At 73.3% G+C, this 57,142-nt stretch carries 47 protein-coding genes (2 of these 47 running past the window's edge); 29 read left to right on the top strand and 18 right to left on the bottom strand.

What is annotated here, in order from left to right; translation table 11 throughout:
• From exaC to IE94_RS0111185, 11 genes are all read left to right on the top strand, one after another.
• A protein-coding gene (gene exaC / locus IE94_RS0111235) for an acetaldehyde dehydrogenase ExaC (protein ID WP_030181878.1) crosses the window boundary here: on the top strand, window positions 1-805 show its 3' portion. 719 nt of this gene lie to the left of the window's left edge; 805 of the gene's 1,524 nt are visible here — the last part of the coding sequence; the start codon falls outside the window, past its left edge; the stop codon is at window positions 803-805.
• A gap of 212 nt (window positions 806-1,017) precedes the next feature.
• Window positions 1,018-2,154 (top strand): DNA polymerase III subunit beta family protein, encoded by a 1,137-nt coding sequence (locus IE94_RS0111230; protein ID WP_030181876.1) that lies wholly within the window; start codon window positions 1,018-1,020, stop codon window positions 2,152-2,154.
• A 120-nt stretch (window positions 2,155-2,274) separates the two neighbouring features.
• On the top strand, window positions 2,275-3,129 hold the full coding sequence (locus tag IE94_RS0111225) for a DUF4132 domain-containing protein (protein WP_030181873.1): 855 nt from the start codon (window positions 2,275-2,277) through the stop codon (window positions 3,127-3,129).
• Window positions 3,130-3,134: 5 nt separating this feature from the next.
• Window positions 3,135-8,372, top strand: coding sequence for a hypothetical protein (locus IE94_RS0111220; RefSeq protein WP_051777452.1), 5,238 nt, complete (start codon window positions 3,135-3,137; stop codon window positions 8,370-8,372).
• A 52-nt stretch (window positions 8,373-8,424) separates the two neighbouring features.
• Window positions 8,425-9,594 carry an ATP-binding protein gene (locus IE94_RS0111215; protein ID WP_030181868.1) on the top strand — a complete coding sequence of 390 codons (1,170 nt, stop codon included), beginning with the start codon at window positions 8,425-8,427 and terminating at the stop codon, window positions 9,592-9,594.
• Between the two features lie 5 nt (window positions 9,595-9,599).
• On the top strand, window positions 9,600-13,496 hold the full coding sequence (locus IE94_RS0111210; protein ID WP_037922339.1) for a vWA domain-containing protein: 3,897 nt from the start codon (window positions 9,600-9,602) through the stop codon (window positions 13,494-13,496).
• Window positions 13,493-15,556, top strand: coding sequence for a hypothetical protein (locus tag IE94_RS0111205; protein ID WP_030181866.1), 2,064 nt, complete (start codon window positions 13,493-13,495; stop codon window positions 15,554-15,556). The genes IE94_RS0111210 and IE94_RS0111205 overlap by 4 nt, the downstream gene beginning before the upstream one ends.
• A gap of 138 nt (window positions 15,557-15,694) precedes the next feature.
• On the top strand, window positions 15,695-16,720 hold the full coding sequence (locus IE94_RS0111200; RefSeq protein ID WP_030181864.1) for a LacI family DNA-binding transcriptional regulator: 1,026 nt from the start codon (window positions 15,695-15,697) through the stop codon (window positions 16,718-16,720).
• A gap of 211 nt (window positions 16,721-16,931) precedes the next feature.
• On the top strand, window positions 16,932-18,086 hold the full coding sequence (locus IE94_RS0111195) for a glycoside hydrolase family 12 protein (protein WP_030181862.1): 1,155 nt from the start codon (window positions 16,932-16,934) through the stop codon (window positions 18,084-18,086).
• A 200-nt stretch (window positions 18,087-18,286) separates the two neighbouring features.
• The gene (locus IE94_RS0111190) at window positions 18,287-19,381 is read left to right on the top strand and encodes a lytic polysaccharide monooxygenase (RefSeq protein ID WP_030181860.1); all 1,095 of its coding nucleotides are present in this window, start codon (window positions 18,287-18,289) and stop codon (window positions 19,379-19,381) included.
• 137 nt (window positions 19,382-19,518) lie between these two features.
• Entirely contained in the window at window positions 19,519-19,953 is a 435-nt protein-coding gene (locus IE94_RS0111185; RefSeq protein WP_030181857.1) for a luciferase domain-containing protein, read from the top strand.
• On the opposite strand, the gene IE94_RS0111180 is transcribed toward IE94_RS0111185, so the two are convergent.
• The gene (locus tag IE94_RS0111180; RefSeq protein ID WP_030181854.1) at window positions 19,916-21,517 is read right to left on the bottom strand and encodes an MFS transporter; all 1,602 of its coding nucleotides are present in this window, start codon (window positions 21,515-21,517) and stop codon (window positions 19,916-19,918) included. The genes IE94_RS0111185 and IE94_RS0111180 overlap by 38 nt on opposite strands.
• 73 nt (window positions 21,518-21,590) lie before the next feature.
• Window positions 21,591-22,064, bottom strand: a complete 474-nt coding sequence (locus IE94_RS0111175) for a MarR family winged helix-turn-helix transcriptional regulator (RefSeq protein WP_030181852.1) — start codon at window positions 22,062-22,064, stop codon at window positions 21,591-21,593.
• A 137-nt stretch (window positions 22,065-22,201) separates the two neighbouring features.
• Here IE94_RS0111175 and IE94_RS0111170 point away from each other — a divergent pair, with 137 nt between their 5' ends.
• The gene (locus tag IE94_RS0111170; protein ID WP_030181849.1) at window positions 22,202-22,570 is read left to right on the top strand and encodes a DUF779 domain-containing protein; all 369 of its coding nucleotides are present in this window, start codon (window positions 22,202-22,204) and stop codon (window positions 22,568-22,570) included.
• Between the two features lie 58 nt (window positions 22,571-22,628).
• On the opposite strand, the gene IE94_RS0111165 is transcribed toward IE94_RS0111170, so the two are convergent.
• From IE94_RS0111165 to IE94_RS0111140, 6 genes are all read right to left on the bottom strand, one after another.
• Window positions 22,629-22,823: a hypothetical protein gene (locus tag IE94_RS0111165; RefSeq protein WP_030181846.1), complete on the bottom strand. Its 195-nt coding sequence runs from the start codon at window positions 22,821-22,823 to the stop codon at window positions 22,629-22,631.
• A gap of 115 nt (window positions 22,824-22,938) precedes the next feature.
• Complete coding sequence (locus IE94_RS0111160; RefSeq protein WP_030181844.1) at window positions 22,939-23,802, bottom strand: phosphatidylinositol-specific phospholipase C/glycerophosphodiester phosphodiesterase family protein; 864 nt, start codon at window positions 23,800-23,802, stop codon at window positions 22,939-22,941.
• 163 nt (window positions 23,803-23,965) lie between these two features.
• Window positions 23,966-25,054, bottom strand: a complete 1,089-nt coding sequence (locus tag IE94_RS0111155; protein WP_030181842.1) for an acyl-CoA dehydrogenase family protein — start codon at window positions 25,052-25,054, stop codon at window positions 23,966-23,968.
• A complete protein-coding gene (locus tag IE94_RS0111150; protein WP_030181840.1) occupies window positions 25,051-26,232 on the bottom strand; it encodes an acyl-CoA dehydrogenase in 1,182 nt (393 codons plus the stop codon). Before IE94_RS0111150 ends, IE94_RS0111155 begins: the two co-directional genes overlap by 4 nt.
• Window positions 26,229-27,209 carry an NADPH:quinone oxidoreductase family protein gene (locus tag IE94_RS0111145; RefSeq protein ID WP_030181837.1) on the bottom strand — a complete coding sequence of 327 codons (981 nt, stop codon included), beginning with the start codon at window positions 27,207-27,209 and terminating at the stop codon, window positions 26,229-26,231. The genes IE94_RS0111150 and IE94_RS0111145 overlap by 4 nt, the downstream gene beginning before the upstream one ends.
• Before the next feature lie 121 nt (window positions 27,210-27,330).
• Window positions 27,331-27,906, bottom strand: a complete 576-nt coding sequence (locus tag IE94_RS0111140) for a helix-turn-helix domain-containing protein (RefSeq protein WP_030181834.1) — start codon at window positions 27,904-27,906, stop codon at window positions 27,331-27,333.
• Between the two features lie 77 nt (window positions 27,907-27,983).
• On the opposite strand from IE94_RS0111140, the gene IE94_RS0111135 reads away from it, so the two are divergent.
• The 5 genes from IE94_RS0111135 (at window position 27,984) to IE94_RS0111115 (ending at window position 33,161) form a co-directional block, all read left to right on the top strand.
• Window positions 27,984-28,949 carry an NAD(P)/FAD-dependent oxidoreductase gene (locus IE94_RS0111135; RefSeq protein WP_030181831.1) on the top strand — a complete coding sequence of 322 codons (966 nt, stop codon included), beginning with the start codon at window positions 27,984-27,986 and terminating at the stop codon, window positions 28,947-28,949.
• Window positions 28,950-29,412: 463 nt separating this feature from the next.
• A complete protein-coding gene (locus IE94_RS0111130) occupies window positions 29,413-30,951 on the top strand; it encodes an ATP-dependent DNA ligase (protein ID WP_030181827.1) in 1,539 nt (512 codons plus the stop codon).
• Window positions 30,948-31,409: an NUDIX hydrolase gene (locus tag IE94_RS0111125; protein ID WP_030181822.1), complete on the top strand. Its 462-nt coding sequence runs from the start codon at window positions 30,948-30,950 to the stop codon at window positions 31,407-31,409. Before IE94_RS0111130 ends, IE94_RS0111125 begins: the two co-directional genes overlap by 4 nt.
• A gap of 104 nt (window positions 31,410-31,513) precedes the next feature.
• Entirely contained in the window at window positions 31,514-32,899 is a 1,386-nt protein-coding gene (locus IE94_RS0111120) for an NADP-dependent succinic semialdehyde dehydrogenase (RefSeq protein WP_030181819.1), read from the top strand.
• A gap of 25 nt (window positions 32,900-32,924) precedes the next feature.
• Complete coding sequence (locus IE94_RS0111115) at window positions 32,925-33,161, top strand: DUF6213 family protein (protein WP_007388168.1); 237 nt, start codon at window positions 32,925-32,927, stop codon at window positions 33,159-33,161.
• 79 nt (window positions 33,162-33,240) lie between these two features.
• Here the strand turns inward: IE94_RS0111115 and IE94_RS0111110 are convergent, their stop codons facing one another.
• Window positions 33,241-34,467: an acyl-CoA dehydrogenase family protein gene (locus tag IE94_RS0111110; RefSeq protein WP_030181816.1), complete on the bottom strand. Its 1,227-nt coding sequence runs from the start codon at window positions 34,465-34,467 to the stop codon at window positions 33,241-33,243.
• 170 nt (window positions 34,468-34,637) lie between these two features.
• On the opposite strand from IE94_RS0111110, the gene IE94_RS0111105 reads away from it, so the two are divergent.
• Window positions 34,638-35,294, top strand: coding sequence for a TetR/AcrR family transcriptional regulator (locus IE94_RS0111105; protein ID WP_030181814.1), 657 nt, complete (start codon window positions 34,638-34,640; stop codon window positions 35,292-35,294).
• A gap of 43 nt (window positions 35,295-35,337) precedes the next feature.
• Here the strand turns inward: IE94_RS0111105 and def are convergent, their stop codons facing one another.
• Complete coding sequence (gene def, locus IE94_RS0111100; protein WP_030181812.1) at window positions 35,338-35,877, bottom strand: peptide deformylase; 540 nt, start codon at window positions 35,875-35,877, stop codon at window positions 35,338-35,340.
• 179 nt (window positions 35,878-36,056) lie between these two features.
• On the opposite strand from def, the gene IE94_RS0111095 reads away from it, so the two are divergent.
• From IE94_RS0111095 to IE94_RS39080, 5 genes are all read left to right on the top strand, one after another.
• Entirely contained in the window at window positions 36,057-37,295 is a 1,239-nt protein-coding gene (locus tag IE94_RS0111095; RefSeq protein WP_030181809.1) for a Mur ligase family protein, read from the top strand.
• A gap of 23 nt (window positions 37,296-37,318) precedes the next feature.
• Window positions 37,319-38,047 (top strand): type 1 glutamine amidotransferase, encoded by a 729-nt coding sequence (locus IE94_RS0111090; protein ID WP_030181807.1) that lies wholly within the window; start codon window positions 37,319-37,321, stop codon window positions 38,045-38,047.
• 166 nt (window positions 38,048-38,213) lie between these two features.
• Entirely contained in the window at window positions 38,214-39,239 is a 1,026-nt protein-coding gene (locus IE94_RS0111085; RefSeq protein ID WP_030181805.1) for a 6-phosphofructokinase, read from the top strand.
• A 200-nt stretch (window positions 39,240-39,439) separates the two neighbouring features.
• Complete coding sequence (locus IE94_RS0111080) at window positions 39,440-40,390, top strand: cytochrome c oxidase assembly protein (RefSeq protein WP_030181803.1); 951 nt, start codon at window positions 39,440-39,442, stop codon at window positions 40,388-40,390.
• Window positions 40,391-40,482: 92 nt separating this feature from the next.
• Window positions 40,483-40,653, top strand: a complete 171-nt coding sequence (locus IE94_RS39080; protein ID WP_016325678.1) for a hypothetical protein — start codon at window positions 40,483-40,485, stop codon at window positions 40,651-40,653.
• Here the strand turns inward: IE94_RS39080 and IE94_RS0111070 are convergent.
• The 4 genes from IE94_RS0111070 to IE94_RS0111055 are packed head-to-tail and all read right to left on the bottom strand — an operon-like array spanning window position 40,619 to window position 45,076.
• On the bottom strand, window positions 40,619-41,845 hold the full coding sequence (locus IE94_RS0111070) for a sensor histidine kinase (RefSeq protein WP_030181792.1): 1,227 nt from the start codon (window positions 41,843-41,845) through the stop codon (window positions 40,619-40,621). The genes IE94_RS39080 and IE94_RS0111070 overlap by 35 nt on opposite strands.
• Before the next feature lie 8 nt (window positions 41,846-41,853).
• On the bottom strand, window positions 41,854-43,887 hold the full coding sequence (locus IE94_RS0111065; protein ID WP_425337960.1) for a sodium:solute symporter family transporter: 2,034 nt from the start codon (window positions 43,885-43,887) through the stop codon (window positions 41,854-41,856).
• A 28-nt stretch (window positions 43,888-43,915) separates the two neighbouring features.
• On the bottom strand, window positions 43,916-44,311 hold the full coding sequence (locus tag IE94_RS0111060) for a hypothetical protein (RefSeq protein ID WP_030181788.1): 396 nt from the start codon (window positions 44,309-44,311) through the stop codon (window positions 43,916-43,918).
• A 3-nt stretch (window positions 44,312-44,314) separates the two neighbouring features.
• Window positions 44,315-45,076, bottom strand: coding sequence for a LytR/AlgR family response regulator transcription factor (locus IE94_RS0111055; RefSeq protein ID WP_030181786.1), 762 nt, complete (start codon window positions 45,074-45,076; stop codon window positions 44,315-44,317).
• Between the two features lie 77 nt (window positions 45,077-45,153).
• Between IE94_RS0111055 and IE94_RS0111050 the strand changes: the two genes are divergently transcribed.
• From IE94_RS0111050 to rocD, 3 genes are all read left to right on the top strand, one after another.
• Window positions 45,154-45,657 carry an Lrp/AsnC family transcriptional regulator gene (locus tag IE94_RS0111050; protein WP_030181783.1) on the top strand — a complete coding sequence of 168 codons (504 nt, stop codon included), beginning with the start codon at window positions 45,154-45,156 and terminating at the stop codon, window positions 45,655-45,657.
• A 125-nt stretch (window positions 45,658-45,782) separates the two neighbouring features.
• Complete coding sequence (gene ddaH / locus IE94_RS0111045; RefSeq protein WP_030181782.1) at window positions 45,783-46,631, top strand: dimethylargininase; 849 nt, start codon at window positions 45,783-45,785, stop codon at window positions 46,629-46,631.
• Window positions 46,628-47,851 carry an ornithine--oxo-acid transaminase gene (gene rocD / locus IE94_RS0111040; RefSeq protein ID WP_030181781.1) on the top strand — a complete coding sequence of 408 codons (1,224 nt, stop codon included), beginning with the start codon at window positions 46,628-46,630 and terminating at the stop codon, window positions 47,849-47,851. The genes ddaH and rocD overlap by 4 nt, the downstream gene beginning before the upstream one ends.
• 15 nt (window positions 47,852-47,866) lie before the next feature.
• Here rocD and IE94_RS0111035 read toward each other — a convergent pair whose 3' ends face one another.
• Window positions 47,867-48,325: an RpiB/LacA/LacB family sugar-phosphate isomerase gene (locus IE94_RS0111035; RefSeq protein WP_030181778.1), complete on the bottom strand. Its 459-nt coding sequence runs from the start codon at window positions 48,323-48,325 to the stop codon at window positions 47,867-47,869.
• 141 nt (window positions 48,326-48,466) lie between these two features.
• Between IE94_RS0111035 and IE94_RS0111030 the strand changes: the two genes are divergently transcribed.
• Entirely contained in the window at window positions 48,467-49,981 is a 1,515-nt protein-coding gene (locus IE94_RS0111030) for an MFS transporter (RefSeq protein ID WP_030181776.1), read from the top strand.
• Between the two features lie 89 nt (window positions 49,982-50,070).
• Here IE94_RS0111030 and IE94_RS0111025 read toward each other — a convergent pair whose 3' ends face one another.
• Complete coding sequence (locus IE94_RS0111025) at window positions 50,071-53,271, bottom strand: M28 family peptidase (RefSeq protein WP_030181773.1); 3,201 nt, start codon at window positions 53,269-53,271, stop codon at window positions 50,071-50,073.
• 268 nt (window positions 53,272-53,539) lie between these two features.
• The gene (locus IE94_RS0111020) at window positions 53,540-55,009 is read right to left on the bottom strand and encodes a helix-turn-helix transcriptional regulator (protein WP_030181771.1); all 1,470 of its coding nucleotides are present in this window, start codon (window positions 55,007-55,009) and stop codon (window positions 53,540-53,542) included.
• Window positions 55,010-55,225: 216 nt separating this feature from the next.
• On the opposite strand from IE94_RS0111020, the gene IE94_RS0111015 reads away from it, so the two are divergent.
• Window positions 55,226-55,948 (top strand): lysophospholipid acyltransferase family protein, encoded by a 723-nt coding sequence (locus tag IE94_RS0111015; RefSeq protein ID WP_030181768.1) that lies wholly within the window; start codon window positions 55,226-55,228, stop codon window positions 55,946-55,948.
• Between the two features lie 78 nt (window positions 55,949-56,026).
• Entirely contained in the window at window positions 56,027-57,052 is a 1,026-nt protein-coding gene (locus IE94_RS0111010) for an NAD-dependent epimerase/dehydratase family protein (protein WP_106977825.1), read from the top strand.
• A gap of 68 nt (window positions 57,053-57,120) precedes the next feature.
• Here IE94_RS0111010 and IE94_RS0111005 read toward each other — a convergent pair whose 3' ends face one another.
• Window positions 57,121-57,142 carry the 3' end of an alpha/beta hydrolase gene (locus tag IE94_RS0111005; protein ID WP_030181764.1) on the bottom strand. The gene runs 1,595 nt beyond the window's last position, so only the last 22 of its 1,617 coding nucleotides appear in the window; its start codon lies beyond the right edge, outside the window; its stop codon occupies window positions 57,121-57,123.

Raw genomic sequence — 57,142 nt, 5'->3', positions numbered from 1 at the left:
CGGCGAGACCACCACGGGGCGGCTGATCATGCAGTACGCCTCGGAGAACATCAAACCGGTCACGCTGGAGCTGGGCGGCAAGTCGCCGAACATCTTCTTCGACGACGTCTGGGCGCGGGACGACGACTTCCGCGACAAGGCACTCGAGGGTTTCACCATGTTCGCGCTCAACCAGGGCGAGGTCTGCACCTGTCCGTCCCGGGCGCTCGTCCAGCGCGGCAGCTACGCCGAGTTCATGGAGGCCGCCGTCGCCCGCACTGAGCTGATCAAGCCGGGCCACCCCCTCGACACCGACACGATGATCGGCGCGCAGGCCTCCAACGACCAGTTGGAGAAGATCCTCTCCTACCTGGACATCGGCCGCCAGGAGGGTGCCAAGGTACTCACCGGCGGTGAGCGGATCCAGCACGACGGCGAGTTGAAGGGCGGCTACTACGTCCAGCCGACGATCTTCGAGGGCCACAACCGCATGCGGATCTTCCAGGAGGAGATCTTCGGCCCGGTCGTGTCGGTGACGTCCTTCGACGACTTCGACGACGCGATCAAGACCGCCAACGACACCCTGTACGGCCTCGGCGCCGGTGTGTGGACCCGCGACATGAACACCGCCTACCGCGCCGGCCGCGCGATCCAAGCCGGACGCGTGTGGACGAACTGCTACCACGCGTACCCGGCGCATGCCGCCTTCGGCGGCTACAAGCAGTCGGGCATCGGCCGGGAGAACCACAAGATGATGCTGGAGCACTACCAGCAGACGAAGAACCTGCTGGTGTCGTACTCCCCGAAGAAGCTGGGCTTCTTCTAGACGCCAGACACCAGAGGCGAGACGCGGGAGCGGGGCGCGTGCTGGGGCGGCTGCCCCAGCACGCGCCCCTGCCGACAGTTTTCTCTTCTTTCGGTTCTCCCTGACGGATGCCACTCTCGGGTGAGGAGCGGCAGGCCCGCCGCCGCGGGAATCATCGCCTGCTTGACCCTCGACCTGGTCAAGGGATCAGAGTCCGGGACGTGGAGAGCGAAATGCGCAGCATCGGGGAGATGGCCCGCGACAGCGGCCTGGGTGTGAGTGCCCTGCGGTTCTACGACCGTGCCGGTCTACTGATCCCCGCCCGGGTCGATCCGGGCACTGGCTACCGCTGGTACGCCGCCGAGCAGCTCGACGAGGCCAGACTGCTGGTCCGGCTGCGGCGGGCCGCCATGCCCTTGGCGGACATCCGGCTGGTGCTGGCCGGCTGGTCCGGCGCGGACACGGACCTGGTGCGAAGGCTTCTCGAAGCACATCTGCGCCGTCTCGAACAGGGACTGACCGAGGCCCGCAGCGAGTTCTCCACGCTCCGAGCGCTACTCGATCACCGGGAGAATCCCATGACCGCCTCGCCGCCCACCCGCACCGTCCGCCTGTCCCTTCCCGCCTCCGCACTGGCGCCCGCGCTCGACGCGGTCCGGTTCGCCGTCGGCGAGGACCCTGAGCTGCCGATGCTCGGCGGGGTCCTGTTCGACGTCGAGGGCGACGTGCTCCACGTCGTGGCCACCGACCGGTACCGGTTGGCCGTCGCGCGCACGGACGCCGTCGGACACGCGGGTTCGCGCGAACACGTCGTCGTGCCGGCGCCGCTCGTCGACGCGATGCGCGCGCTGCTGGCCGACGGCGGGGCCGCCCACTTCGCCGTGGAAGGTGACCGGGTGACGCTGGAGGCTGGTGAGCGCGAGGCGTCGGGGCGGTGCCTGGCCCACGAATTCCCCGACTACCGCCGTCTCGTGCAACTGCCGCCCGGGCGACGGTTCGTCGTCGACGTGCCCGCGTTCCGGCAGGCGCTGGAGGCCGGTCCCGTCCGGGTGGCCGAGGAGCGCGAGCCCGGCCGGCCCGCTCGTGACGTCAGCGTGCTGACGACGGTCGACGACGGCAGGGTGATCGTCTGCGGGGACGACGAGGGAAACGGGGACGGAAACCGGGCCGGCGACAGGGCCCGCGACGGAGGCTGCGACAGTAACCGGATCGGTGTCGGCCGGGGGTTCCTGCTGGACGCGCTGGACGCCGCGGGCCGGGACCGGCTCGTGCTGGAGTTCGGCGCCTCCCCCACGGCGCCGCTGGCGATCCGGCGTACGGACGACGAGGGGACGTTCTCGCTGCTGATGCCGGTTCGCCTGGACGACTGACGGGCCCGGCGGACCTCCCCGCGGCCCTTCCTCCCCGCTCGGACGCCTGCGCCCACGGCGTTGTCAGTGGGCTCGCCTACAGTCGTCAGCACGTGATCACTGCGGTGCGGGGAGGCACTGATGGGGTGGGTGACGGCCGGGGACTACGAGGTTGCCCTGGACGAGGGGAAGGTGGTCTGCCGCAACGCCGCCGGACGGCGGTTGAAGTCGGTGCCTGCCAAGCTGGCGGACGATCCCGCGGTGGTCGGGCTGAGGCAGCTCGTCGAGTGGCTCGATCGGCACGAACGCCAGTGTCTGACCGACGTGGAGCGGTGGATGGTGCGGTCGCTGCCCGTGCCGCTCGCCGTGCTCACCCGGGTGTGGTCCGACCCGGCCTGGCGGTCCGCCCTGCGTGACCTCGTGGTCACCGGTGCCGACGGCGAGGTCGCGGGCTTCCTGCGGGACGCCGACCCCGAGCGCGGCCTCGGCCTCGTCGACCTCGACGGTGACACGGTGCGCATCGCTCCCGACCTCGTTCGTCTCCCGCATCCCGTGCTCCTCGAAGACCTCGAGGAGCTGCGGGAGTTCGCCGTCGAGCTCGGTGTCGAGCAGCGGGCTCAGCAGCTCTTCCGCGAGGTGTGGCACCGCCCCGCCGCGTTCGACGCCGAGGCCACCTCCGTCGAGGAGTTCGCGGGCGGCGCCTTCAAGGAGCTCCGTTTCCTGCACGGCCGGGTCACCCAGCTCGGACACCGGGTACGCGGCGGCTACGCGGTCTGCTCCGTCTGGGAGGACGGCGAGGGCGTGGAGGCCCGCGTCTGGGTCGGCGACTACGACGGCTACGAGGAGACGGAGACCGGCCCCCTCATGTGGACCGACGCCGCCGGGCGGGTGCTGAAGCTGGGCCGGATCGGGCCGGTGGCCTGGTCGGAGGGGATGCGCATGGCTGCCGCACTGTACGCCGGTCGCGACATCGAGGACGAGGAGCGGGCCGCGTGAGCGCCATGAACACCTCCACCGCCCGCGGCGTCACCGACGCTCGCGTGGCCGCGGGCACCGCCGACGCCACGGCCTCCGCGCTGCTCGAAGCGGGTGCGCTGCTGCCGCCCGGCAGCACCACCCGGGAGGACGCCGACACCCTCACCGTCCGTACGTACACCCATGCCGCGCTGGGCGAGCGCAGCGTCGTCCGGCTGGTGCCGGGCACCCTCGGAGAGGCCGAGGATCTCGCCCTGGACTTCCTCGGACTGGTGCGGGACGCGGAGACCCCCGAGGTCGGGCAGGTCAGGCGGGAAACCCTCGGATTCCCGGCCTGGGCCCTGGTCAACGACCCGGCCAACGGGCACCATGCACTGGCCCTGGTCAAGGACGTGGAGCGGCTCGCCCGTCAGGCCAAGTCCCGTCCGGGCACCGCCAAGGAGGGCTTCGAGAAGCTCGGCGACCGGCTCGGCCGCGCCGTGCCGCCCTTCCTGCCGACCTTCTACGAGCAGGCCGCACGGATCTTCCTCCAGTGCGACAACACCACCTACGCCGCCGCCTTCTTCGGCAGGGCCCGTGCGGCGGAGCGGGTGCACGCGCTCCCCGTCGACGAGCAGCGGCAGCGTGCCGTGTTCCTGGAGTTCGCGTTCGCCGGGGCGCTCACCGTCAAGGCGCTGAAGCAGCATGTGAAGGACCTCGCCGCCCGGTTGGACGCCACCGAGGCGTGGGCCCAGTTCCGGCAGCTGACCGTGGAGCGCTGCGCGGCCGGTGTGCCGCCGTACGCGTCGCTGCCGCAGGACGCGCGCGGGCTGATCAAGGCGGCCGGTCTGCCCAGGGTGCAGGCGGAGTGCGACCTCGTCGCCGACCTGGTCGCCTCGCCCGCCGCCGTCCGGGCTCCCGCCTCCTTCTGGACCGCCTACCGGGCGACCCTGAGCGTCCTCGCCGAACAGCGACCCGCCGTTCGGGAACGGCTTCTCGAGATCATGCCGGCCGGGCTGGACCACGACGTAAAGAGTGACGAGTTCTGGCTGGACCTGCTGACCGAGTGCGGTGCCGACCGGCTGCTGACCGGCGAGGACGGCGGGACGACCCGCGAGACGCCCGGTGAGGCGACTGGCGAGACGACTGGCGAGCACTGCGAGACGGTCGGCGAGGACGGCCGTCCGGCCGGCGGGATCGACGTGGTGGTCGAGGCCGTGGGCGGTGTCGACGCTGCGGCCTGGCTGAGCCGTTGGGCCGCCCACCGCAAGCACGGCGCCACGGTGTGCGACAGCTCCCCCGCCACGCTCGCCCTCGTCGCACGGATGGCCTCCCGTCTGCGCGCCGACGGACGGCCCGTCGACCTGTTCACCGGCCGTCGGCACGTGGGCGTCGACATTTCGCTGCTCGACCTGTGCGCGGCGGAGGACGTCCCCCTCGCCCTGCCCGCTCCCGACGCCGAGGTGCACCTCGGACTGGACCGCTGGGTGCGCGACACCCGGCCCGAACGGCGTGATCTGGCCGCCGTGGCCGCGGACCCGCGACTGCGTCCCCTGCTGCTGCGGGCGGTCGGTGCCGCTGGGCGCGAGCGGCAGTCGGGTCGGGTACTGGACCACCTCGCCGACCACCCCGTGCTCGGCGGGGTGGTGCGCGAGTGGCTGCACGGCGCCGTGGGTGAGCTCGCCGGGGCGGTCGGCCTGCCCGGGGCCCGCGAGTCGCTGGACCGGCTGAGCCCCTTCCGGTCAGTGGCTTCCCGGGTCAGTCCCGAGGCACTCGCCCGCGCCGCCGGGTACGAGGTGGCTCCGCTGCTCGGGCGTACCCTGCGGGCCGGCATCCTGGACGAACTGGGCTGGCCCGCCCTCGACGAGGCCCTGCGCCTCCTCGACACCGAGGTCCGGACCCGCGCGGGAAGCGGGCCCGGGACGCGCGGGGACCGGGACACCACGCTGATCGTGAACGAGGCGTGGCCCTGTCTGATCCTGAGCCGAGGGCACAAGGCGGTCGTCGTGGGCCCGGACCGGATGCTCCTCGAACACGACCTGCGGCTGTCGGCCGATCTGGACCGCTGGCAGCGACCGCAGTTCCGCTACACCGACGGGGAACTGCTCGTGGTGTGGTGGCAGGACGGCAAGCAGCGCGGCTACTGGTCCAGCCGCCCGTCCGAGGTCCTCACCCTCACCGGCGAGCAGATCTCCCACTGGTGGCGCAACGACGACGTCGCCCCCTCCCTCCCGTTGCCCGGCGGCGGCCGGGCCACCGGCGGGCGCACCCTGCACGCCGGCGACACCGTCCTGCCCGCGAGCAGGCCCGTCATCGGCGATGGCACGTCGTACTGGCGGCAGGGCAGGCAGGGGCGGCGGCAGGTGTGGCTGGAGTACGACCCGGCGACGGGCTCGCACAGCCGTGCTTCCCTGCCCGACTTCCTCCGCTCCGGCATCAGTGACGACGCCACACTCCTGCAGGACCGGTGCGAGGTGCTGCCCCTGCAACCGGGTCTGGAGCAGAGCCCGTTCGGCACCGACGGCGCCGTACTGGGACGCTGGGTGCGCGCCGAGGACACGGCGGGAGAGGCGCAGATCACGGCAGGCACACCCGACGGCCGGAGGGTCACGCTGCGGACCTCCCGGCGCGGCGAACGCGTCATCCCGCTCGGTGCGCTGCGGCTGCCCGGGGGCGCCGCACCCGTCGTGGCCCGCGCCCGACGCCGGATCGCCCTGTACGCGCCGGACGACGGCGGCGACCGGGGCGTGCTCGGCCGCGTGACGCCGAACGAGCGGGGCGGGGAATTCGCCGCGGGCACACCGTTCGTCCCGCCGGTCTCCTTTTGGCACGCGCTGCGGCCCCGGGACGAGCGTGGGTCGGCCGTCCTGCGTGCCTTCACCGACGAGGAGGCGGCCGACCTGGTGCGCGCCGCGGCAGGAGCGTTGGCCGAGCGCCGGGCCCTGGTGAGCGCCGCGAAGGCCGCGGACGAAGCGGCCGGTGACCCCGATGCGGACACCGGGGCATCCCGCGCGTCGGCCACCGGTGCGAACGGGCCCGCGGTGCCCTCCGCCGACGAGGTGGTACGGCGGACCGTGGCCCGGGCGCTTCCCGGACTCACCGACAAGCGGCTGCTCACCGGTGTGACGTCTCTGGTCCGCACCACGGTCCAGATCGCCGAGGCCGTCACCCGCTTCGTCACCCCGCCCGAGGAGCAGCCGAAGCCGGAGCGTAAGCGGACCGAGGGGATGTTCGCGGACTACCGGCCCCAGTACGGCGACGACCGCACCCTGCGCGCGGCCACCGACGGCCTGGCTCGGCTGTGGGGGTCATGGGGCGGCGAGAGCCAGTGGACCGCGCTCCGGCAGATCCGCGCCGTGAACCACGTGCTCTCGGGCAGGCCCGCCGACGGTACTCGCCTGTCCGACCGCACCCGTCGGTCGGCGCTCGGTGAGGGGTGGCTCAGCGACGAGCACACCGTCCCCCGCATCGGACTGATCTGGCCCGATCTGCTGGGCGTGCTGCGTCCCCTGGCCTACCGGGCCACCGCACCGACCCTGCCGGCGGCCGAACGGGAGGCTCTGCTGCTCCTGTTCGGGGCACTCGCCGAAGGGCCGCTCGCCGCTCCGGGGGAGTGCCTTCGACAGATCGTCCTGGGCGAGCCGTACGACAAGCACCGCCAGCGGGAGCGTGCCGGGCAGGTAATGCGCCGGGACGGCCGGACCGTGGTCGTCCTCGGCTGCCAGAACGTCGACATGGCCCGGGACCGTGTCAACTGGCTCGCTGTCGACCACGATCCGGAAGGCGTCTTCGGAGCAGTCGCCCACTTCACGCTGGAGAAGGAGACCCGGCACGTTCCGGCGCTCCCTGTCGACGCGCTCGCCTCGGTCGCCCGGCTGACCCGGGAGAAGGGTGCCGCGCCCTGGCAGCCCGAGGCGCCCGCCGCCCTCGCCTCGGCCACCCACGGAGGCGTCGGACCGCTCCAGGCCGCGGTGCTCCTCGCCGGGCAGCCGGAGAGCCTCGACGCCGGCGCGCTCGCCACGGCCGGGCTCAAGCCCCGTCAACTGGGCACGGGCAACCGCATGCTGAACTCGCTCACGGCCGCGGACCGCGCGGCGCTCATCGGTGCCCTGCTGCCCGACGATCCCGCCGAGCTGTGGACGGCGGGGCCGGACACGGACGCCTTGGGCCGGGCCTGGGCCGAGCGCCTGGGTGGCCTGGTCCGCGTGCCCGAGGACCTGGCCACCGCGCTCGACGGCCTGCCCATCGGGGCCGCCGAGGCCGTGCTCAACCCGGCGCGCACGCCCTGGCTCAGCCGCACCACGGTCCAACGGCCGGACGAGAACGGCCGGCTGCTCGCGGAGGATCCCGCCGCGGTGCCCGGCCGACACACGCTGACCGCCGCCGTCGACGCCCTCGGTTCGCTCGCCTACGCCCTCCCCCACGGCCACCCCCTCCGGGCGTCCCTGCCGCAGGGCCTGGCCGCACTGCGCCAACGCCTGGCCGACCCGGGCCTGCTGCTCGACCTGGATGTGGGGTGGACGGAGAAGGGCGGCACCACCGCCGCCGAACTCCGCAAGGCGTACGGACTGCCCGCCGCCGGCGGCGCCGACCAGGACGGCACGACGCGGATCGGTGAGGCCCTCGCCCTGCGTCCCTGGCCCGGCGACAGGGAGACCGTACTGGTGCGGCCGGCTGGTCTCACCGGCCCGGACGACGCGGTGTTCGGGCTGCTCGAAGGACTGGTGGGTGCCGCGCGCGGCAGGGGGGTGCGAGCCCTGCGCACCCTCCTGGGAGACGAACTCGCGCGCGCTCTCGACGCCGGTCTGGACCCCGAAGGACCCGCCGGGCCCGCCCAGGACCCCCTGGTCAGTGTTCCGGCGCTCGTCACCGAGGTGGCGGCGGCCCACGGCCTGGGCGAGGACGCGGCGGCGCTCTACCTCCAACTCCTCGCCCTGCCCGACCCCACCGACCGCAACTGCGCCCGCTGGACCGGCTGGAGGCCCGCACGGTTGAAGGCGGCCCGCGCCGAGCTCGCCGCCACGGATCTGGTCGTCGAGGCCAAGCGACCGCGGGCCGGCCGTTCCCTCTTCCTGCCCTGTGGCTGGCGCGGCCTCAAGTCCCCGGCGCTGCCGGTGGAGACGTGGAAGGAGGGCCTCTACCCGGTCGGCGAAGGGTTCCGGTCCGTTCCGCTGGTCCCGGTGCCGGAGTTGTTCACTCGCGCCTGGGAGCGGGTGTGCGCCCAGGACGCGCCCGCCTACGAGGAACTGACCACCCGCGCCACCCGCGGGGGGCGTCGCCGATGACCCTGCGCGAAGTCCCAGTGACCGCTGCCCGACCCCACCGGAAGATCCGTCGATGACCACCATCCTCTCCCCCGCCACCGCCCGCCAGATCGTGCCGCCCGAGGACCGGTACGCCTCCGAACTGGCCTTCCTCGCCGCCTACGACGACGGTCCCCGCCCGCCCGCCTGGCGGCTCACACCCCGCGCCGTGGTCACCTTCGTGATGGGCAGCGACGACCGTGCCCTGCGGCTGCCCGAGGGGGCCGAGGCACCGGAGGGCGTACCTCGCCGGCTGGTGGTGGAGGGCAAGTTCGTCGGCGACCGGGCGCTGGTCGAGCGGTGCGTCGTCACGCTGGCCGGGGAGCGCGGACTGCTGCTCGTCGGCGAGCCCGGCACCGCCAAGTCCCTGCTGTCCGAACTGCTGTCGGCGGCCGTGTGCGGCACCAGCGGCCTGGTGGTGCAGGGCACGGCGGGTACGACCGAGGACCAGCTCAAGTACGGCTGGAACTACGCCCTGCTGCTCGCCCAGGGTCCCAGCCGCGCCGCGCTCGTGCCCTCCCCGGTCCTGACGGCGATGACCCGGGGCGGCATCGCCCGCGTCGAGGAGGTGACCCGCTGTCTGCCGGAGGTGCAGGACGCCCTGGTCTCCCTGCTCTCCGAGCGGCGCATCGCCGTCCCCGAACTCTCGGGCACCGAGGACGCGCTGGCGCATGCCGCCCCCGGCTTCAACCTCATCGCCACCGCCAACCTGCGCGACAAGGGGGTGTCCGAGATGTCCGCCGCCCTCAAGCGCCGCTTCAATTTCGAGACCGTCGGTCCCATCCCGGACCTGGACGCCGAGACGGCCCTGGTCCGCAGCCAGGCACGGGCCTCGGTCGAACGGGCCGGCGCACCGTTCAGGGTCGACGAGGCGGTTTTGGAAGCACTGGTCGTCGCCTTCCGCGACCTGCGCGAGGGCCGGTCGGCGGAGGGCTGGGAGGTGGAGCGCCCCTCCACGGTCATGAGCACCGCGGAGGCCGTGTCGGTCGCGGGGGCGCTGGGGTTGGCCGCGGCGTACTTCCCCGGGGACCGCGATGTGCTGGGCCTGCTGCCGGGGCATCTCCTCGGGGTGGTCCGCAAGGACGACCCGGCCGACGCGGCGCGGCTGCGCGGGTACTGGGACGGTCCGGTCCGGCGGCGCGCCGAGCAGGGTTCCGCCACCTGGCGCACCCTGTGGGACCTGCGCACGGTCCTGGAGGGCTGACCTCCGTGTCCCCCTCCCCGTCCTCCCCCGACGCCGTCTCCCCCTCGCCCTTTCCCTCCCCGTCCTTTCCCTCCCCGCCCTTTCCCTCCCCGCCCTCGCTCCTGTCCGCGGAGGAGGCGGTAGCGGCGCTCACCGGTCCCGGGGTGCCCTTCCTCATCGGCGTACGGCATCACGCGCCGTCCCTGGCAGCGGCCGTGCCCGCGCTCCTCGACCGGGCCGCTCCGGAGGTCCTGCTGGTCGAGCTGCCCGCCGAGATGCAGGACTGGCTTCCCTGGCTGGGCCACGAGGAGACACGGGCGCCGGTCGCGCTGGCCGCGGCCAGCCGGGAGGTGGGGGCGGGGACTGCCTTCTATCCGTTCGCCGACTTCTCCCCGGAGCTGGCCGCCGTGCGCTGGGCCGCCCGGCGGGGCGTTCCGGTCATCGCCTGCGACCTGCCGTTGGCCGACCGGGCGTGGCGGGAGGGGAGGCGCCCGGGAGCACCCACCGCGCCCAGCGCGTCCACCCCACCCCCACCACCCACACCACCCACACCACCCAGCTCACCCACCGCACCCACGTCCGTCGCGGAACCTGCCGCGCCGGAGCCGGACCGTTCGGGTTCTTCGGGCCGTTCGGACCGTGCCGGGCTCGGCGCGGCTCTGCGGGCGCGGCTCACCGGGCGTCCCGGCGAGGATCTGTGGGACCGCCTCGTCGAGGCTGCGGCTCCGGGGTCCGGGCCGGAGTCGTTGCGCCGCGCCGCGCTCCTGACCGGCTGGGCGCTGCGCGAGGAGGCCCTCGCCTCCGGCGGCGTAACCCACCTGGATCTGCGGCGTGAGGCGTGGATGCGCTCCGGCCTGGCCGCCGCCACCGCGGACGGTTCGCGGGCGGCCCTGGTCGTCGGCGCGTTCCACGCTCCGGCGCTGGTCTCCCCGGTCACCGCGGACGGCCCCGGGCGGGATGGCCCCGGCGAGCCCGCCGGCCCCGACGACCGGCCCGCCTGGACCACCTCCCTCATCCCGTACACGTACGCCCTCCTGGACGAGCGGTCCGGCTACCCGGCGGGTATCCGGGACCCGGAGTGGCAGCATCTGGTGGTGCGGGCGGCCGGTGATCCGGGCGCGCTGGAGGAGGCGCTGACGCAGACGGCCGTACGGGTGTGTGCGGCGCTGCGCGGGCTCGGGCACCCGTCGGGGCCCGCCGACGCGCGCGAGATCGTGCGGTTGGCCTCGGACCTGGCACGGCTGCGCGGGCTGCCGGCGGCAGGCCGGGGAGAGTTGGTCGAGGCGGTGCAGACCGTACTCGCGCAGGGTGAGCCGTACGGCCGGGGACGGGCCGTCGCCCGGGCGATGGAACAGGTCCTCGTCGGCACCCGCAGCGGCCACCCCGCTCCGGGCGCGCCGCGCAGCGGCCTCGCTCCCGCGGTCGAGGACGAGCTGACCGCTCTGGGGCTGCCCGGCCCGGGCTCGGCCACGAGCACGCGGGAGCTGCGGCTCGACCCCCTGCGGTCCGACCTCGACCGCGCACGCGACCTGTTGCTCCGCCGCCTGACGGTGTGCGGCGTGCCGTACGCCGAGGCGCGGGACGCCGTCGGCGCGGGCGGTGCCGAGACGTTGACGACACGGTGGGAGGCGCGCTGGACTCCGGCCACCGAGGCGATGCTGTCCGCGGTCGGCGTGCACGGTGTCACGCCCGCGCAGGCCGCAGAGGGGGTACTGCGCGAGCGGTGGCGGGCGGAGCGGGACGAGGGCGGTCCCACCGCCGCACAGACCCTGGACGGACTCCGGCAGGCGGCCGAGTGCGGTCTGCCGGACCTGGCGGACGCACGGCTCGCGGAGACCGCCGACGTCCTGCCGGGTGCCGCCACCCTGCCCGAACTCCTCAGCGGGCTGGGCCTCCTGGACCGGTTGCGGGCGGGGCACGTCCCGGGGCTGGGTGCCGACGCGGACCGTGCCCTCCGGGCCACTGCCGTGGCCGAGCTCCTCACCGCCGCGGCGGTGCGCCAGGTGGACGGGCTCAGCGGTGCCGAGGACCCGGCGGACGCGCACGCCCTGCTGGAGCTAGCCCATCGCGCGGACGTGCTCGGCGGCGTCCGGCTGACCGACGCGCTGGCCCGGTTGGCCCACGAGGGCTCGCCCCTGATGCGCGGCGCCGCCGGAGCCGTCCGGGTGCTCCTCGGACACGAGGATCCCGACGTACTCGGCGAACGCGTCGCCTCCTGGGTCGACGCGGCCGGCGACCGCGCTTCCCGCTCCGCGCTCACCGCCCGGCTCACGGGGCTGCTGACGGCCGCGGGTCCGCTGCTGGAGTCGGCGGCCCCGGCGCTCGATCCGCTCCTCGACCGGGTGTCGGAGCTGGGCGACCGGGAGTTCCTGGACCGGTTGCCGGCCCTGCGGGGCGGTTTCGACACACTCAGCCCGGCCGCCCGCGACCGTCTCCTGTCCGTCGTCGAGGAGCGTCTGGACGCCGACCGGCCGGGCGAAACGGGCGGGGTGGATCCCGCCGCGCTCGCGCTGTGGACCCGCGCGGACCTCATGGCGCGGGCCACCCTCGGCGGGCTCCGGCTGCTGCCTCCGGCCCTCCCCGCGCGGCCGCCCCGCCATCCCGTCGAGGCCCAGCAGCCCCACATCCCCCACCACGAGCTCAGCAAGACCGGTGAGCCCAGCAGGACCAGGACCACGGGCCCCAGCGAGGCCGTTGGACCCAGCGAGGCCGGTGAGCCACATGCACCCGGCGAAGCCGGCCGGGACGACAGGCCCGACGGCACGGCCAAGCCCGCCGTCGGCCCCTTCCTCATGGCCGAGGATGACCATCTGACCCCGTCCGACCGCTGGCGACTCCTGCTGGGGCGCCGTACCGAGCGACTGTCTCCGGCGGCGACCGCGCCGGCCACCGCGTTGGACGAGCTGTACGGCAGCGGTCGGGGCGAGGGCAGCCGGGGTGACCTGACCGGGCCGGGCAGGTCCGGATTCGGCGGCGGCCGGGAGCCCTCGTATCCGAGTGCGCGTGAGTGGTCGGAGGATCTGGCGGCGCTGTTCGGACCAGGCATCCGCGAGGAGGTCCTGGCGGCGGCGGCCGCGTCGGGCCGCCCGGACGTCCTGGCCGAACTCGACGCGGAGAGCGTGCGGCCCTCCGTCGACCTGCTGCGCACCGTGCTGCGGCATGCGGGGGGCCTGCCCGAGGCACGGTTGGCCGCGCTCCGGCCGCTCGTGCGGCGACTGGTCGAGGCACTCACCCGGGAGTTGGCCACCCGGTTGCGCCCCGCGCTGCACGGCGGCGTCGTGCCGCGTCCCAGCCGCCGGCCGGGCGGTGGTCTCGATCTGCCCCGCACGCTGCGGGCCAACCTCGCCTCGGCGTACCGCGGTCCGGACGGCGGCGTCCGGGTCGTCCCGGAGCACCCCGTCTTCCGCACCCGGGCCAGGAGGTCCGCCGACTGGCGGCTGATCCTGGTGACGGACGTGTCGGGTTCCATGGAGGCGTCCACGGTCTGGGCGGCCCTCACCGCATCGGTGCTGGCGGGCGTGCCCACGTTGTCCACACACTTCCTGGCCTTCTCCACCCAGGTCATGGACCTCACCGACCACGTCGACGATCCGCTGTCCCTGCTGCTGGAGGTCAGCGTGGGCGGCGGCACCCACATCGCCGCGGGACTGCGGCACGCCCGCGAGCTCGTCACCGTGCCGTCCCGCACCCTCGTGGTCGTCGTCAGCGACTTCGAGGAGGGCTATCCGCTGGGCGGGCTGCTCGCCGAAGTCCGCGCACTGGTCGGGGCCGGTTGCCACCTGCTGGGCTGCGCGAGCCTGGACGACGCGGGCCGCCCGCGTTATGCCATCGGGGTGGCGGCGCAGCTCGTCGCCGCGGGCATGCCGGTCGCCGCGCTCAGTCCACTCGAACTCGCCCGCTGGGTAGGGGAGAAGATCGCATGAGCCCGCACCTTCCGCCGGTCAGTCCCTCGGTGACCGCCCAGCTCGTCGCGGCGCTCACACCCAGGCTGCGCAAACGGCTGGACGCGGGGGTCGCCAAGGTCGCGGGGCGGCCCGTGGTCCGGGACGGCGACATCGTACGCATCGCGGTCGACGACGACACCGACCTCGAACTGCACGCGCCCGGCGGAGTCGTGACGAGTGCCGGGGCGATCCGCTGCGGGTGCCTGCTCGCACCCGACTGCCTGCACCGGGCCGCCGCGGCATCGGCGGCCCCGGTCGCCGAGCCCGCGGACCCGGCGGTCGGTGAGCCGCAGCCCACGGAACCGCAGCGGGAATCGCCCCAGGTATCGACATCGGTATCGGCCTCGGCCGTACTTCCCGCTCCGGCTCCCGTCACCGCCGACGATCCCGTTCACGAATCGGCCACCCCCGCCCAGTGCACGGCCGCGGCCGCCCTGCACGAGGCTGCGGCAGCCGTGCTGGAAGCAGGCGTGGAAGGAGCCGGGGCCGTACTTCAGGCGGAGTTGCTGCGGGCGGCGCACACCGCCCGACTGGCCGGTCTCCCGCGCGCGGCGGGCCGTGCCGTCGCGGTCGTCACGGCGTTGCGCGCGGCCCGTGACCACGACCCCGCCCACCGTCTGGGCGACCTGACCGCCGCCCTGCGTGACGTCCTGGTCCTCGCACACCGGCTGCCGATGGCCACCGGGCCTGAACTCGCCGGGCTGCGCGGCACGGTACGCCGACCGTACACGCCGGACGGATCCCTGCGCCTGTACGGGCTCTTCGCCGAGCCGGTCCTCACGACGACCGGCTACGCGGGCACCGTCACCTGGACCGCCGATGCCGCGGGGCGGCTCTATACGGTCCCGGACGTGGCCCCGGGCGGCGCCGAGCGGGCCACGGGCTCGGCGGACCGTGCCGTGCGCATCGGCGACACCTCCCTGACCCCGCGTGAGCTCTCCCGCGCCGGGCTCGCGGTGTCCGGGTCGACGGTCTCCCCCACGGGCCGTCTGGGAGCGGGGGCAGGTGTGCGGGCCGTGCGCGCGCCCGGCGTCTCGTGGCACGCCGAGCCACTCGACCGTCTGTGGTCGGTGCCGGTCGCCGAGCAGATCTCCCGGGCACTGGCGGGTGACCTGGACGCACCGAAAGCGAAGGACAACGACGGGACCCACGGGACCCACCACACCGGCAACACCCAGGACACCGGCGAACGGACCGCGGGGGGAGGCCGGGACCGCCGGGACGGCGAAGGCGGTAGGGACGGCCAGGACCTGCTGTTCCTCGACGTCACGCTCATCGGCACGGTCCGCGAGGCGGCGGGCGAGTGCCTGCTCGCCGACTGCGACGGCCTGACCGTCCGGCTCGCCGCCGCGCACGACGACCCCGCATTGCCCCACCGTGAGAACCTCCGCCTCCTCGCCCTCCTCGCCTCCGGGCGGGGAGCCCGCCTGCGCGTGATAGCCCGGCTCACGCCTGCTCCGCTCCCCCGTGCCCTGCTGCTGGCGGCGAGCCGTCCCACCGATCCGGCCGCGCACGTCGACCTCGGTCTCGACCGGCTCCGCCGCGCGGACCTGCCCACGGAACGGAGGTCGGACACCCCAGCGACCCCGGCCACCCCGGCAACCCCAGTGACCCCGGCCACCCCGGGCAGCTCTGTCCCCCCGGCCACCCCGGGCAGCCCCGTCCCCCCGGACGGCCCCCGGTCCGTGCCGACCGTTCACCCCGCGACCGACGCCGACGAGGCTCCCGTGCATCTGCTGCGGCGCCGGGTCCACCAGGCCGCGTCCGGTGGCCGCCGCGTGCTCGCCTTCCCCGGAAGCAGGCACTCCGAGGCCGCCCTCCTGCGTCGGCACGGTCTCGGCACCGCCGGTGAGCTGCTCACCGCGCTGCACGCCACGGCCGCGGAACGGACGCGCGACCCCTTCGGCCGCCTGCTCCCGGCCAACATCGGGCGCTTCGCCACGGCATGGCTCGGCGCGGCCGTCTACACGGAGGAGGTCGACCGCGCCCTGTGCGCCGCCGCGTGGGGTGCGGATCCCCCCGGCCTCGCCTCCCGGTGACTCGCCGTCCCGGTGACTCGCCGTCCCGGAGATCGCCGGGGACGGGCCGCTCGGCCGGCCGCACCCTCCCGATCACCCCGCCGAGCCCGGGCCGCTCACCGTAGTATCGGATGATCTCGTGGGGGAAGGCGGGCCGACATGAGCAGGCAGCGTCCGGGTACGCCGACGCTGGAGGAGGTGGCCGCCCTCGCAGGCGTGGGCCGAGGCACCGTCTCAAGGGTGATCAACAACGCGACCGGCGTGCGGGACTCGACGCGCCGCGCCGTACAGCGGGCCATCGCCGAGCTGGGGTACGTGCCGAATCTGGCGGCCCGTTCCCTGGCGGGGCACCGTGCGGACGCCGTCGCGCTGGTGATGACGGAGCCGGACTGGCGGCTGTTCGGAGAGCCGTTCTTCACCGAGATCGTCCACGCCGTCGGCGACGCCCTCACCGACACCCCCTTGCAGCTGCTGCTCACCCTGGTCCGCACGGACACCGAACGGCGGCGCTTCGTGGAGTACGCGCGCGGCGGCCGGGTCGACGGGGTGCTGCTGATGTCCGTGCACGCCGAGGACCCGCTGCCGGACATGCTCGCCAGGACGGGGCTGCCCACCGTCATGCTGGGGCGGCGTTCCGGCGAGGAGAGCGTCACCTACGTAGACGCCGACAACGCGGGCGGTGCGCGCGGCGCGGTCGCGCATCTGCTGGACTCCGGCCGCGGCACGATCGGGGCGATCAGCGGTCCGCTCGACATGTACGTCGCCCAGTGCCGCCTGCGCGGATACCGGGAGGCCCTGGAACGGGCGGGCGTGCCGGCCGCGGATTCGCTGGTCGTCGAGGGGGGCGACTTCACGGAGGAGAGCGGGCAGCGGGCGATGGCCGAGTTGCTCGCCCGGCACCCGGACCTGGACGCGGTCTTCGCCGCCTCGGACACGCTGGCCGCCGGGGCGCTCAACGCGTTGCGCGCCGCGGGCCGACGGGTGCCGCAGGAGGTCGCCGTGATCGGTTTCGACGACTTCCACCCGGCCCGTCCCACGGACCCGCCGCTGACGACGGTCCGTCAGCCGCTGGAGGAGATCGGCCGCACGATGGTGCGGCTGCTGCGGGAGGAGATGGCGGACTCCGCCGTCGCCTGGCGGCACGTCATCCTCCGTACCGAACTGGTGCTCAGGGACTCCGCCTGAGCGACCGGCCGCCGGGAGCGCCCCCGGCGGCCCCTCTCACCTGCGGCTTCGAAATCTCTTCGACGACTCTGGCGCGCACAGTCTTGTCAGGAACATGAACCGCTCCTACAGTCCCCATCAACCGGTAAGTGGGAGCGCTCCCATCAGTGGGGAGTTGGGAGCGCTCCCGCACCGGCCCCTCCTTCCCCCCACCCCTCCCGGAGAGACCTCCATGCGAACGCTACGGCCCCAAGCCCGCACCCCTCGCGGCCTCTTAGGCGCCCTGGGCGCGGTCTTGGCGATCTTCACCCTCGTCGCGTCCCTCGTGACCGCCGCGGCGCCGGCCCAGGCGGACACCACCCTCTGCGAACCGTTCGGGACGACGACGATCCAGGGACGGTACGTCGTCCAGAACAACCGCTGGGGTTCCAGCGCCACCCAGTGCGTCACCGCCACCGACACCGGCTTCCGGGTGACACAGGCCGACGGATCGGTGCCGACCAACGGGGCGCCCAAGTCGTACCCGTCGGTCTTCAACGGCTGCCACTACACCACCTGTTCGCCGGGCACCAACCTCCCGGCCCGGCTCGACACCGTCTCCCGGGCGCCCTCCAGCATCTCGTACGGCTTCGTCGACGGCGCCGTCTACAACGCCTCGTACGACATCTGGCTGGACCCGACGGCCCGGACCGACGGGGTCAACCGGACCGAGATCATGATCTGGTTCAACCGGGTGGGACCGATCCAGCCCATCGGATCCCCGGTGGGCACGGCCACGGTCGGCGGACGGACCTGGGAGGTCTGGAGCGGCGGCAACGGCTCCAACGACGTGCTGTCGTTCGTGGCTCCGTCGGCGATCACCGGCTGGAGCTTCGACGTCATGGACTTCGTCCGGGCAACGGTCGCGCGCGGACTCGCCGGGGAGGACTGGTACCTGACGAGCGTCCAGGCCGGGTTCGAACCCTGGCAGAACGGCGCCGGACTGGCCGTCAACTCCTTCTCGTCCACCGTCGAGACCGGCGGCACCCCGGGCGGCGAGGACCCCGACCCCGGCGGCCCGGGTGGCGCGACGGCGTGTGCGGTGTCGTACGGCACGAACGTCTGGCAGGGCGGTTTCACCGCGGACGTCACCGTCACCAACACCGGCACGGCCCCGGTGGACGGCTGGCGGCTCGCCTTCACCCTGCCCTCCGGCCAGCGGATCACCAACGCCTGGAACGCGTCCGTGACGCCGACCTCGGGCGCCGTCACGGCGACCGGCGCGAGCCACAACGCCCGGATCGCCCCCGGCGGCAGCCTGTCGTTCGGCTTCCAGGGCACCTACGGCGGAGCGTTCACCGAGCCGACCGGCTTCCGTCTGAACGACACCGCCTGCACCACGATGTGACGCCCCCCGGCCCACACTCTCCCGCCCCACAGTTCCCGCCCCACCGTCTCCCCGCCCGTCCGGTCGAAGCGCCCGCCCCGGACGGGCGGGGGTTCCAATCCGCTCCCCCACCCCGACCCCCCACCCGACCTTGCCATGAACGGATCACTCGCCAGTTCACCCAAGAAAGTTCACCCACGAACCGGAACCAGGAGACCCCTATGGTTCGACGCACCAGACTCCTCTCCCTCGCGGCGGTACTGGCCACCCTGCTCGGCTCGCTCGGCGTGACCCTGTGGCTCGGGCAGGGGCGGGCCGAGGCGCACGGCGTGGCGATGATGCCCGGCTCCCGCACCTATCTGTGCCAACTGGACGCCAAGACCGGCACCGGCGCCCTCGACCCGACCAACCCGGCCTGTCGGTCCGCGCTCGACCGGAGCGGCGCGACGGCCCTGTACAACTGGTTCGCCGTACTGGACTCCAACGCGGGCGGCCGCGGCGCCGGTTACGTGCCGGACGGCACCCTGTGCAGCGCCGGCGACCGGTCCCCGTACGACTTCTCCGCCTACAACGCCGCCCGCTCGGACTGGCCCCGCACGCACCTGACGTCGGGGGCGACGATCCCGGTGCAGTACAGCAACTGGGCGGCCCACCCGGGTGACTTCCGGGTGTACCTGACCAAGCCGGGCTGGTCGCCCACCTCCGAGCTGGGCTGGGACGACCTGGAGCTGATCCAGACGGTGACCAACCCGCCCCAGCAGGGCTCACCGGGCACCGACGGGGGCCACTACTACTGGAACCTGGCGCTGCCCTCGGGCCGCTCGGGCGACGCGCTGATCTTCATGCAGTGGGTGCGTTCGGACAGCCAGGAGAACTTCTTCTCCTGCTCGGACGTCGTCTTCGACGGCGGCAACGGAGAGGTCACCGGCATCCGCGGTTCCGGCAGCACCCCGGGCCCGGACCCGACCCCGACCCCGACGGACCCGACCACCCCGCCCACGCACACCGGTGACTGCATGGCGGTGTACTCCGTGGCGAACTCCTGGAGCGGTGGCTTCCAGGGCTCGGTCGAGGTGATGAACCACGGCACCGAGCCGCTGAACGGCTGGGCCGTGCAGTGGAAACCGGGCAGCGGGACCACGCTCGGCGGGGTGTGGAACGGATCGGTGTCCCGCGGTTCCGACAGTACGGTCACGGTCCGGAACGTGGACCACAACCGCGTCGTACCACCGGACGGGAGCGTGACCTTCGGCTTCACCGCCACGTCGACGGGCAATGACTTCCCGGTCGGCTCGATCGGCTGTGTGACGCCCTGACCCACGCCCTCACACACGCCCGACACGCGTCGGGACACGGTCGGCGGGAGCCCCGAAGGCTTCCCGCCGACCTCACGTGCCGGTTAAGAATCGCTCAACCTCTGGTTGCGAAGCGGTGATCGGGCGACGATAGGGCCATGACTCCGGCCCAGCGCGCCTTTGAGCGGCTGCAAGCCTGGCCCGACCTCTCGGCGGGTCCGGCCAGTTGCGGAACCGGACGGGCCCTGTGCTCCGTCCGCGACGAGATCGTCCACTTCCACTCGGACCGGGACGTGGACCTCCACCTCACCCACCGGGCCATCCAGCGCTTCCAGTACGACCTCGGCGGTTCCACCGCCATCCGTCTGGTGCCCGGCTCCCGTTGGGTGACCGTGCACCTGGACTGCGACGCGGACGTCGACCTGCTGCTGAGCCTGGTGAGCATCGCGCTCAAGGCCCATCAGTCCCGGCCCCCGACCGACCTCGCACCGAGCCCCTCGGGCCGCTCGGGGCCCCCGGGCCCTTCGGGGTCCCCGGGGTGCAACTTCCGCCGGGTCACGGTGCTTCCGCGCGCAGCCGCCGGGGATGCCTGAGCCCGGCCGCAGCGACGGCCGCGCCGAGCACGCACAGGGCGCCGGTGACGACGACGGCCAGGTGGACCCCGTTCATGAACGCCTGCCCGCTGCCCTCCATCACGGCGGCCCGCAGCGTGGCCGGCATGTCGCCGGTGACGGGCGCCACGCCCATCGCCACGGCGTCCTCGGCCTCCTGAAGACCGCCCGCCATGGCCGGGGGCACTCCGGCGCCGGTCAGTTCACCGGTGAGGGTGCTGCCCACCTTGGCGCTGATCAGGGAGACCAGCACGGAGGTGCCGAGCGCGCCGCCGATCTGCAGGGTCGTCGCCTGGAGACCTCCCGCCACACCGCCGTCGCGCACGGGGGCGTTGCCCACGATGGCGTCGGAGGAGGCGGACATCACCATGCCGACGCCGAGGCCGAGCGCGATGAACGGCGGCCACATCGTGGCGTAGGCGGAGTCGGTCTGCCAGGTGAGCATGCCGAAGCAGGAGGCCGCCTGGAGCAGCATGCCCAGCGGCATGGTCAGCCGGGGCCCGAAACGCTGGGTCAGGGCCGCGCCCAGGGGCGAGGCGACCAGCGAGGCGAGGCTGAGCGGGAGCGTCCGCACGCCCGCCTCGACCGGCGTGAAGCCGCGCACGTTCTGCAGGTACAGCATGACGAAGAAGATCACGCCGAGCATCACGAAGAAGTTCAGCGCGGTGATGGCCGCGCCGACGGTCAGCGCGCGGCTGCGGAACAGGCGCATCGGCAGCAGCGGGTGCTCCACGCGGGTCTCGTACCGGCCGAACACGACCAGCAGCACGAGGCCGGCGGCGACGGCGCCGAGGGTGCCGGCGGAGGTCCAGCCCCAGGTCTCGCCCTTGACGACGCCGAAGACGACGGCGAGGAGGCCGAGGGCGAGCAGGACGAGGCCCGGTATGTCGAAGCGCTCGCCGCCCGCGGCGTTGCGGCTCTCGGGGAGGACGAGGGCACCGAAGACGATGGCGAGGGCACCGATGGGGGCGTTGACGTAGAAGACGGACTCCCAGTCGACGTGCTCGACGAGGAGGCCGCCGACGATGGGCCCGAGTGCCGTGGCGACGGCGGAGACCATGGCCCAGATGCCGACGGCCATGCCGAACTTCCTGGGCGGGAAGACGGAGCGGAGCAGCCCGAGGGTGTTGGGCATGAGCAGTCCGCCGAAGGCACCCTGGAGGGCGCGGAAGGCGACGACTCCCTCGATCGAACCGGACAGCCCGATGGCGACGGAGGCGAGGGTGAAGCCGGCGACACCGATCAGGTAGTAGGTGCGGCGGCCGAAGCGGTCGCCGAGCTTGCCGCCCAGGATGAGGGTGGCGGCGAGGGCGAGCAGGTAGGCGTTGGTCACCCACTGGAGCTGGGCGGTGGACGCGTGCAGGTCGCTGCCGATCTCGGGGTTGGCGATGGCGACGACGGACCCGTCGAGCTGGACCATGAACAGGCCGAACGCGACGGCGAGGAGGGTCAGCCACGGGTTGGAGCGCAGGCGGCCGGTCTGCGGTGGGACGGGCGCGGTCTCGGCCGCGGGCATGACGGAGTGATCCACGGACGTGGAGGGCATGGAGAGGTCTTCTCTTCCGGATTTCAGGGTGGTGCGGGAAGGGAACGGCGCGCCCGGAGGGCTGGTACGTGTGTCAGCGGGCGCCGGGGTGGAGGTGCCGCGCCAACGCGTCGAGGGCGTCCAGGGCGGAGCCGAGCGCGCCCTGCTGCCCCTCGGTGAGGGAGGCCAGGGCGTCGCGGATGAACGCGGTCTCCAGTTCCCGCACCTCGGACACGCGCTCACGGGCCGTGGCCGTGAGGTGGAGGTGGGCGACCCGCTTGTCGGCGCTGTCCCGCCGGCGCTCCAGGTCGCCCTGCTCGGTGAGCTGGGAGACCAGGGCACTGACGTTGTTCGGCTTCATCAGCAGGGCCTCGGCGGCCTCGCGCACCGTGGCGCCCTCGTGCTGCGCGACGAACCGCAGCAGGGCGAGCTGGCCCTCGGGGGGCTTGGGGTGCGGGTACCGGGCGGCGACCTGTCGGTCCAGCGCCCTGTGCAGCGCGGGGAGGCACGCCGCGAGCCCGGAGGCCACGCGGTCGGTGTCCCGGCGAGGGGTGCTGGAGGCGGTCACCCGCCAACAATAGATATGCCGGGATAGGTATGTCAAAAGAGATAACCGTCATACGCGCGGGCCCCGGCCTCGGCCCCGGCCCCGGTCCCGGCCCCACGCAACGCACTCGCAACCTTCGCCGTGATGGCATGCACGGCATGGGCGACACATACGAGGAGACCCCGCGCGTCGAGCTGACCCCCGAGGCGTCCGTACTGCTGCGGCGGCTGCGCGAGGCGCACGGCCCGCTGATGTTCCACCAGTCCGGCGGCTGCTGCGACGGCAGCTCCCCCATGTGCTACCCGGTCGGCGAGTTCCGCACCGGCGCCTCGGACGTGCTGCTCGGCGAGCTGACCGTCGACGGCGTGGAGGAGCCGGTGGAGTTCTGGATGTCGCGCAGCCAGTACGGGCTGTGGCGGCACACCCGGCTGACGGTGGACGTCGTCCCGGGCCGGGGCAGCGGCTTCTCACTGGAGGCACCCGAGGGGGTGCGCTTCCTCATCCGCTCCCATGTGATCGACGCCTAGAGCCGCCCAGAGCCGCCCGGAGCCGCCTGGAGACGGCGAGGCCGCGAAAGGCGCCGCCCTACGGTCTGAGGCTGCTCACGATGTCCGCCGTCGCGGTCAGCCCGCTGTTGATGGTCGGGGCGATGCTCGTGCTCGCCAGGTAGAAGCCGAGCAGCAGGCACACCAGCGCGTGCGAGACCTTCAGCCCGCCGTTGCGCAGGAAGAGCACTGCCAGGATGGACAGCAAGAGCACCACAGAGATGGAAACGGCCATCGTCAACCTCCTCCGCCACGTCCACTTCGCGGCGTTCGGCCGTAAGTGTGGCGTAGCGGAGGGTTCGTCCGGGCGGCTGACCTGTCCTCCGAACGAGTGGTGTCCCGGCGCTGCCCTACGCGCCCCGGTGAGCGTCGAGGAACGTTTCGAGGCCCGCGAGGTCGTCGGTGTTGAGGTGGTCGACACCGGCGGCGCGCAGCTCGGCCCACACGGCGTCCCGGGCGGGCCCCGCCTCGTCGGGCGTGGCCCAGAAGCGCACCCGCTGCCCGCGGGCGTGGGCCGCGCCCACGATGTCCCGCAGTCTGCGCCGCTCGGCCTCCGGGAAGGCGCCCACGCCCTGCCAGGTGAAGTTGAGCGTCCAGTTGTCGCTGATCAGCGGGACGAACGAGGCGGGCGCGGCGGTGCCGAGGTCGGTGAGACGGCCGTCGTAGAAGGCCCGGCGGGTGCGCTGGGCCTCCATGGGCGCACGGGCGGCGCGGTCGCCGGAGACCACCGCGGTGACCGCGCCCGGAAAGACCCGCCCGCGGGCGTAGGAGGTGAACATGTGCTGGTAGCGGCGCAGTCGGCGGTCGAGTTCGAGGTACGTCGCCTCGCCCTCGGTCTTGATGTCGATCAGGAGTTGCAGGGAGCCGCGGTCCCCTCGGTAGACCCGGCCGTGGCCCGCGCGGACACGGGCGGCGAGCGGGTCGAGGTAGAGCGCCTCCAGAGTGCGGGACGGATCGAGGTCCTCGGGGTCGTGGGCGACCAGGAGTTGGCCGCCGACCAGGTAGATGTCGGCCTCGACGCTGCCGAAGCGGTGGTCGAGGGCGTCGAGGAGGGGGCGCGGGTGCTCGTAGTCGTTGTGGGCGTGCGCACGCCACAGCGGGCGCGGTCCGTGCCTGCCTTCGGAGGCCAGCGCGGTGCCGGCGGGCAGGGCGACCGCGCCCGCGAGGGCGGCGCCGAGGGTGGTGAGGGCTCTGCGTCGGGTGGTGAGGGCCATGCTCTGCCTCCCTGGAGGTGCCGTACGGGACGCCTGTGAGTATGGGGTCCCGTGGGCCTCAGGGAGCAGAGCCGTGCGGGGAGTTGGCCGGACCGCCGCCGGTCGTTCACTTCGCCGGCGCGGTTCCCGGTCCCGCCGCGCCCGCGTGCGGGTGCCGGTGCCGTCAGGGAGCGCGCAGGTCGACCAGGTCGGCCAGCGCCGCGCGGTGGGCCCCCGCCGCGCCGTAGGCGATCGAGTCGGCCTTGGCCCGCTTGAGGTACAGGTGGACCGGGTGTTCCCAGGTCATGCCGATGCCGCCGTGCAGTTGCAGCGCCTCCTCGGCGGCATGGACGGCGACCCGGGCCGCGTACGCCTGGGCCACGGCCACCGCCACGTCGGTGTCCGCACCGCTCGCCAGGGCGTCGGCCGCGCTCCGGGCGGCGGCGCGCAGGCCCGCCACCTCGAGCCACAGCCGGGCGAGCCGGTGCTTGAGCGCCTGGAAGCCGCCGACCTGGCGGTTGAACTGCTTGCGTTCCTTGAGGTAGCGGACCGTCTCGGTCAGCAGCCAGTCGGCGAGGCCCAGTTGCTCGGACGCGAGCAGCCCGGCACCGGCCCGCAGGGCCCGGCGGACGGCGGGCTCCGCGGCACCGAGGCATCGCCCCGGGGCGCCGTCGAGGGTCACCCGCGCCAGCGGCCGGGTGAGGTCGAGGGAGACGTGGGGAGTCACCGTCGCGTCGGCGGCACGGACCGCGTACAGGTCCCCGTCGTCGCCGGGCACCAGCAGCACGTCGGCGACGGAGGCGTCCGCGATGCCCGTGAGCTCACCGTGCAGGGCCCCGTTCTCCAGCCGCACGCCCGGGACGGCGCCGCCCGGTGCGACGTGCAGCCCGACGGCGAGCACGGCGACGGTCCTGGCGGACGCCAGTTCGCCGAGCAACTCGTCGGCCCCGCAGGCCAGCAGCGCCTCGGTGGCGACGACGGCACTCGTCAGGTACGGGACGGGTGCGACCGCCCGGCCCAGTTCCTCCACGACCACGGCGGCTTCGCGGTGGGTCGCGCCCTGACCGCCCAGTTCCTCCGGGATCAGCAGGCCCGCGAGACCCATGGAGTCGGCGAGGGCCTTCCACAGCGACACGTCGTGCGGCGCGGCCGTCTCGGTGCGGGTGAGGACGCCCGCCGGGTCGCAGTGGTCGGTGAGCAGGTCCCGGACGGCGGCGCGCAGCGCCTCTTCCTCCTCCGAGTGGAGCAGAGCGGGTTCCGGCTGTGCGCTCATCGGGCGAGGTCCTTCCATGCGACGTCCTTGTCGGTGCGCGGCTCGGCGGGCAGGCCCAGGACGCGCTCGGCGACGATGTTCAGCAGGACCTCGCTGGTCCCGCCCTCGATGCTGTTGCCCTTGGACCGCAGGTAGCGGTATCCGGCGTCGCGGCCGGTGAAGTCGACGAGCTCGGGGCGGCGCATGGTCCAGTCGTCGTAGAGCAGGCCCTCCTCGCCGAGGAGTTCGACCTCCAGGCCGCTGATCTCCTGGTTGAGCCGGGCGAAGTTCAGTTTCATGCCGGCGCCCTCGGGGCCGGGCTGACCGGCCGCCAGTTGCTGACGCAGGCGCACACCGGTGAGACGGGCGACCTCGGCCTCGACCCACAGGCCGAGCAGCCGCTGGTGCAGGTCGTGGGTGCGCAGTTCGGGGCGCTCGCGCCAGGTCGCGGCGATCTTGCCGATCATGCCGCCCTCGCGGGGGATCGGGGTGCCGCCGATGGCCACGCGTTCGTTGTTCAGCGTGGTCTGCGCGACCCGCCAGCCGTCGCCGACCTCGCCGAGGCGGCGGGAGTCGGGGATCCGGACGTCGGTGAGGAACACCTCGTTGAACTCGGCCTCGCCGGTGATCTGGCGCAGCGGCCGCACCTCGACGCCGGGGTCGGTCATGTCGCACACGAAGTAGGTGATGCCGCGGTGCTTGGGCACGTCCGGGTCGGTGCGGGCGATGAGGATGGCCCAGCGGGCGAGGTGCGCGCTGGAGGTCCACACCTTCTGCCCGTTGACGACCCAGTCGTCGCCGGAACGCACCGCCCGGGTGCCGAGGGCCGCCAGGTCGGACCCGGCGCCCGGCTCGCTGAAGAGCTGGCACCAGACCTCCTCACCGGTCCACAGCGGGCGCAGCAGCCGGCGCTTCTGCTCCTCGGTGCCGTACTGGAGGATGGTCGGGGCGGCCATGCCGAGGCCGATGCCGATGCGCCGGGGGTCGTTGTCGGGGGCGCTCTCGGCCGCCAGCTCGGCGTCCACGACAGCCTGGAGGGCGCGCGGGGCACCGAGTCCGCCGAGTCCCTGCGGGTAGTGGACCCAGGCGAGTCCGGCGTCGAAGCGGGCCCGCAGGAAGTCCAGGCGTTCGGTGGTCGCCGGCGGATGGGCGGCCAGCAACTCACGGGTACGGCGGCGCAGTTCCGCTGCGTCGGTCATGCGGTGGCTCCCTTGTCCAGGTTCTCCGGTACGACGGCCACCCGGCCGGTCGTCCTGCCGTCGGCGACGCGCTGGACGGCGTCCGCCGCCCCGCCGAGCGTCGCCCGCTCGCTCACCAGCGGCTTGACGACGCCCCGTGCGGCCAGCTCGGTGAGCTGTTCGTGGCAGTGCCGGACCAGCTCGGGGTTCTTGGTGTTGTACAGGCCCCAGTGCAGGCCGAGGATCGCGTAGTTCTTCACCAGGGCGTGGTTGAGGGCGGGGTTCGGGATCGTGCCGCTCGCGAAGCCGACGACGACGATCCGGCCCTCGAAGGCGACGGTCTTGGCGGACTGCGCGTAGGCCTGGCCGCCGACCGGGTCGTAGATCACGTCGGCGCCCCGCCCTCCGGTGGCCTCCTTCACGGCGGCCACGACGTCCTCGGCGTGCCGGTCGACGACCACGTCGCAGCCCAGCTCGCGGGCGACTGCCGCCTTGCCCGGGCCGCCGACGACGCCGACGACGGTGGCACCGGCCGCCTTGCCGAGCTGTACGGCGGCGCTCCCGACACCGCCCGCGGCGGCGTGGACGAGCAGGGTCTCGCCGGCCTCCAGCCGGGCGCGGCGGTGCAGGCCGAACCAGCCGGTCTGGTATCCGATGTGCAGGGCCGCTGCCTCGGCGTCGTCCAGGGCGTCCGGCGCGGGCAGCAGGGCGCGCTCGTCCGCGAGGGCGTACTCGGCGAAGCCGCCGTGCGGCAGCGCGGGGTTGGCGATGACGCGGCGCCCGTCCTCGGTCTGGCCGCAGATCTCCACGCCCGGCGTGAACGGCAGCGGCGGCCGGACCTGGTACTGGCCCCGGCACAGCAGGGCGTCCGGGAAGTTGATGTTGGCGGCGCGGACCCTCAGCAGGACCTGCCCCTCGCCCGGCGTCGGCGGCGGCACGTCCGCGAGGCGCATCACCTCGCCCGGCTCGCCGTTCTCGTGCACCTGCCATGCCTGCATGCGGGGCCTCCACCGACTGTGTCGTCCTACCGGATCCTCCGCATACTAAGCGGTCGCTTGCAGATCAGGGAACAGGGTCGGGAGCCGGATCACGGGGACCGGACCGGGACGGCCCGGGGACTCACCCCTGCGTGGGCCGCGCCCGTACGTGCATCCGTTCGCCCTGCGGGCCGAAGAGGCTGAGGAACTCGGCAGGGCCCTCCCCCGTCGACCCGAACCAGTGCGGCACCCGGGTGTCGAACTCGGCGGCCTCGCCCGCCGACAGCACCACGTCGTGCTCGCCGAGCACGAGCCGCAGCCGGCCGGACAGCACGTAGAGCCACTCGTACCCCTCGTGGGTGCGCGGGTCCGGCTCCTCCCTGCGCCGGGGCTCCAGCACCTTGAACGCCTGGAGGCCGCCCGCCTGGCGGGTGAGCGGCCAGTGGGTGCGGCCGTGCCGGACGATGGGCTTGGCGCGCACCCGGGGATCGCCCACCGGCGGGGCACCGACCAGTTCGTCCAGCGGCACCTGGTGGGCCTGGGCGATCGGCAGCAGCAGTTCGAGGCTCGGCCTGCGCAGGCCCGACTCGAGCCGCGACAGGGTGCTCACCGAGATACCGGTGGACTCGGACAGCGCCGCCAGGGTCACCTCGCGCTCCTTGCGCAGCTGGCGGAGCCTCGGCCCGACACCGGCGAGGACATCGTCTGCGGTCGTCATGCGTTTATTGCAGTTCCGGCAAACATGTTTGTCAATACCGGGGTGTGCGAGCGACCTTCTCCGTGGAGGTGGTCACCATGACCCAGAACAAGGACTTCACCCGGAACGAGGACCTGGCCGGCACCTACGACGTGGTGGTGGTCGGCGGCGGTGCGGCGGGGCTGTCCGCCGCGCTGGTCCTGGGCCGCTCGCGGCTGCGCGCCCTGTTGGTCGACGCCGGTGAGCCGCGCAACGCCCCCTCGGACCACATGCAGGGCTACCTCACCCGGGACGGCATGTCCCCCGCCGAGTTCCTGGCCCTCGGCCGGGAGGAGGTCGCGCGCTACGGGGTGGAGCTGGTCCACGACCGTGTCGTGGACGTGGCCCGGGACGAGGACTTCGCGGTACGGCTGGCCGGAGGGCGGACCGTGCGCGCCCGGCGGCTGATCGTGACCACCGGGCTCAGGGACGAGCTGCCGGACGTGCCCGGCGTCGCCGAGCGGTACGGCCGGGACGTGCTGCACTGCCCGTTCTGCCACGGCTGGGAGGTGCGGGACGAGCGCTTCGGCGTCCTGGCCACCAGCCCGCTCAGCGTGCACCAGGCCCTGATGGTGTCCGGCTGGTCGGCCGACGTGACGCTCTTCCTGCACACGGTCGCCGAGCGGGAGCTGTCCGACGACGACCTGCGGCGGCTCGCCGCGGCCGGGGTCGAGGTGGTGCCCGGCGAGGTCGCCGCCCTGCGGGTGGAGGACGACCGGCTCACCGGCGTGCGGCTGGCGGACGGCACGGCGCACGAGCGCACGGTGGTGTTCGTCGCCCCGAAGGCGGTCCCGCAGACCGGGCTGATGGAGCGGCTGGGGGCGGAGCTGCGGGAGACACCGTTCGGCGCCTACCCCGTGGTGGACCCGACGGGCCGGACCAGCGTCCCGGGCGTGTGGACCGCCGGCAACGCGATGGGCTTCGCCGAGCAGGTCGTCCACGCGGCGAGCGGCGGCTACCGCGCCGCGGCGGCGGTCGTCGGCGACCTGATCATGTCGAGCCTGGACTCTGCCGTCGCGGAGTAGGGAGGCCAGGGAGCCCGGCGTGGCGGCAGGCGTCGGAGCACGGCGAGGGCAGACCCCGCAACGCGAGGCGGAGGCGGGCCCACGCCACAAAGCGCGGTGGCCCCGCAACACGGGAGTGTGCCCGGCCCCGGCCCCGGCCCCGGCCCCGGAGCGCGACCCGGCCCCGCCACACGGGAGATACGGCCCGAACCCCCGGCGCGTGATGGCATCCCCCCGCCCCCACGCGGCGAGGGCGTACGCCGGTGGGGCTCGACCGTGCAGAGATGTGCGCCCACCCTCCGCAGGTGCCCGGCCCCGGCCCGCAGCGCGAAGCGCGAGCGCGACCCGGCCCCGCCACACGGGAGATACGGCCCGGCCCCCCGGCGCGTGGTGGCTTGCCCTGCTCCCTCGCGGCGGGGGCGTACGCCGGTGGGCTCGGTCGTGCGGGGGTGTGCGCCCGCCCTCCGCGGTGCACCATGACTGCATGCTGCTTGCCCGGTTGGCCCAGGTGTCCCGGGAGGTCGCGGCCACGTCGGCGCGGTCCCGGAAGACCGTCCTGCTCGCGGAGTTGTTCCGCGAGGCGGAGGCGGCGGACGTGCCCGTCGTCATCCCGTACCTGGCGGGACGGCTCCCGCAGGGCCGGATCGGCGTCGGCTGGAAGGTGCTGAGCCGCCGGGTCCCGCCGGCCGACGCCCCGACCCTGACCGTGCGGGACGTGGACGCCCGGCTGACCCGTCTCGGCGCGGTCTCGGGCGCCGGTTCGCAGGCCGAGCGGGCCCGGCTGGTCGGCGAGCTGATGGGCGCCGCCACGGAGGACGAGCAGCGCTTCCTGATCGGGCTGCTCACCGGGGAGGTCCGCCAGGGCGCCCTGGACGCCGCCGCCGTCGAGGGCCTGGCCGCGGCGACGGACGCGCCCCCGGCGGACGTACGGCGCGCGGTGATGCTCGCGGGGTCGCTCCAGACGGTGGCCGAGGCCCTGCTGGCCGACGGACCCGGCGCGCTGGGCCGGTTCCGCCTGACCGTCGGGCGGCCCGTGCTGCCGATGCTGGCGCACAGCGCGTCCTCGGTCGCCGAGGCGGTCGGCAAGCTGGGCGCCGCGGCCGTGGAGGAGAAGCTGGACGGCATCCGCGTCCAGGTGCACCGGGACGGCCGCACCGTGCGGGTCTACACCCGCACCCTGGACGACATCACCGACCGGCTCCCCGAGGTCACCGAGGCGGCCCTGGCGCTGCCCGGCGAGCGGTTCATCCTGGACGGCGAGGCGATCTCCCTCGACGCCGAGGGGCGCCCCCGTTCCTTCCAGGAGACCGCCGGCCGGGTCGGCTCCCGCACCGACGTGGCCACGGCCGCGCGGGCGGTCCCGGTCTCGGCGGTCTTCTTCGACGCACTCTCCGTCGACGGCCACGACCTGCTCGACCTGCCGCTGACCGAACGGCACGCGGAGCTGGCCCGGCTGGTCCCCGAGCCCCTGCGGGTGCGGCGCACGCTGGTGCGCGGTCCCGAGGAGACCGGGGCCGCGGAGGAGTTCCTGGCCCGGACGCTGGAGCGCGGGCACGAGGGCGTCGTGGTCAAGGGGCTCGACGCCGCCTACAGCGCGGGACGGCGCGGCGCGTCCTGGCTGAAGGTCAAGCCCGTCCACACGCTCGACCTGGTGGTGCTGGCCGCCGAGTGGGGACACGGCCGCCGCACCGGGAAGCTCTCCAACCTCCACCTCGGCGCCCGCACCGCCGACGGCTCCTTCGCGATGCTCGGCAAGACCTTCAAGGGCATGACCGACGCGCTGCTGACCTGGCAGACCGAGCGCCTCGGGGAGCTGGCCGTCGAGGAGCACGGCTGGGGCGTGACCGTCCGGCCCGAGCTCGTCGTCGAGATCGCCTACGACGGCCTCCAGCGCTCCACCCGCTACCCGGCCGGCGTCACCCTCCGCTTCGCCCGCGTGGTCCGCTACCGCGAGGACAAGCGCCCCGAGGACGCCGACACGGTGGACACCCTGCTCGCCGCCCACCCCGGGGTGGCCCCGTGAGGCGCAGCGCGGGCCTGCTGCTGCACCGGCACGGACCGGACGGGGAGCTCCAGGTGCTCCTCGGCCATATGGGCGGCCCGTTCTACACCCGACGGGACGCCGGTGCCTGGACCGTGCCCAAGGGCGAGTACGACCCCTCGGAACCGGCGTGGGAGGCGGCCCGGCGCGAGTTCGAGGAGGAGCTGGGGCTGCCGCCGCCCGGGGGCGAGGCGGTCCCGCTCGGCGAGGTGCGGCAGGCGGGCGGGAAGGTCGTCACGGTCTGGGCCGTCGCGGCGGACCTCGATCCGGCCGCGGTCGTCCCCGGCACCTTCCGCATGGAGTGGCCGCCCAGGTCGGGGCGGACCGAGGAGTTCCCCGAGCTGGACCGGGTGGCGTGGTTCCCGCTGGACCGCGCCCGCGAGGTGATCGTGAAGGCGCAGTCCGCGTTTCTCGACCGGCTGGCTGAGCACTCGCACTGACGAGACGCCACGAGGAACCACGACGAACGACGCGACCCGTACGCGTTGCGGCACCCCGCGCCGCACGCCAAGGTCGAAGCACGAATGCACCAGGGAGGTCGGCCATGCCCATCGCGACGGTGAACCCGGCGAACGGCGAGACGCTCAGGACGTACGAGGCCATGGGCGAGGAGGAGATCGAGCGCCGGATCGAGCTCGCGGAGGCCACCTTCCGCACGTACCGGACCACCGGGTTCTACGAGCGGGCCGGACTGATGCGCCGGGCCGCCGACCTCCTGGAGGCCGACCGGAGGGAGATCGGCAGGGTCATCACCACGGAGATGGGCAAGCCGGTGCAGCAGGCCCGCGCGGAGGCGGCCAAGTGCGCCAGGGCGATGCGCTGGTACGCCGACCACGCCGCCGAGCTGCTGGCCGACGAGGAGCCCGCCGAGGCCGACGTGAAGGACTCCGGCGCCTCCCGGGCCCTGGTCCGCTACCGGCCGCTCGGTCCGGTGCTCGCGGTGATGCCGTGGAACTTCCCGCTCTGGCAGGTGATCCGCTTCGCGGCGCCGGCGCTGATGGCGGGCAACGTCGGGCTGCTCAAGCACGCCTCGAACGTGCCGCAGACCGCCCTCTACCTGGAAGACCTGTTCCAGCGGGCGGGTTTCCCCGAGGGCTGTTTCCAGACGCTGCTCATCGGCTCCGCCCAGGTCGACGACGTCCTGCGCGACGAGCGGGTGCGGGCCGCCACCCTCACCGGCAGCGAGCCCGCGGGCCGCGCGGTGGCCTCCACCGCCGGGGAGATGATCAAGAAGACGGTGCTGGAGCTGGGCGGCAGCGACCCGTTCGTCGTCATGCCGTCCGCCGACGTCGAGCGCGCCGCCGAGGTGGCGGTGACCGCGCGCACGCAGAACGCCGGGCAGTCCTGCATCGCCGCCAAGCGGTTCATCGTGCACACGGACGTCTACGACGCCTTCGCCGAGCGTTTCACCGAGGGCATGAAGGCGCTGAGGGTCGGCGATCCGATGGAGGAGGAGACCGAGGTCGGCCCCCTCTCCAGCGAGCAGGGCCTGAACGACCTGGTGGAGCTGGTCGACGACGCGGTGCGCGGCGGCGCGAGCGTGCTGTGCGGCGGCGAACGCCCGGACGGGCCCGGCTGGTACTACCCGCCGACCGTCCTGGCGGGCGTCACCCGCGAGATGCGCATCCACCGCGAGGAGGCTTTCGGACCGGTCGCCACGCTCTACCGGGCGGCCGACCTGGACGAGGCGGTGCTGATCGCCAACGACACGGACTTCGGGCTCAGTTCCAACGTGTGGACGCGCGACGACGCCGACGTGGACCGTTTCGTCCGCGATCTGGAGGCGGGCGGCGTGTACGTCAACGGGATGACGGCGTCCCATCCGGCGTTCCCGTTCGGCGGGGTCAAGCGGTCGGGCTACGGGCGTGAGCTGTCCAGGCACGGAATCCGCGAGTTCTGCAACATCACCACCGTATGGCACGGGGCGTGAGCCTTCCGCGACTACGATCCCCTTTGTGAACCGCGAAGTGACCCTGCCTCTGATCGTCGACGACCGCGGCACGCTCCAGGTCGCCGCGTCCGACGTGAGCAAGCTGCTGCGCACGGTCGGCGGACGGTGGCTGCGGCTCGTGGAGACCGGCGAGGAGAGCCTGGACGAGGACACCGTCGCGGCCCTCACCATCGAGCTGGCCAAGCTGGCCGACCGGATCGACGTGGCGTGCATCGCGCACAGCAGCGGGCGCTCCTCGTGACGGCGCCGGCCCCCGTTGCCGAGGCCGGTACGCGTCACGCTCGGGCGACCGGGCGGTGCACGCCACTGCGAAACGGCGTTCAGCGAATGGGCATCCCGGCAAGCGTCCGCGCGATCACCAGCCGCTGGATCTCGCTCGTCCCCTCGAAGATCGTGTAGATCGCGGAGTCGCGGTGCATCCGCTCCACCGGGTACTCCCGCGTGTAGCCGTTGCCGCCGAGGATCTGGACCGCCTGGGCGGTCACCTTCTTCGCGGTCTCACTCGCGAACAGCTTGGACATCGAGCCCTCGGCCGCCGTGAACGGCTTGCCGTTGATCGCCATCCACGAGGCCCGCCACACCAGCAGCCGCGCCGCGTCGATGGACGTCCGCATGTCGGCGAGCTGGAAGGCGACGCCCTGGTTGTCGATGATGGGGCGCCCGAACTGCTCCCGGGTCTGCGCGTACTCCAGCGCGACCTCGTACGCGGCCCGGGCGGTGCCGACCGCCATCGCGCCGACCGCCGGGCGGGACGCCTCGAAGGTGGCCATCGCCGCGTTCTTCACTCGCTCGCCGCCCTTCCTGGCCTTCTCCCGGGCGCGGGCCAGGCGGGCGTCCAGCTTCTCCTTGCCGCCGAGCAGGCAGGAGCCGGGCACGCGCACGTTGTCGAGGACGACCTCGGCGGTGTGCGAGGCGCGGATGCCGTGCTTCTTGAACTTCTGGCCCTGGGACAGCCCCTGCGTGCCGGGCGGGACGATGAAGGAGGCGTGACCCTTGGAGCCGAGGTCCGGGTCGACGACCGCGACGACCACGTGGACGTTGGCGATGCCGCCGTTGGTCGCCCAGGTCTTGGTGCCGTTGAGCACCCACTCGTCCTTGGCCTCGTCGTAGACGGCCCGGGTGCGCATGGAGGCGACGTCGGAGCCGGCGTCGGGCTCGGAGGAGCAGAAGGCGGCGACCTTGACGTCGTTGGCGTCGCCGTACATCTGCGGGATCCAGGTGCCGATCTGCTCCTCGGTGCCGTTGGCGAGGACGCCCACGGCGGCCAGGCCCGTGCCGACGATCGACAGGGCGATGCCCGCGTCGCCCCAGAACAGCTCCTCCATCGCCATGGGGATGCCGAGGCCGGTGGGGTCGAAGTACTGCTGGGCGTAGAAGTCCAGGGAGTAGATGCCGACCTTGGCGGCCTCCTGGATGACCGGCCAGGGAGTCTCCTCGCGCTCGTCCCATTCGGCGGCCGCGGGGCGGATGACGTCGGCCGCGAAGCCGTGCAGCCAGTCCCGGACCTCCTTCTGTTCGTCGCTCAGCTCCATGGTGAACTCGGCCATGTCCCCTCCAGTGACGCCCCTGCGTGTTACTTGCGGTAACACCGAGTCTGTTACCCATGGGTAGGAAAAGTCAACTCCCCGGGCGCCCTCGCCCTCCCGTTCGATGGCCCACGTCCAGTGAGTGTTAGTTTGCGCAGGCGTCACCGAAACAGCACGGGTGGGGAGAGCACATGAACACCACGCAGCGGACCGATCAGCAGACGTCCGCCGACCGCAGACGGCGCGAGCTGCTGGAGGCGGCCGACCGGGTGGTGCTGCGCGACGGTCCGCACGCCTCGATGAACGCCATCGCCGCCGAGGCGGGCATCACCAAGCCCATCCTCTACCGCCACTTCGGCGACAAGGGCGGACTCTACGCCGCCCTCGCCGTCCGGCACACCGACGCCCTCCTCGCCTCGCTGCGGGCCGCCCTGGACGCCCCGGCGGAGCGGCGGCAGCGTGTGGAGTCCACCCTCGACACCTATCTGGCGGCCATCGAGGCCCGCCCGCAGGTGTACCGCTTCCTGATGCATCCGGCGGAGGGCGCCGGCACCCCGGGCGACCAGTCCGAGCAGGGCTTCGACGTCGGCAGGCACTCGGCGCCGCTGCTGCGCCGCATGGGCGAGGAGCTGGCCCAGGTCATCGAGGAGCGCCTCGACGTCGGACCGGGCACCCAGCAGCTGGCCCGGGTCTGGGGGCACGGGATCGTCGGCATGATGCACGCCGCCGGGGACTGGTGGCTGGGCGAACGGCCCTGCCCCCGGGAGGAGTTGGTCCGCACGCTCGCCGACCTGCTGTGGGGTCGCCTCGCCGAGGCCGGCGACAAGGCGGGCGGCCCGGGGTTCTGACCGCCCCGGCCGCCGCGCGGCCGCTTCGTCGCCGCCGGGGCGCTCAGCGGTGCCAGGACGCCCGCGCCGCCTGGCGCATCAGCTTCCGGTGGCGCCGACCGGACAGGCGATCGGCGTAGATCCGCCCCTCCAGGTGGTCGCACTCGTGCTGGAGGCACCGCGCGAAGAAGCCCGTCCCGCGTACGGTGACCGGCTCACCGGTGAGCGTGAACCCCGTCACCACCGCCTCGTCGTGCCGCTCGGTCCCCGCCTCCAGACCCGGCAGCGACAGACAGCCCTCCGGACCCCGCACCACCACCCCGCCGGTCTCCACCAGCCGGGGGTTCACCACGTGCCCGAGGTGCCGCTCGTCCTCGTCGTCCGGGCAGTCGTACACGAAGACGCGCAGCGCCTCGCCGATCTGGTTCGCGGCCAGACCCACGCCGTGGGCGGCGTACATGGTCGCGAACAAGTCCTCCACGAGCGCCGCGAGTTGCGGACCGAAGTCCGTCACCTGCGCGCAGGGGGCGTGCAGGACGGGGTCGCCGAGGAGGTTGAGGGGACGGACGCGCCCGTGGGCGCCCGGGATGGAGCCGTGTCGCATGGCGGCCAGAGTAAGGTCCCTGTGTCCACCGGCGGCACGCGCCCACCGCCGGAACCCGGTGGCCGGTGCCGCGATTCGGGAGTGCGAATGGATCTCGATAGGCTGAGGTCCACACCACGTGGCCGTCAGGCTTCACAGGCTTCAGGCGCGGCGCGTACGGCAAGGAGGATCGAGAACTGATGGCAGGCAACTCGGACCCGCTCACGCCGCGGGCCAAGATCGCCGTGACCGCGGGCAAGGCGGTCGCTGCGGCGTCCCGTGCCGCGGGGCGCGGCAGCGGTTCGGTGATCGGTGGCCGGGTCGCGCTGAAACTCGACCCCGACCTCCTGCACCGGCTCGCCCAGCACCTGGACGTGACGCTGGTCTCGGCGACCAACGGCAAGACCACCACCACCCGGCTCATCGCCGAGGCGCTCAAGGCGGCCGGTCCGGTCGTCTCCAACGCCCTCGGCGCCAACATGCCGGCCGGCATCACCTCGGCGCTCGCGGGCGGCGCGGACGCCCGCTACGGGGTCATCGAGGTCGACGAGAAGTACCTCGTCGGCGTCGCCCAGGCCACCGACCCGAAGTGCATCGCGCTGCTCAACCTCTCCCGCGACCAGCTGGACCGCGCGGCCGAGACCCGGATGCTCGCCGAGAACTGGCGCGAGGGCCTGGCCGGCTCGAAGGCCGTGGTCGTCGCCAACGCCGACGACCCGCTGGTGGTGTGGGCCGCCTCCTCCTCCCCCAACGTGATCTGGGTCGCCGCGGGCCAGATGTGGAAGGACGACGCCTGGTCCTGCCCGTCCTGCGGCGGCGTGATGCAGCGCCCCGGCGACGACTGGTTCTGCGGCGAGTGCGGCTTCCGCCGTCCCACGCCGAGCTGGGCGCTGTCCGGCGACCACGTCCTCGACCCGCACGGCTCCGCCTGGCCGATCCACCTCCAGCTGCCGGGCCGTGCCAACAAGGCCAACGCCGCCTCCTCGGCCGCCGTCGCCGCCGTCTTCGGAGTGCCGCCGCAGGTCGCGCTGGAGCGCATGTACCAGGTGCAGGCGGTCGCCGGGCGCTACGACGTGGTCCAGTTCCAGGGGCGCGACCTGCGCCTGCTGCTCGCCAAGAACCCGGCGGGCTGGCTGGAGACCTTCTCCCTGATCGACCCGCCCCCGGCCCCGGTGATCCTCTCGGTGAACGCGCGCGGCGCCGACGGCACCGACACCTCCTGGCTGTGGGACGTGGACTACACCCGGCTGTCCGGCCACCCGATCTGTGTGATCGGCGACCGGAAGCTGGACCTCGCGGTGCGCCTGGAGGTCGCGAACCAGCAGTTCCAGGTGTGCGAGGACCTCGACCAGGCGGTCCAGCTGTGCCCGCCGGGACGCATCGAGGTCATCGCGAACTACACCGCCTTCCAGGACCTGCGCCGCCGCGTCGGCAACTGACCGCGAGACTTCAGGGGATTTTCGTGAGCGACAACCAACTGCGGATCGTCTGGATCTACCCGGACCTGCTCAGCACCTACGGCGACCAGGGCAACGCCCTCGTCGTGGAGCGCCGGGCCCGCCAGCGCGGCCTCGACGTGGCCCGGCTCGACGTGCGCAGCGACCAGCCGATCCCGACCTCCGGCGACATCTACCTCATCGGGGGCGGCGAGGACCGGCCGCAGCGGCTCGCGGCCGAGCGGCTGCGCCGCGACGGCGGTCTGTACCGGGCGGTGGAGAACGGCGCGATCGTCTTCTCGGTCTGCGCGGGCTACCAGATCCTGGGCCACGAGTTCATCAACGACCTCGGTCAGCGCGAGCCGGGCCTCGGTCTGCTCGACGTGGTCTCCACCCGCGGCGAGGGCGCGCGGTGCGTCGGCGACGTCCTCGGCGACATCGACCCTCGCCTCGGCCTGCCCCCGCTGACCGGCTTCGAGAACCACCAGGGCGTCACCCACGTCGGGCCGGGCGCCCGGCCGCTCGCCCAGGTCCGCTTCGGCAACGGCAACGGCACGGGGGACGGCACCGAGGGCGCGTACAACGACACGGTCTTCGGCACGTACATGCACGGTCCCGTGCTGGCCCGCAACCCGCAGATCGCGGATCTGCTGCTGAAGCTGGCCCTCGACGTCAACGCGCTGCCGCCGACCGACGACCGCTGGTACGAGGCGCTCCGCAACGAGCGCATCGCGGCGGCGCAGCAGCCCGCCTGAGACCCCGGGCCTCGGCCCGTCTGATGGCGCGTCCGCACAGGTGAGCGGGCTCGTCCAGTAGGCGGACGCACGGTTCGGCCCCGCCCCCCGATGCCGCTAGGGTGGCGGGGATCGAGCCGGACAGCGCGGTCCGGACCCGTGCCACGTTGAGAAGGTAATTCGGGCTATGCGCATTGGTGTCCTCACGTCCGGCGGCGACTGCCCCGGCCTGAACGCCGTCATCCGGTCCGTCGTGCACCGTGCCGTCGTCGACCACGGCGACGAGGTCATCGGTTTCCGGGACGGCTGGAAGGGCCTCCTGGAGTGCGACTACCTCAAGCTCGACCTCGACGCGGTCGGCGGCATCCTGGCCCTCGGCGGCACCATCCTCGGCTCCTCCCGGGTCCGTCCCGAGCACCTGCGGGACGGCGTCGAGCGGGCCCGCGGCCACGTCGAGGAACTCGGTCTCGACGCGATCATCCCGATCGGCGGCGAGGGCACGCTGAAGGCGGCCCGGCTGCTGTCCGACAACGGCCTGCCGATCGTGGGCGTGCCCAAGACCATCGACAACGACATAGCGGTCACCGACGTCACCTTCGGCTTCGACACCGCCGTGACCGTCGCCACCGAGGCCCTGGACCGGCTGAAGACCACCGCCGAGTCGCACCAGCGGGTGCTGATCGTCGAGGTCATGGGCCGGCACACGGGCTGGATCGCGCTGCACTCGGGCATGGCGGCCGGCGCGCACGCCGTCGTCGTCCCGGAGCGGCCCTTCGACATCGACGAGTTGACCGCGAAGGTCGGGGAGCGTTTCTCCGCGGGCAAGCGGTTCGCCATCGTGGTGGCCGCGGAGGGCGCCAAGCCGAAGGCCGGCACCATGGACTTCGACGAGGGCGGCAAGGACGTCTACGGTCACGAGCGCTTCGCCGGGATCGCCCGCCAGCTCTCGATCGAGCTGGAGGAGCGGCTCGGCAAGGAGGCCCGGCCGGTGATACTCGGGCACGTCCAGCGCGGGGGCACGCCGACGGCGTACGACCGGGTGCTGGCGACGCGGTTCGGGTGGCACGCGGTGGAGGCCGTGCACCGCGGGGAGTTCGGGATGATGACCGCTCTGCGGGGGACCGGCATCGAGATGGTGTCGCTCGCCGAGGCGGTGGAATCCCTGAAGACGGTGCCGGACGCGCGGTACGCGGAGGCGGAGTGTGTTCTTTGAGGTCGCTGTAGTACGCCGTCTGCGGCTGGTACGTGGTTGCTCGCGCCCACGCGGCGGAGCCGCAGACTGATACAGCCCCGCGCCCCTTCGAGGCGCTTTCGCCGCCCCCCGGTCGCAGATGGCCCCGGGGGCGGTTCTACGCTTGCTTCGGACAAGCGGCGTTCAACCGCGCTCAACCCCCACGAAACAGGAGCGGGCGGATGGATCACAGCGGGCACGGCATGACGATGGATCTGCCGCCGTTCACGCTGGGGCGAGGTCTCGCCTGGTCGGCGGATCCCTTCTTCCTGATCGCCTGCCTCCTGGGACTGGCGCTGTACGGCTGGGGCGTCGCCCGTCTGGTGCGGCGCGGTGACAAGTGGCCGGTCGGCCGGACCGTGGCCTTCGTGGCCGGTGTGCTGAGCATCGCCCTGATGATGTGCACCAAGCTCAACGACTACGGCATGGTCATGTTCAGCGTGCACATGGTGCAGCACATGGTGATCAGCATGGTGTCGCCGATCCTGCTGCTGCTCGGCGCCCCGATCACGCTGGCCCTGCGCGCGCTGCCCCCGGCGGGCCGTGGCCGCAAGGGCCCCCGCGAACTGCTGCTGATGCTGCTGCACAGCCGCTACATGCGGATCATCACACACCCCGCGTTCACCATCCCGCTGTTCATCGCGAGCCTGTACGCGCTGTACTTCACCCCGCTCTTCGACACCCTGATGGGCTCCCAGGCCGGGCACATCGGGATGATGGTGCACTTCCTCGCGGTGGGCGTGGTGTTCTTCTGGCCGATCATGGGCGTGGACCCGGGCCCGCACCGGCCGGGCTACCTGATGCGGATGCTGGAGCTGTTCGCGGGCATGCCGTTCCACGCGTTCTTCGGCATCGCCCTGATGATGGCCTCCTCGCCGATGGTCGAGACGTTCAAGAACCCGCCCGCCTCGCTCGGCATCGACGCGCTCTCCGACCAGAACGCGGCCGGTGGCATCGCCTGGGCCTTCAGCGAGGTCCCGTCCGTGCTGGTGCTGCTGGCGCTGCTCTTCCAGTGGTACGCCTCGGAGGAGCGCCAGGCCCGGCGCAGCGACCGGGCCGCCGACCGCGACGGCGACAAGGAGCTGGCGGCGTACAACGCCTACCTGGCCTCGCTGAACACACGCGGCGGCTGAGCGCAAACGGGCACGCATCTCGTCGTCCGCACCCCTCCGGAGCCGGAACCGGGGCACCATAGGGGGGAGCGGACCACGAGGAGGGTGTTGCGATGCCCGGTTCCACGGACAGTTCGACAAAGACGATGGGGGCGCTGACCATCGGCGGCCTCGTCGCGGTGACGGCCTACACGGTGGCGCTCGGCAGCAACGGCTGGCTGTGGTTCGGCTGGGTCGTGCTGGGTCTGATCACCCTGGGGCTGGTGGCCACGCGGAGCGCCTGAGCCGCCCCGCCGAGTGCACGCCCGGCTGGTACTTCGGCAGCCGGACCGTGATCTTCATGCCCGCGCCGACGGCCGTCTCGATGACGAGGCCGTGGTCGTCTCCGTAGACCTGGCGGAGGCGGTCGTCGACGTTGGACAGCCCGATGCCGCCCGACGGGCTCACCTCGCGCGCGAGGATGCGGCGCAGCAGCTCCGGGTCCATGCCGGCACCGTCGTCCTCGATGACGACCAGGGCCTCGGCGCCCGCGTCCTGGGCGGTGATCTGGATGCGGCACCGGTCGGCCTTGCCCTCCAGGCCGTGCTTGACGGCGTTCTCGACGAGCGGCTGGAGGCAGAGGAAGGGCAGCGCGACCGGCAGCACCTCGGGGGCGATCTGGAGGGTGACGGCGAGGCGGTCGCCGAAACGGGCCCGCACCAGCGCCAGGTAGTGGTCGATGGCGTGCAGCTCGTCGGCGAGGGTGGTGAAGTCGCCGTGCCTGCGGAACGAGTAGCGGGTGAAGTCGGCGAACTCCAGGAGCAGCTCGCGGGCCCGCTCCGGGTCGGTGCGCACGAAGGACGCGATCACCGCGAGCGAGTTGAAGATGAAGTGCGGGGAGATCTGCGCGCGCAGCGCCTTGATCTCGGCCTCGATGAGCCGGGTGCGGGACTGGTCGAGGTCGGCCAGCTCCAGCTGGACGGAGACCCAGCGGGCCACCTCTCCGGCGGCCCGGACCAGGACGGCGGACTCGCGGGGCGCGCAGGCGACGAGGGCGCCGTGCACCCGGTCGTCGACGGTGAGCGGGGCGACGACGGCCCAGCGCACCGTGCAGTCCGGGGTGTCGCAGGTGAGCCGGAAGGCCTCGCCGCGGCCGGTCTCCAGCGGCCCGGCGAGTCGTTCCATGATCTCGGCGCGGTGATGGGTGCCCACGCCGTCCCAGACCAGGACCTCCTTGAGGTCGGTCAGGCACAGCGCGTCCGTGCCCAGCAGGGAGCGCAGTTTGCGGGCCGACTTCCCGGCGGTCTCCTCGGTCAGGCCCGCCCGCAGCGGGGGCGTGGCCAGGGAGGCGGTGTGCAGGGTCTGGAAGGTGGCGTGCTCGACCGGCGTGCCCAGACCGCCGAGGTGCTGCGGGCGGGCCGTGCGCCGCCCCAGCCAGAAGCCGGCGGCCAGCAGGGGGAGCAGGGCCACGGCCAGGCCCGCCAGGAACCCCCCCAGGGATCCGCTCATCGCGTCGCCTCCCTGCGCGGGTCGGCCGCCGCCTCGGGTGCGCCCGTACGCGGTGCGTCCGTGCGCGGTGCGTCCGTGGGCAGTGCGCCCGTGCGCGATGTGCCCGTGCGCGATGTGCCCGTGCGCGATGTGCCCGTGCGCGACGTGTCCGTGCGCGACGTGTCCGTGCGCGACGTGTCCGTGCGCGACGTGTCCGTGCGCGGTGCGTCCGTGCGCGACGTGTCCGTGCGCGATGTGCCCGTGCGCGGTGCGTCCGTGCGCGGTGCGTCCGTGCGCGATGTGTCCGTGCGCGGTGCGTCCGTGGGCAGTGCGCCCGTCGGCAGTTCCTCCGTGCCCAGCTCCTCCGGCAGGTGGAAGCGGGCCAGGATCGCCGCCGTCCCGGCCGGCACCCGGCCGGGGGTGGCCAGGGAGACGAGCACCATGGTCAGGAAGCCCAGCGGCACCGACCACAGGGCGGGCCAGGCCAGCAGCGCGTGCAGCGAGCCTCCGCCGCCCGGGAAGCCGCCCATGGTGGCGGCGACGGCGAGCAGGGCCGAACCGCCGCCGACCAGCATCCCGGCGGCCGCGCCGGGCGGGGTCAGTCGCCGCCACCAGATGCCGAGGACGAGCAGCGGGCAGAAGGAGGAGGCCGACACGGCGAAGGCGAGGCCGACGGCGTCGGCCACCGGCAGCCCGCCGACCAGCGCGCTCGCCGCGAGGGGCACGGCCATGGCGAGCAGGGTGCCGAGCCGGAAGTGCGGCACGGCACGGGACGGCAGCACGTCCTGGGTGAGGACGCCGGCCACGGCCATGGTGAGCCCCGAGGCGGTGGACAGGAACGCGGCGAACGCCCCGCCCGCGACCAGCGCGCCGAGCAGGTCGCCGCCCACTCCCCCGATCACCCGGTCGGGCAGCAGCAGGACCGCGGCGTCGGCGTCCCCGGTGAGGGTCAGCTCGGGGGCGTAGAGGCGGCCGAGGGCGCCGTACAGGGGCGGCAGCAGGTAGAAGGCGCCGATCAGGCCGAGCACGGCGACGGTGGTGCGGCGGGCGGCGACGCCGTGCGGGCTGGTGTAGAAACGGACCACGACGTGCGGCAGGCCCATGGTGCCCAGGAAGGTGGCCAGGATCAGGCCGTACGTGGCGTACAGCGGGCGTTCCGTGCGGCTCTCGGCCCGGGACGGGGACAGGGCGTCGTCGGCACCGTGTCCGGCGGCCGGTACGGGGGTGTCCGCGGCGAAGGTGAGGCGGGCGCCGGCCTCGATGCGGTGGGTGCCGGCGGGCAGGGCGACGCGGTCCCCGTCGTGGGCGCGGCCGTCCACGGTGCCGTCGACGGTGACGGTCAGCGGCTCCTCCAGCTTCAGGGTGAGGCCGTCGTCGACCCGGACGGAGCGCTGCTCGCGGAAGGTCGCGGGTTCGTCGAAGGGGCGGCCGGGGGCGCCGTCGGCCTGCCAGGCCAGCACCAGGAAGAAGGCCGGGACGAGCAGGGCGGTGAGTTTGAGCCAGAACTGGAAGGCCTGGACGAAGGTGATGCTGCGCATGCCGCCGGCGGCGACGATGGCGGCGACGACGACGGCGACGATCACCCCGCCCAGCCAGTCGGGCGCCCCGCTGAGCACGCTCAGCGTCAGCCCGGCGCCCTGGAGCTGGGGCAGCAGGTACAGCCAGCCGACCCCGACCACGAAGGCCCCCGCGAGCCGCCGCACTCCCTGGGAGGCCAGCCGGGCCTCGGCGAAGTCGGGCAGCGTGTAGGCGCCCGAGCGGCGCAGCGGGGCCGCGACGAAGAGCAGCAGGACGAGGTACCCGGCGGTGTAGCCGACCGGGTACCAGAGCATGTCGGGCCCCTGGACGAGGACCAGTCCCGCGATGCCGAGGAAGGAGGCGGCGGAGAGGTACTCGCCGCTGATGGCGGCGGCGTTGAGGCGGGGGCCGACGGTGCGGGAGGCGACGTAGAAGTCCGAGGTGGTGCGGGAGATGCGCAGGCCGAAGGCGCCGACGAGGACGGTGGCCACGACGACGAGGGCGACGGCGGGTATGGCGTAGCTGGAGTTCATGGTGTCTTCAGGGCCTCGTCCGGCATGGTCATCGGTCCTCGACGAGCCGCACGAAGTCGCGTTCGTTGCGCTCGGCGCGGCGGACGTACCAGCGGGCGAGCAGGACCAGAGGGGCGTACAGGCCGAAGCCGAGGACGGCCCACTCCAGGCGGCGGGCGTCGGGCAGCGCCGCGAACAGCAGGGGCAGCGGCCCGACGAGGAGGCCGAGGACGGCGAGGGCGGTGAGACCGGCGCGCAGCTGGCTGCGCATCAGGGAGCGGACGTAGGTGTGGCCGAGGGTGGTCTGCTCGTCGATCTCGGTGCGCGGGCGGTAGTGGCCCAGCGCCTGGGGGTGCCGGCCGCGGGAGCGGAGCCGGGCGTGGGGCAGGGCGCGTCCGGGCGGACCGGTGACGGTGACGCGGCGCTCGGTGGGGTCCTGGGGCACGGTTCACGGCCTCCGCATGAGCAGGTCCCGCAGTTCGCGGGCGTGGCGCCGACTGACCTGGAGCTCCTCGGTGCCGACGAGGACGCTGGCGGTACCGGCGTCGAGGCGGAGTTCGCCGACGTGGCGCAGGGCGACGAGGTGGCGGCGGTGGATGCGGACGAAGCCGCGGGCGCGCCAGCGCTCCTCCAGGGTGGACAGGGGGATGCGGACGAGGTGGCTGCCGCGCTCGGTGTGCAGGCGGGCGTAGTCGCCCTGGGCCTCGACGTGGGTGATGTCGTCGACGGGGACGAAGCGGGCGACGCCGCCGAGCTCCACGGTGATGTGGTCGGGGTCGGGTTCGTGGACGGGTATGCGCGGGGCGGGCACGGTGGCGGCGCCGCCCAGTTCGGCGGCCCGGCGCACCGCTTCCGCCAGCCGCTCCCTGCGCACCGGTTTGAGCACGTAGTCGACGGCCTTGAGGTCGAAGGCCTGCACGGCGAAGTCCTCGTGCGCGGTGACGAACACGACCAGCGGCGGCCGGGCGAAGCCGGTGAGCAGCCGGGCGAGGTCCAGCCCGTCGAGGCCGGGCATCTGGATGTCGAGGAAGACGACGTCGATGGCGTCCGGTCCGTCGGGGCCCGACTCCAGGGCCCGGTTGATGCGGCGCAGCGCCTCGGTCGTGTCGCTCGCTCCCTCCGCCGAGCCGATCCGGGGGTCGGCGTTCAGGAGGTACACGAGTTCCTCGAGCGTGGGGCGTTCGTCGTCGACAGCCAGGGCGCGCAGCATGAACGTGGAGTGTAGGGGCGATCCGCGCGCCTGCACACGCCTGCGACGTGCCGGTATCCCCTGGATACAGTGCCCGCATGAACAGCAGGCCCGCTTCGTTCGACGAACTCGACCGGAAGATCGTCACCGCCCTGATGGAGAACGCCAGGACGTCCTTCGCCGAGATCGGCGCGGAGATCGGACTGTCCTCGACGGCGGTCAAGCGCCGGGTGGACCGGCTGCGCGAGACCGACGTGATCACCGGTTTCACGGCGACGGTGCGGCCTTCGGCGCTGGGGTGGCGCACGGAGGCGTACGTGGAGGTGTACTGCGAGGGGGCGGCGCCGCCGCGGCGGCTCGCGGAGGTGGTGCGGGGCTACCCGGAGATCACCGCGGCGATGACGGTGACCGGTGGCGCGGACGCGCTGCTGCACGTGCGGGCGCGGGACGTGGAGCACTTCGAGGAGGTGCTGGAGCGGATTCGTGCGGAGCCGTTCATCCGCAAGACGATCAGTGTGATGGTGCTGTCCCACCTGATCCCGGACAGTCCTGAGGCGGGAGCCGCCCTGCTTGCCCCGAAGGGCGCAGCAGAACTGCGCTGACCGGGCGTACAACGCAGCGATCCTGCGGGAACACGCAGCTTTCAGCGCTTGTCGGGCTCGGGCGTCGCTTCCTACCGTGGAGTCAACACCCCGTCACACACCGTGAAAAGCGGAGGTACCCCTCTGTGACCGAGTCCCGTGTGCCGCGCCGGCGGCGCTTCCTCGTCTGCGAACCCAGACACTTCGCCGTGCAGTACGCGATCAACCCGTGGATGAGCACCGGCCGACCGGTCGACGTCGTCCGCGCCCTCGACCAGTGGCAGGCGCTGGTCGAAACCTACCGTGCCCACGGCCACACCGTGGACACCGTGGCGCCGGTTCCCGGACTGCCCGACATGGTCTTCGCCGCGAACTGCGCGGTCGTGGTCGAGGGCCGGGTGTTCGGCTCCCTCTTCCACGCGCCCGAGCGGCGTCCCGAGTCCGTGCCCTTCGAGGCGTGGTTCAAGACGGAGGGCTTCGAGGTCCAGCATCCCGAGTCGGTCTGCGAGGGCGAGGGCGACCTGGTCCCGGCGGGCCGCTGGATCCTGGCCGGCACGGGGTTCCGCACCACCCGTGCGGCCCACCGCGAGGTGCAGGAGTTCTTCGGCGTGCCGGTGATCTCGCTGACCCTGGTGGACCCGTACTTCTACCACCTGGACACGGCGCTGTTCGTGCTCGACGACGGGACGGGGAAGGGAGAGGGGAACGGCGGGAACATCGCCTACTACCCCGGCGCCTTCTCGCCCGGCAGCCGCGAGGTGCTGGAGCGGCTCTACCCGGACGCGGTGATCGCCACCCGCGAGGACGCGCTGGCGTTCGGGCTCAACTCCGTGTCCGACGGACGGCACGTGTTCATCGCCCCCGAGGCCGGGGAACTGGCCGAGCGGCTCGCCGGCCGCGGCTACGTGCCCGTCCCCGTCGACCTGTCCGAGTTCCACAAGGCCGGTGGCGGCATCAAGTGCTGCACCCAGGAGATCCGGGAGTCCCGCTCATGACCGCACCCGCCCGCACCGCCCGCGGCTCCAAGGAGCTGATCCGCGCGGAGGAGCCCGTCCTCGCGCACAACTACCACCCGCTGCCCGTCGTGGTGGCCCGTGCCGAGGGCGCCTGGGTCGAGGACGTCGAGGGCCGCCGCTACCTGGACATGCTGGCCGGTTACTCGGCGCTCAACTTCGGCCACCGCCACCCCGCGCTGACCGAGGCGGCCCACCGCCAGCTGGACCGACTGACCCTCACCTCGCGCGCCTTCCACAACGACCGGCTCGCGGGCTTCGCCGAGCGGCTGGCCGCCCTGACCGGCACGGACATGGTGCTGCCCATGAACACCGGCGCGGAGGCGGTCGAGAGCGGCATCAAGGTGGCCCGCAAGTGGGCCTACGACGTGAAGGGCGTCCCGGCCGACCGGGCGACGATCGTGGTCGCCGCGGACAACTTCCACGGCCGTACGACGACGATCGTGAGCTTCTCCACCGACGAGACGGCCCGCTCCGGCTTCGGCCCCTTCACCCCGGGCTTCCGGGTCGTCCCGTACAACGACCTGGCCGCGCTGGAGGCGGCGGTCGACGAGACGACGGCGGCCGTGCTGATCGAGCCGATCCAGGGCGAGGCGGGCGTGCTGATCCCCGACGACGGCTATCTGGCCGGGGTGCGGGAGCTGACCCGGCGCAGGGGCTGTCTGTTCGTCGCGGACGAGATCCAGTCGGGGCTGGGCCGCACCGGGCGCACCCTGGCCGTCGAGCACGAGTCGGTGGTGCCGGACCTGGTGCTGCTCGGCAAGGCGCTGGGCGGCGGCATCGTCCCGGTGTCGGCGGTGGTCGGCAGCCGTGAGGTGCTGGGGGTGCTGCACCCGGGCGAGCACGGTTCCACGTTCGGCGGCAATCCGCTGGCCGCCGCGGTGGGCACGGCGGTGGTGGAGTTGCTGGAGACCGGCGAGTTCCAGCGCCGGGCGGCCGAGCTGGGCGCGGTGCTGCGCGAGGGCCTCGCCGCCCTGGTCGGCAGGGGCGTCGTCGGCTTCCGGGCGCGGGGGCTGTGGGCGGGCGTGGACGTGGACCCGGCGCTGGGCACCGGGCGCGAGGTCAGCGAGCGGCTGATGCGGGAGGGCATCCTCGTCAAGGACACCCACGGCTCCACGATCCGCCTGGCCCCGCCGCTGACCGTCACGGCCGAGGAGCTGACGGGCGCCCTCGGGACGCTGGAGAAGGTCCTGACCCTCTGACCCGTCTCCCGGGGGTCACCGAGCGGCTCGGCGGTCCTCGTCGAGCCGCTCGACGTACGCGAGGTTGTCCCGGTCCTCGGCCGCCTCGCCCGGGCCGCCCGCGAACCAGGCGTCGAGGATCTCCCGCAGCAGCGGCCCGGACGTCAGCCGCAGGCTCAGGGCGAGCACGTTGGCGTCGTTCCAGCGGCGGGCGCCGTCCGCGGTGTACGCGTCGGCGCAGAGGGCGGCGCGGACACCCGGCACCTTGTTGGCGGCGATGGACGCGCCGGTGCCGGTCCAGCAGCACACCACGGCCTGGTCGGCCCGGCCCTCGGCGACCTCGCGCGCCGCCTGCTCGGAGCAGGCCGCCCACCGGGGGTCGGCGCCGGGGCTCAGGGCGCCGTACGCGCGCACTTCGTGGCCGCGACCGCGCAGTTCCTCGACGAGGAGCCGGGCGACGGGTTCGTCCATGTCGGAGGAGACGGAGATGCGCATGTGCGAAGCGTACTCACCGGCCGCTCACCTCATCGGCTCAACCACATGACCGACGTCACGACCATACCCAGCATCATCGGGGGAACGGGTACGAGCTGAAAGACGTACGACCGAGCAGGACTCCGTCCGGAGTGTCTGCGCGTGGAAAGGGAGGCCGCCACGTCCCCCACCGAGAACGGACCGGAGACCGACGCCGCGGCGGTCCGCCGCCACCCCGCCCTGTTCCGGGCGATCAGGCGTCGGAAGAATCCCCGACTGCGCCGGTCGGACATCACCGTGACGGACGAGGCCGCGGTCAAGAGGGCCGTGAAGGCGGCCTCTCTCGGCAATGCCATGGAGTGGTTCGACTTCGGCATCTACGCCTACCTCGCGGGCACCATCGGCCGGGTGTTCTTCCCGTCCGGGAGTGACACCGCGCAGCTGCTCTCCTCGTTCGCCACGTTCGCCGTGGCGTTCCTGGTGCGGCCGATCGGCGGCATGGTCTTCGGCCCGATGGGCGACAGGATCGGCCGCAAGAAGGTGCTGGCGCTGACGATGATCCTCATGGCGATCGGCACGGCCGCCATCGGGTTCATCCCCAGTTACGACGCGATCGGCTTCTGGTCGCCGCTGCTGCTGATCCTGTTCCGCCTGCTCCAGGGCTTCTCCACCGGCGGCGAGTACGGCGGCGCGTCCACCTTCATCGCCGAGTACGCGCCCGACAAGCGGCGCGGTTTCTTCGGGAGCTTCCTGGAGCTGGGGACGCTGGCCGGGTACACCGGTGCGGCCGGTCTCGTCACCGCGCTGACGGCGGGGCTGGGCAGCGACACGATGGACGCCTGGGGCTGGCGGATCCCCTTCCTGGTCGCGGCGCCGCTCGGCGTGGTCGGTATCTATCTGCGGCTGAGGCTGGACGACACGCCCGCCTTCCTGAAGCTGGAGGACTCCAACGTCCACATCTCCGAGGCGGCGACCGCGGTGGAGACCACCGCGAGGGGCGACCTCGCCAAGATCTTCCGCACCCACTGGCGCTCGCTGGTGCTGTGCATCGCGCTGGTCGGCGCGTACAACATCACCGACTACATGCTGCTGTCGTACATGCCGACGTACCTGTCGGACGAGCTGGACTACAGCGAGAGCCACGGGCTGCTGATCCTGGTGGCGACCATGGTGCTGCTGATGCTGATCATCAACCAGGTGGGCCGGCTGTCCGACCACTTCGGCCGCAGGCCCGTCCTGATGACCGGCATGATCGGTTTCTTCGTGCTGTCCGCCCCGGCCTTCCTGCTGGTGCAGGAGGGCAGTCTGCTCGCGGTCTCGGGCGGCATGCTGATGCTCGGACTGTCGCTGGTGTGCCTGCTGGGCACGATGTCGGCGGCGCTCCCGGCGATGTTCCCGACCAACGTCCGGTACGGGTCCCTGTCGGTCGGCTACAACCTGTCGGCGTCCCTCTTCGGCGGCACCACGCCGCTGGTGATCACCGCGCTGATCAGCGTGACCGGCTCGGACATGATGCCGGCCTACTACTCGATGGCCGCCGCGCTGGTCGGTGTGGTGGCCGTGGCCTGCATGAAGGAGACGGCCCAGAAGCCCCTGGCGGGTTCCCCGCCGTCGGTGGGGACCGAGGAGGAGGCCGCGGAACTGGTCGAGGCGCAGGCGCCGACGCCGAAGTTCTGACACCGCGGTCACGGGCACACGCCGGGGGCGGTGGGGTTCGGTGCGAACCCCACCGCCCGTCGGCGTGTCAGGCGTTTCTCAGCAGCGTGTCACAGGCGCTGCCACAGGGCGGGGACGTTCGGCGGCTCCCAGCCCGGGTAGGCGGTGTGGCCCTGGAGGCACCGGTAGGCGACGCCGTTGTAGGTCACCACGTCACCGGCCGCGTAGGTGGCTCCCAGCTGCCAGGTGGTATCACCGCCGTCGTCGCCGGACACGGTGAGGGTGTACGTGGTGGTGTGGGTGACGGTGCCCGCACCCGTGAAGGTGAGGGTGTAGGTGCCGCCGGCCGTGCCCGCGGCGACCTGGACCGTGGCGGTCGAGGACTGGCCCGAGGTGATGGAGGCCGGGCTGAAGCTCACGCTCACCCCGGTGGGCGCGCCGGACGCCGACAGCCGTACGTTCTGCGCGTTGCCGCTGGCCGTGGCGGTGCTCACGGTGACAGACGCGGAGCCGCCCGGGTCGACGGTGCCCGCGGACGGGTTCGCGGAGAGGGAGAAGTCGTCCTGCGGGTTCGGTGCGTCTGCGACGGCGGTCTTCCAGATCGTGTACGCGATGCCGTCGGCGCTGCGGTTCAGCGCGGTGGCGCTGATGTTGGCGGTGGTGTCGCAGGCGGAGTGGTAGCACGGGTCGTAGGACCGGCCCGCGGTGCCGCCCCACTTGGCGGCCTCCGAGGACGACTTGATCGCCGAGGCGCCGGTGGCGTAGCCCGAGGTCGGGATGCCGACCTGCTGGAAGGAGTAGTCGTCGGAGCGGCCCTGGCCCTCGACGTTCTCCTGCGGTGCGAGGCCGAGGGAGGTCCAGTACTCCCGCATCGGGGCGGAGGCCGCGGAGGACAGGTTGTTGATGAAGTAGCCGCCGTTGACGGAGGCGACCATGTCGAAGTTGTAGTACGCCTTGATCCGGGAGCGGTCGGACGTGGAGAGGTTCCGGGCGTAGAAGTCGGAGCCGTTCAGCCCCTGCTCCTCGTCGGTCCACCAGGCGAAGCGGACGCGGTTCCTCATGGTCGGGTTCTGCTCGGCCAGGGTCAGCGCCGTCTCCAGGAGGGCGGCGGAACCGGAACCGTTGTCGTTGATGCCGGGGCCGGCCGAGACTCCGTCGAGGTGGGCGCCGAACATGTAGACGCTGTTCGCGTCACCCTTCGGCCACTCGGCGATCAGGTTGTTGCCCGCGCCGGCGGAGCAGCCCAAGGTGCAGGTCTGCTCGGTGACGGTGTAGCCGGCCGCCTGGAGCCTGCCCTTCACGTACGCGAGGGAGGCGCCGTACCCGGTGCCGGTGGAGCGGCGGTTGCCGCCGCTCTGCGCGGCGATCGAGCCGAACTGGGCCAGGTGCGCCTGCACCCGGGCGACGTCGACGTCGGGCGGCGTGCCCGGGGTGGTCCCGCCGCCGACGGTGAGGGTGTACTGGGCGGTGTGGCTCTTGCTGCCCGCCGTGCCCCTGACCGTGAGCGAGTAGGTGCCGGCGGCGGTGCCGGACGTGGTGGACACGCGCATGGTCGCACTGGATCCCGAGGTGACCGTCGAGGGGCTGAAGGTGACGCTCACGCCGGGCGGGGTGCCGGTGGCGGTCAGCGCCACCTGCTGGGCGCTGCCGGTGACGGTGGTGGTGCCGACGGTGGCGTTGAGCGCGGAACCGGCCTCGACGTTGCCGCTCGCCGGGCTGAGGGCCAGCGAGAAGTCGGTCTCCTGCCGGGTGCAGGTGGGGTCGCCGCTCTGGGCCGGGATGTCGATCGCGTTCCAGGCCGCCCTGGTGGCGTCGAACAGGTCGCAGGAGGCGTCCAGGTTCTTGGCCGCGGTGAGGGTGGCGGAGCGGTACCGCTTGTAGGTCATGCCGCTGGTCTTGAGCAGCATCCCGCCGTAGAAGATCTTTCCGGCGTTCCGGATGCCGATGCCGGTCACCCGGCTGCCGTCGCAGGTGGGGCTGGAGGGCTTGCCGCCCCCGGGGTCGGAGCCCTCGGCGAGGAGGTAGAACCAGTGGTTCATCGGCCCGGCGGCCGCGTGCTCCTCGGTGCTCGGGATGGCGGAGGAGTAGCAGTTGGGGTCGTTGTTGACCAGTTGCGGGTTGTACATGTTGCGGATCGGGCCGCGGCCCTGGAGGTTGATCTCCTCGCCGACGGTGTAGTCGGGGCTGTCGTGCGGGGCCGGCTGGTTCGCGTAGGCCTCGGTCAGGGCTCCCATGATGTCGCCGGTGGCCTCGCCCAGGCCGCTCTCGTGGTTGGCGCCGCCGGGGGTGAAGCTGTCCAGGCCGTGGCCGTACTCGTGGCCCACCACGTCCATGCCGGCGATCCACTTGCCCGCGCTGTTGTGGCCGATGGTGATCCGGGAGCCGTCCCAGTAGGCGTTGAGCTGGTTGAGACCGACGAGGGCGGGCCAGCTGCCGCCGTTGCCGTTGTGGCCGTTGCGGCCGAGCCAGTCGCGGAGCATGTCCGACTCCTTCTGCGCCGCGTACATGACGTCGACGCAGCCGGTCTCCTTGCTGGAGGCGTTGCCGGTGCCCCAGTCGTCGTCCGCTCCGGTGAACAGGCCGCCGTTGTAGTCCGAGCACTGCAGGCCGGGGCGGGTGGTGTCGCGCAGGGCGTACTGGGTGCCGGAGCGGGAGGTGTCGATGGTGAGCGGGTCGGGGCCGTTCCACTCGCTGTGGCCGGTGCCGGCCTTCACGTCGTCGTAGCTGTCGACGACCTTGCCGGTGCGGGCGTCGACGAAGACGTGCAGCTTGCTGGGCACGTGGTCCTTGGTCGCGCCGACGAGCACGGTCTCCCAGGCGAGGGTCTGGACGTCGTTCTTGACGCGGACCACCAGGCGCCTGGAGTCGACCCTGTCGACGTTCGCGAGCCGTTCGCGGCTGGTGCGCACCGCCTGCTCGGCCTTGATCCGGGCCTCGGTGGGCACGGCTGTCGCGGCCTCGGTGGCGGACCGGACGGCGCGGACCCTGCCCTTGCCGTCGGCGAGGACGACGGCGTCGCCGCCGACCACCGGCAGACCGTTGTAGGTGCGCTCGTAGGCGACGGAGAACAGGTCCTCGTCCCAGGGGGTGACCTGGTGGCGGTCGTACTGCTCGTCGGGGCCGCCGGCGACGAGGGCGTCCAGGCCGCTGCGTACGGCCTGGTCGGCGGCTGCGACGGCCCTCTGGACGGGACTGGGTTCCGCCGCGGAGGGCGCGGACCGCTCCGAGGCCGAGGCGAGGGAGGTCGGTACCACCGCCCCTGCGAGTGTCATGGCCAGGACTGTCCCGGCCACCGCGGTCTGTCTGAGCATCGTGGCTCCTTGTGAGAGTGGGGGCTCCTTGCGGGCCGGCCCGGGCCGTGACGTGCCGAACGCGCACCCTGGGGTGCGGGGGCGCGTCCATCAGGTGTCATTTGCATGTCATGTCGCGGGCTGGGCGGAACCCTCACACCCCGCCGCACCGGATTCAACGGCTCCGCGGGCGCGGTACGGTCCTGTCAAAATCCGGCAAGTACGCGTGCGCGCCGGAGAGGTGCCGCGCGCCTCGCTGCCCCCTGCGCGACCGGAGCCCTCCCCCGCCTCACTCCCCCGCGTCCCGCAGCCGCTCCCGGTAGGCCCTGACCTCGGGCAGGTCGGCCCAGTGCCCGGTGAGGCGGCTGTGCAGGCCGCGCAGTTCGGCGGTGACCATCGACTCGCGGGAGCGCACCGCCTCCGGCAGCACCTCCGAGGCGAGGGCGACGGCGGCGCCGGGATCGCCCGCACACGCCCAGCTGTCCTCCAGCCGCAGGGTGAGCAGCAGCCGGGCACCGCGCATCTGGGGCGGCACCTGGGCGCGCGAGCGTGCGGTGGCGTCGACCGCGCGTCGGGCCGCCGCCCGGTCCCCGGTCGCGACGGCCAGGTCGCGCAGGGCGCCGCCGATCGCCGAGTCCACCCGCATCGCCCCCTCGGCCCCGGCCATCCAGGGCGCTTCCAGGTGGTCTCGCGGACCGAGGCGGGCGAACCCCCGCCGGGCCAGGGAGATGTGCCGGCGGCACGCCGCCGCGTCGCCCGCCAGGGCGTGGCCGCGCGCCTGGTAGAGATCCGAGAGGGTGGCCATCCAGCGGCGTCGCGCGTCCACCGCGCCGATGCCCTGCGCGTACCCGAGCATCAGGGATGGGTCCCCGTCGAGCCGGACCAGGGTGCACATGTCGCTGAGCAGGGTCGCGCGGGCCGAGGCGTCCTGGACCGCGTCCGCCCAGCGCAGTCCGTGGCCGAACCAGGCCATGGCCACGCCGATCTGCCCACGCTCCATCCGCAGCCGTCCGGCGACCTGGGCGTACTGCGCGCCGAGCCGCAACTGCCCGTAGGGCAGGTGCCCGGCGGAGTTGACCTCGCCCGCCCAGCGGGCCAGGGCCCGCAGCAGCCCCTCGACGGCCGTCACGCGGCCCTCGTGCCGAAACGCCTCCCGGATCAGGCAGGCCAGCACCGCGGTGAGGCCGTGCAGCAACTCCGCCTCGGCGACCGCCCCTCCGGTGCCGGTGCCCCAGGACGATGCCGGCCCGCCCACCGGACCCGGCCCGTCGAGCAGCGCCGGCAACTCACCCGGATCCGGTACCGCGCACCCGGCGGTGCCGTGCAACGGGCAGGCCAGCCCCTCGGCGGGCAGCCGCGCGGGCCACAGCCGTAAGTCCGGCGGGCCCTGCCCCACGGAGGCGTCCGCGCCGGGCAGCGGCGTGAACAGCGCCGGGTCGGCCGGGAAGCGGCCCGGTCTGTGCGGCACCTCGCGCGGCGCGGCGACGGTCGCCGCCAGCCGGCCGCCCGTGTGCAGCACCGCGTCGAGTCTTCGCACCAGCCCGACGGGCGGTTCGCGCAGGCCCGCCTCGAGTCTGCTGACGGCGGAGTGGTGGTAGCCCACGCGCAGGCCGAGTTGCAGCTGGGTGAGTCCGGCCGCCCTGCGCAGGGAGCGCAACTGCCGCCCGAACTCGGCCCACGGAGCCCCCTCCGCCGCTGCCGGTCCGGTCGGTTCCGCCGCCCGCGCAGGTCCGGCCGTCCGTGCCGATCCACCGGTCATCCGCCCTCCCCCCGGTCGCGCCCCCGCCGCGGGCCGTGCGCCGCCCGGGCTTCGCGCCTTTGCCACCGGACAGCACAGAGGAGGGGCGGTGCCGCGTCAATCGAGTTGACCGAAGAGCGGCCGAACCGGCGCCGTCCGGTTCCGGCGCGGTCGGGCTACGATCGATCACCGGTCGCGGACGACCGGCCGAGAGCCCGGAGGACTGGGAGACGCACCGTGTTCTACTACGTGCTCAAGTACGTACTGCTGGGCCCGCTGTTGAGGGTGGTCTTCCGTCCCCGGATCGAGGGCCTGGACCATGTGCCGGGGTCGGGGGCGGCCATCGTCGCGGGCAACCACCTCTCCTTCTCGGACCACTTCCTCATGCCCGCGGTGCTCAGGCGCCGCATCACCTTTCTCGCCAAGGCCGAGTACTTCACCGGTCCGGGCCTCAAGGGGAGGCTGACCGCGTTCTTCTTCCGCAGCGCGGGGCAGATTCCCGTGGACCGCTCCGGCAAGGAGGCGGGGCAGGCCGCGATCCGCGAGGGGCTCGGCGTGCTGGGCAGGGGCGAGTTGCTCGGCATCTATCCGGAGGGCACCCGCTCGCACGACGGCCGGCTCTACAAGGGCAAGGTCGGCGTCGCGGTGATGGCGCTCAGGGCCGGGGTGCCGGTGGTGCCCTGCGCGATGATCGGCACCTTCGAGGCGCAGCCGCCGGGCCGGAAGATCCCGAAGGTGCACCCGGTGGTCATCCGCTTCGGCGAGCCCCTGGACTTCTCCCGCTACGCGGGCATGGAGGGCGAGAAGGCCGTGCTGCGCGCCGTCACCGACGAGATCGTCTACGCGATCCTGTCCCTGTCCGGTCAGGAGTACGTGGACCGGTACGCGGCGGACGTGAAGGCCGAGGAGGCCCGGAAGGCGGCGCAGGGCCGGAAGTTCCCACGACTGCCGCACCGCTAGCCGGGCGCTCGGGGTTCGGTCGTCTGCCGTCGGCAGAGGAGCGTGGCCGGCCGGCGCCGGGACGCCTACGGTCGCCGTATGACACACGCAGTGGTGATCGGGGCGACGGGACAGATCGGACGGGCGGCGGTCGACGCGCTGGCCCGGGACGGCTGGGCGGTGACGGCCGTCTCGCGGGGCGGCGACCGGGACCCGCGGTGGCCGCGGGACGTGCGGGTGGTGCGCGGCGACCGGGAGGACGACGCGGCGCTGTCGGCGGCGGTGGGCGGGGGCTGCGACGTCCTGGTGGACATGGTGGCCTACGGGGAGCGGGAGGCTCGGCAGTTGGTCTCGTTCGCCGGGCGGGTCGGCTCGGCGGTGGTGATCTCCAGCGTCTCGGTCTACGAGGACGACAGGGGCCGCAACTTCGACACGCAGGCCGAGCCCGGCGGCTTCCCCGAGTACCCGGTGCCGATCCGGGAGACGCAGCGCACCGTCCGCCCGGGCGAGGGTTCGTACAGCACCGGCAAGGCGGCACTGGAGCGGGAACTCCTCGCGGCGGGCGACCGGTTGCCGGTGACCCTGCTGCGGGCGGGCGCGATCCACGGCCCGTACTGCCGGACCCCGCGCGAGTTGTACTTCGTCAAGCGCAACCTCGACGGCAGGCGCCGGCGCGTGCTCGCGTACGGCGGTGCCAGCCGCTTCCACCCGGCGAGCGTGCGCAACATCGCCGAGTTGGTCCGGCTGGCCGCCCCGCGGCCGGGCACCCGCGTGCTGAACGCGGTGGACCCGGACGCGCCGACGGTGGCGGAGATCGCGGCGGGAATCGACGCGGTGATGGGCGTCGAGACACAGGACGTGCTGGTGGACGGCCCGCCGGTGGACGGCGTGGGCGACACCCCGTGGAGCGTTCCCGCGCCGGTGGTGTGCGACATGGGCGCGGCCCAGCGGGAGTTGGGCTATCGCCCGGTGGTCCGGTACGCCGACACCCTGCCGGAGACGGTGGCCTTCATCGAGGAGCGGCTGGCGGGGCGGGACTGGCGCGAGGCGTACCCGAATATGTTCCAGGCGTACGGCGACCTCTTCGACTACGCGGCGGAGGACGCCCGGGCCGGGGGACGGTAGCGGCACACACGGGGCAGGGGCGGCCGGCCGGTCCGGTCGCCCCCTGCCCTGATCGTCCGCCCGCCGGGTTACGGCTTGGGCGTGGCGTGC

Source organism: Streptomyces violaceorubidus (assembly GCF_000717995.1).
GTDB classification, from domain to species: Bacteria; Actinomycetota; Actinomycetes; order Streptomycetales; family Streptomycetaceae; genus Streptomyces; species Streptomyces violaceorubidus.
Note: the sequence above shows the minus strand (reverse complement) of the source record. Positions and strands in the feature narration are given on the sequence as shown.

Excerpts from the sequence above, each read along its gene's own strand:
- IE94_RS0111230 (WP_030181876.1), top strand. The coding sequence starts at position 1,018 with ATGCGCAGCATCGGGGAGATGGCCCGCGACAGCGGCCTGGGTGTGAGT.
- IE94_RS0111225 (WP_030181873.1), top strand. The coding sequence starts at position 2,275 with ATGGGGTGGGTGACGGCCGGGGACTACGAGGTTGCCCTGGACGAGGGG.
- IE94_RS0111220 (WP_051777452.1), top strand. The coding sequence starts at position 3,135 with ATGAACACCTCCACCGCCCGCGGCGTCACCGACGCTCGCGTGGCCGCG.
- IE94_RS0111215 (WP_030181868.1), top strand. The coding sequence starts at position 8,425 with ATGACCACCATCCTCTCCCCCGCCACCGCCCGCCAGATCGTGCCGCCC.
- IE94_RS0111205 (WP_030181866.1), top strand. The coding sequence starts at position 13,493 with ATGAGCCCGCACCTTCCGCCGGTCAGTCCCTCGGTGACCGCCCAGCTC.
- IE94_RS0111200 (WP_030181864.1), top strand. The coding sequence starts at position 15,695 with ATGAGCAGGCAGCGTCCGGGTACGCCGACGCTGGAGGAGGTGGCCGCC.
- IE94_RS0111195 (WP_030181862.1), top strand. The coding sequence starts at position 16,932 with ATGCGAACGCTACGGCCCCAAGCCCGCACCCCTCGCGGCCTCTTAGGC.
- IE94_RS0111190 (WP_030181860.1), top strand. The coding sequence starts at position 18,287 with ATGGTTCGACGCACCAGACTCCTCTCCCTCGCGGCGGTACTGGCCACC.
- IE94_RS0111185 (WP_030181857.1), top strand. The coding sequence starts at position 19,519 with ATGACTCCGGCCCAGCGCGCCTTTGAGCGGCTGCAAGCCTGGCCCGAC.
- IE94_RS0111180 (WP_030181854.1), bottom strand. The coding sequence starts at position 21,517 with ATGCCCTCCACGTCCGTGGATCACTCCGTCATGCCCGCGGCCGAGACC.
- IE94_RS0111170 (WP_030181849.1), top strand. The coding sequence starts at position 22,202 with ATGGGCGACACATACGAGGAGACCCCGCGCGTCGAGCTGACCCCCGAG.
- IE94_RS0111165 (WP_030181846.1), bottom strand. The coding sequence starts at position 22,823 with ATGGCCGTTTCCATCTCTGTGGTGCTCTTGCTGTCCATCCTGGCAGTG.
- IE94_RS0111160 (WP_030181844.1), bottom strand. The coding sequence starts at position 23,802 with ATGGCCCTCACCACCCGACGCAGAGCCCTCACCACCCTCGGCGCCGCC.
- IE94_RS0111155 (WP_030181842.1), bottom strand. The coding sequence starts at position 25,054 with ATGAGCGCACAGCCGGAACCCGCTCTGCTCCACTCGGAGGAGGAAGAG.
- IE94_RS0111150 (WP_030181840.1), bottom strand. The coding sequence starts at position 26,232 with ATGACCGACGCAGCGGAACTGCGCCGCCGTACCCGTGAGTTGCTGGCC.
- IE94_RS0111145 (WP_030181837.1), bottom strand. The coding sequence starts at position 27,209 with ATGCAGGCATGGCAGGTGCACGAGAACGGCGAGCCGGGCGAGGTGATG.
- IE94_RS0111140 (WP_030181834.1), bottom strand. The coding sequence starts at position 27,906 with ATGACGACCGCAGACGATGTCCTCGCCGGTGTCGGGCCGAGGCTCCGC.
- IE94_RS0111135 (WP_030181831.1), top strand. The coding sequence starts at position 27,984 with ATGACCCAGAACAAGGACTTCACCCGGAACGAGGACCTGGCCGGCACC.
- IE94_RS0111130 (WP_030181827.1), top strand. The coding sequence starts at position 29,413 with ATGCTGCTTGCCCGGTTGGCCCAGGTGTCCCGGGAGGTCGCGGCCACG.
- IE94_RS0111120 (WP_030181819.1), top strand. The coding sequence starts at position 31,514 with ATGCCCATCGCGACGGTGAACCCGGCGAACGGCGAGACGCTCAGGACG.
- IE94_RS0111110 (WP_030181816.1), bottom strand. The coding sequence starts at position 34,467 with ATGGCCGAGTTCACCATGGAGCTGAGCGACGAACAGAAGGAGGTCCGG.
- IE94_RS0111105 (WP_030181814.1), top strand. The coding sequence starts at position 34,638 with ATGAACACCACGCAGCGGACCGATCAGCAGACGTCCGCCGACCGCAGA.
- def (WP_030181812.1), bottom strand. The coding sequence starts at position 35,877 with ATGCGACACGGCTCCATCCCGGGCGCCCACGGGCGCGTCCGTCCCCTC.
- IE94_RS0111095 (WP_030181809.1), top strand. The coding sequence starts at position 36,057 with ATGGCAGGCAACTCGGACCCGCTCACGCCGCGGGCCAAGATCGCCGTG.
- IE94_RS0111085 (WP_030181805.1), top strand. The coding sequence starts at position 38,214 with ATGCGCATTGGTGTCCTCACGTCCGGCGGCGACTGCCCCGGCCTGAAC.
- IE94_RS0111080 (WP_030181803.1), top strand. The coding sequence starts at position 39,440 with ATGGATCACAGCGGGCACGGCATGACGATGGATCTGCCGCCGTTCACG.
- IE94_RS39080 (WP_016325678.1), top strand. The coding sequence starts at position 40,483 with ATGCCCGGTTCCACGGACAGTTCGACAAAGACGATGGGGGCGCTGACC.
- IE94_RS0111065 (WP_425337960.1), bottom strand. The coding sequence starts at position 43,887 with ATGAACTCCAGCTACGCCATACCCGCCGTCGCCCTCGTCGTCGTGGCC.
- IE94_RS0111055 (WP_030181786.1), bottom strand. The coding sequence starts at position 45,076 with ATGCTGCGCGCCCTGGCTGTCGACGACGAACGCCCCACGCTCGAGGAA.
- IE94_RS0111050 (WP_030181783.1), top strand. The coding sequence starts at position 45,154 with ATGAACAGCAGGCCCGCTTCGTTCGACGAACTCGACCGGAAGATCGTC.
- rocD (WP_030181781.1), top strand. The coding sequence starts at position 46,628 with ATGACCGCACCCGCCCGCACCGCCCGCGGCTCCAAGGAGCTGATCCGC.
- IE94_RS0111035 (WP_030181778.1), bottom strand. The coding sequence starts at position 48,325 with ATGCGCATCTCCGTCTCCTCCGACATGGACGAACCCGTCGCCCGGCTC.
- IE94_RS0111025 (WP_030181773.1), bottom strand. The coding sequence starts at position 53,271 with ATGCTCAGACAGACCGCGGTGGCCGGGACAGTCCTGGCCATGACACTC.
- IE94_RS0111020 (WP_030181771.1), bottom strand. The coding sequence starts at position 55,009 with ATGACCGGTGGATCGGCACGGACGGCCGGACCTGCGCGGGCGGCGGAA.
- IE94_RS0111010 (WP_106977825.1), top strand. The coding sequence starts at position 56,027 with ATGACACACGCAGTGGTGATCGGGGCGACGGGACAGATCGGACGGGCG.